Origin of the sequence: Sphingomonas alba, from assembly GCF_023516555.1 — a bacterium.
GTDB classification, from domain to species: Bacteria; Pseudomonadota; Alphaproteobacteria; order Sphingomonadales; family Sphingomonadaceae; genus Sphingomicrobium; species Sphingomicrobium album.
Window position 1 is genome coordinate 886,422 of record NZ_JAMGBD010000001.1, and the last position, 54,610, is coordinate 941,031.

At 63.7% G+C, this 54,610-nt stretch carries 58 protein-coding genes and 2 tRNA genes (2 of these 60 only partly in view); 28 read left to right on the forward strand and 32 right to left on the reverse strand.

The features are described from left to right. Positions 1-135, reverse strand: the start of a protein-coding gene (locus LZ536_RS04655) for a penicillin-binding protein 1A (protein ID WP_431357936.1). Its footprint begins 2,379 nt before the window's first position; the window shows 135 of its 2,514 coding nt (coding positions 1-135); its start codon is at positions 133-135; its stop codon lies beyond the left edge, outside the window. Between the two features lie 128 nt (positions 136-263). Continuing rightward, entirely contained in the window at positions 264-1,154 is an 891-nt protein-coding gene (locus LZ536_RS04660) for an N-acetylmuramoyl-L-alanine amidase family protein (protein WP_249847135.1), read from the reverse strand. Positions 1,155-1,535: 381 nt separating this feature from the next. On the opposite strand from LZ536_RS04660, the gene LZ536_RS04665 reads away from it, so the two are divergent. From LZ536_RS04665 to LZ536_RS04675, 3 genes are read left to right on the forward strand one after another with little or no spacing between them, the layout of a single operon-like run. Continuing rightward, entirely contained in the window at positions 1,536-4,010 is a 2,475-nt protein-coding gene (locus LZ536_RS04665; RefSeq protein WP_249847136.1) for an Rne/Rng family ribonuclease, read from the forward strand. A gap of 55 nt (positions 4,011-4,065) precedes the next feature. Further along, positions 4,066-5,466, forward strand: a complete 1,401-nt coding sequence (locus LZ536_RS04670; protein WP_249847137.1) for a M48 family metalloprotease — start codon at positions 4,066-4,068, stop codon at positions 5,464-5,466. A gap of 7 nt (positions 5,467-5,473) precedes the next feature. Then, a complete protein-coding gene (locus LZ536_RS04675; RefSeq protein WP_249847138.1) occupies positions 5,474-6,148 on the forward strand; it encodes a DsbA family protein in 675 nt (224 codons plus the stop codon). Here LZ536_RS04675 and LZ536_RS04680 read toward each other — a convergent pair. The 3 genes from LZ536_RS04680 to LZ536_RS04690 all read right to left on the reverse strand — a co-directional run bounded on the left by LZ536_RS04680 (position 6,145) and on the right by LZ536_RS04690 (position 9,039). Then, entirely contained in the window at positions 6,145-7,170 is a 1,026-nt protein-coding gene (locus LZ536_RS04680) for a winged helix-turn-helix domain-containing protein (protein WP_249847139.1), read from the reverse strand. The genes LZ536_RS04675 and LZ536_RS04680 overlap by 4 nt on opposite strands. Before the next feature lie 145 nt (positions 7,171-7,315). Next, on the reverse strand, positions 7,316-7,993 hold the full coding sequence (locus LZ536_RS04685; RefSeq protein ID WP_249847140.1) for an RlmE family RNA methyltransferase: 678 nt from the start codon (positions 7,991-7,993) through the stop codon (positions 7,316-7,318). Continuing rightward, positions 7,990-9,039: a Ppx/GppA phosphatase family protein gene (locus LZ536_RS04690; protein WP_249847141.1), complete on the reverse strand. Its 1,050-nt coding sequence runs from the start codon at positions 9,037-9,039 to the stop codon at positions 7,990-7,992. Before LZ536_RS04690 ends, LZ536_RS04685 begins: the two co-directional genes overlap by 4 nt. 154 nt (positions 9,040-9,193) lie before the next feature. Here LZ536_RS04690 and LZ536_RS04695 point away from each other — a divergent pair. From LZ536_RS04695 to LZ536_RS04705, 3 genes are all read left to right on the forward strand, one after another. Beyond that, a tRNA-Gln gene (locus LZ536_RS04695) sits at positions 9,194-9,267 on the forward strand. A 37-nt stretch (positions 9,268-9,304) separates the two neighbouring features. Next, on the forward strand, positions 9,305-10,045 hold the full coding sequence (locus LZ536_RS04700) for a glutathione S-transferase family protein (RefSeq protein ID WP_249847142.1): 741 nt from the start codon (positions 9,305-9,307) through the stop codon (positions 10,043-10,045). An 18-nt stretch (positions 10,046-10,063) separates the two neighbouring features. Further along, a complete protein-coding gene (locus tag LZ536_RS04705; RefSeq protein WP_249847143.1) occupies positions 10,064-10,837 on the forward strand; it encodes an ion transporter in 774 nt (257 codons plus the stop codon). Here LZ536_RS04705 and LZ536_RS04710 read toward each other — a convergent pair. Together LZ536_RS04710 and LZ536_RS04715 are read right to left on the reverse strand one after the other, a co-directional pair. Then, positions 10,834-11,340 (reverse strand): LytR/AlgR family response regulator transcription factor, encoded by a 507-nt coding sequence (locus tag LZ536_RS04710; RefSeq protein WP_249847144.1) that lies wholly within the window; start codon positions 11,338-11,340, stop codon positions 10,834-10,836. The genes LZ536_RS04705 and LZ536_RS04710 overlap by 4 nt on opposite strands. Before the next feature lie 193 nt (positions 11,341-11,533). Continuing rightward, positions 11,534-12,196, reverse strand: a complete 663-nt coding sequence (locus LZ536_RS04715) for a cell wall hydrolase (protein ID WP_249847145.1) — start codon at positions 12,194-12,196, stop codon at positions 11,534-11,536. Between the two features lie 329 nt (positions 12,197-12,525). Here LZ536_RS04715 and LZ536_RS04720 point away from each other — a divergent pair, with 329 nt between their 5' ends. From LZ536_RS04720 to LZ536_RS04735, 4 genes are all read left to right on the forward strand, one after another. After that, positions 12,526-12,942: an EVE domain-containing protein gene (locus LZ536_RS04720; RefSeq protein ID WP_249847146.1), complete on the forward strand. Its 417-nt coding sequence runs from the start codon at positions 12,526-12,528 to the stop codon at positions 12,940-12,942. Beyond that, a complete protein-coding gene (locus tag LZ536_RS04725; RefSeq protein ID WP_249847147.1) occupies positions 12,939-13,391 on the forward strand; it encodes a DUF3828 domain-containing protein in 453 nt (150 codons plus the stop codon). Before LZ536_RS04720 ends, LZ536_RS04725 begins: the two co-directional genes overlap by 4 nt. After that, positions 13,391-13,864: a hypothetical protein gene (locus LZ536_RS04730; protein ID WP_249847148.1), complete on the forward strand. Its 474-nt coding sequence runs from the start codon at positions 13,391-13,393 to the stop codon at positions 13,862-13,864. Before LZ536_RS04725 ends, LZ536_RS04730 begins: the two co-directional genes overlap by 1 nt. Before the next feature lie 84 nt (positions 13,865-13,948). Continuing rightward, positions 13,949-14,356: a GNAT family N-acetyltransferase gene (locus LZ536_RS04735; protein WP_249847149.1), complete on the forward strand. Its 408-nt coding sequence runs from the start codon at positions 13,949-13,951 to the stop codon at positions 14,354-14,356. A gap of 83 nt (positions 14,357-14,439) precedes the next feature. Here the strand turns inward: LZ536_RS04735 and LZ536_RS04740 are convergent, their stop codons facing one another. Further along, on the reverse strand, positions 14,440-15,819 hold the full coding sequence (locus tag LZ536_RS04740) for a YadA family autotransporter adhesin (protein WP_249847150.1): 1,380 nt from the start codon (positions 15,817-15,819) through the stop codon (positions 14,440-14,442). Between the two features lie 284 nt (positions 15,820-16,103). Beyond that, on the reverse strand, positions 16,104-16,388 hold the full coding sequence (locus tag LZ536_RS04745) for a nickel-binding protein (protein WP_249847151.1): 285 nt from the start codon (positions 16,386-16,388) through the stop codon (positions 16,104-16,106). 190 nt (positions 16,389-16,578) lie between these two features. Here LZ536_RS04745 and LZ536_RS04750 point away from each other — a divergent pair, with 190 nt between their 5' ends. Then, positions 16,579-17,556, forward strand: coding sequence for an AraC family transcriptional regulator (locus LZ536_RS04750; RefSeq protein ID WP_249847152.1), 978 nt, complete (start codon positions 16,579-16,581; stop codon positions 17,554-17,556). 64 nt (positions 17,557-17,620) lie between these two features. Here LZ536_RS04750 and LZ536_RS04755 read toward each other — a convergent pair whose 3' ends face one another. The 4 genes from LZ536_RS04755 to LZ536_RS04770 all read right to left on the reverse strand — a co-directional run bounded on the left by LZ536_RS04755 (position 17,621) and on the right by LZ536_RS04770 (position 20,494). Beyond that, on the reverse strand, positions 17,621-18,313 hold the full coding sequence (locus tag LZ536_RS04755; protein ID WP_249847153.1) for an SDR family NAD(P)-dependent oxidoreductase: 693 nt from the start codon (positions 18,311-18,313) through the stop codon (positions 17,621-17,623). 1 nt (position 18,314) lies between these two features. Continuing rightward, entirely contained in the window at positions 18,315-19,016 is a 702-nt protein-coding gene (locus LZ536_RS04760; RefSeq protein WP_283938383.1) for a cupin domain-containing protein, read from the reverse strand. Between the two features lie 12 nt (positions 19,017-19,028). Next, complete coding sequence (locus tag LZ536_RS04765) at positions 19,029-19,652, reverse strand: glutathione S-transferase (protein WP_249847155.1); 624 nt, start codon at positions 19,650-19,652, stop codon at positions 19,029-19,031. Positions 19,653-19,807: 155 nt separating this feature from the next. Next, on the reverse strand, positions 19,808-20,494 hold the full coding sequence (locus LZ536_RS04770; protein WP_249847156.1) for a winged helix-turn-helix transcriptional regulator: 687 nt from the start codon (positions 20,492-20,494) through the stop codon (positions 19,808-19,810). 149 nt (positions 20,495-20,643) lie between these two features. Here LZ536_RS04770 and LZ536_RS04775 point away from each other — a divergent pair, with 149 nt between their 5' ends. After that, positions 20,644-21,381, forward strand: a complete 738-nt coding sequence (locus LZ536_RS04775) for a cysteine hydrolase family protein (RefSeq protein ID WP_249847157.1) — start codon at positions 20,644-20,646, stop codon at positions 21,379-21,381. 93 nt (positions 21,382-21,474) lie between these two features. Here the strand turns inward: LZ536_RS04775 and typA are convergent, their stop codons facing one another. Next, complete coding sequence (typA, locus tag LZ536_RS04780; protein WP_249847158.1) at positions 21,475-23,292, reverse strand: translational GTPase TypA; 1,818 nt, start codon at positions 23,290-23,292, stop codon at positions 21,475-21,477. Positions 23,293-23,399: 107 nt separating this feature from the next. Between typA and LZ536_RS04785 the strand changes: the two genes are divergently transcribed. Beyond that, on the forward strand, positions 23,400-23,624 hold the full coding sequence (locus LZ536_RS04785) for a plasmid stabilization protein (protein WP_249847159.1): 225 nt from the start codon (positions 23,400-23,402) through the stop codon (positions 23,622-23,624). 63 nt (positions 23,625-23,687) lie between these two features. After that, complete coding sequence (locus LZ536_RS13030; RefSeq protein WP_283938384.1) at positions 23,688-24,491, forward strand: outer membrane protein; 804 nt, start codon at positions 23,688-23,690, stop codon at positions 24,489-24,491. 72 nt (positions 24,492-24,563) lie between these two features. Here the strand turns inward: LZ536_RS13030 and LZ536_RS04800 are convergent, their stop codons facing one another. Beyond that, complete coding sequence (locus LZ536_RS04800; RefSeq protein WP_249847160.1) at positions 24,564-24,977, reverse strand: MarR family winged helix-turn-helix transcriptional regulator; 414 nt, start codon at positions 24,975-24,977, stop codon at positions 24,564-24,566. Between the two features lie 59 nt (positions 24,978-25,036). Between LZ536_RS04800 and LZ536_RS04805 the strand changes: the two genes are divergently transcribed. Then, positions 25,037-26,221 (forward strand): MFS transporter, encoded by a 1,185-nt coding sequence (locus LZ536_RS04805; protein WP_249847161.1) that lies wholly within the window; start codon positions 25,037-25,039, stop codon positions 26,219-26,221. Here the strand turns inward: LZ536_RS04805 and LZ536_RS04810 are convergent. The 5 genes from LZ536_RS04810 to LZ536_RS04830 form a co-directional block, all read right to left on the reverse strand. Next, positions 26,187-26,780 (reverse strand): cytochrome b, encoded by a 594-nt coding sequence (locus LZ536_RS04810; RefSeq protein WP_249847162.1) that lies wholly within the window; start codon positions 26,778-26,780, stop codon positions 26,187-26,189. The genes LZ536_RS04805 and LZ536_RS04810 overlap by 35 nt on opposite strands. A 276-nt stretch (positions 26,781-27,056) precedes the next feature. Beyond that, positions 27,057-29,126, reverse strand: coding sequence for a 3-hydroxyacyl-CoA dehydrogenase NAD-binding domain-containing protein (locus LZ536_RS04815; protein WP_249847163.1), 2,070 nt, complete (start codon positions 29,124-29,126; stop codon positions 27,057-27,059). Between the two features lie 15 nt (positions 29,127-29,141). Further along, positions 29,142-29,909, reverse strand: coding sequence for an SDR family NAD(P)-dependent oxidoreductase (locus tag LZ536_RS04820; protein ID WP_249847164.1), 768 nt, complete (start codon positions 29,907-29,909; stop codon positions 29,142-29,144). Then, positions 29,906-30,685, reverse strand: coding sequence for an SDR family oxidoreductase (locus tag LZ536_RS04825; protein ID WP_249847165.1), 780 nt, complete (start codon positions 30,683-30,685; stop codon positions 29,906-29,908). The genes LZ536_RS04820 and LZ536_RS04825 overlap by 4 nt, the downstream gene beginning before the upstream one ends. Further along, positions 30,682-31,929: an acyl-CoA dehydrogenase family protein gene (locus LZ536_RS04830; RefSeq protein WP_249847166.1), complete on the reverse strand. Its 1,248-nt coding sequence runs from the start codon at positions 31,927-31,929 to the stop codon at positions 30,682-30,684. Before LZ536_RS04830 ends, LZ536_RS04825 begins: the two co-directional genes overlap by 4 nt. Positions 31,930-32,032: 103 nt before the next feature. Between LZ536_RS04830 and LZ536_RS04835 the strand changes: the two genes are divergently transcribed. The 3 genes from LZ536_RS04835 (at position 32,033) to LZ536_RS04845 (ending at position 35,069) form a co-directional block, all read left to right on the forward strand. Then, positions 32,033-32,641 (forward strand): hypothetical protein, encoded by a 609-nt coding sequence (locus tag LZ536_RS04835; protein ID WP_249847167.1) that lies wholly within the window; start codon positions 32,033-32,035, stop codon positions 32,639-32,641. Between the two features lie 49 nt (positions 32,642-32,690). Next, positions 32,691-33,845 carry an acyl-CoA dehydrogenase family protein gene (locus LZ536_RS04840; protein ID WP_249847168.1) on the forward strand — a complete coding sequence of 385 codons (1,155 nt, stop codon included), beginning with the start codon at positions 32,691-32,693 and terminating at the stop codon, positions 33,843-33,845. 93 nt (positions 33,846-33,938) lie between these two features. Continuing rightward, on the forward strand, positions 33,939-35,069 hold the full coding sequence (locus LZ536_RS04845; protein WP_249847169.1) for an acyl-CoA dehydrogenase family protein: 1,131 nt from the start codon (positions 33,939-33,941) through the stop codon (positions 35,067-35,069). Here LZ536_RS04845 and LZ536_RS04850 read toward each other — a convergent pair. Beyond that, entirely contained in the window at positions 35,066-35,449 is a 384-nt protein-coding gene (locus LZ536_RS04850; protein ID WP_249847170.1) for a PaaI family thioesterase, read from the reverse strand. The genes LZ536_RS04845 and LZ536_RS04850 overlap by 4 nt on opposite strands. A gap of 32 nt (positions 35,450-35,481) precedes the next feature. Beyond that, positions 35,482-35,634, reverse strand: coding sequence for a hypothetical protein (locus LZ536_RS04855; protein ID WP_249847171.1), 153 nt, complete (start codon positions 35,632-35,634; stop codon positions 35,482-35,484). 141 nt (positions 35,635-35,775) lie between these two features. On the opposite strand from LZ536_RS04855, the gene purS reads away from it, so the two are divergent. Both purS and purQ read left to right on the forward strand, forming a co-directional pair. After that, positions 35,776-36,015: a phosphoribosylformylglycinamidine synthase subunit PurS gene (gene purS, locus LZ536_RS04860; protein ID WP_249847172.1), complete on the forward strand. Its 240-nt coding sequence runs from the start codon at positions 35,776-35,778 to the stop codon at positions 36,013-36,015. After that, on the forward strand, positions 36,012-36,677 hold the full coding sequence (gene purQ / locus LZ536_RS04865) for a phosphoribosylformylglycinamidine synthase subunit PurQ (RefSeq protein WP_249847173.1): 666 nt from the start codon (positions 36,012-36,014) through the stop codon (positions 36,675-36,677). The genes purS and purQ overlap by 4 nt, the downstream gene beginning before the upstream one ends. Before the next feature lie 9 nt (positions 36,678-36,686). Here the strand turns inward: purQ and LZ536_RS04870 are convergent, their stop codons facing one another. Further along, the gene (locus LZ536_RS04870; protein WP_249847174.1) at positions 36,687-36,917 is read right to left on the reverse strand and encodes a hypothetical protein; all 231 of its coding nucleotides are present in this window, start codon (positions 36,915-36,917) and stop codon (positions 36,687-36,689) included. A gap of 81 nt (positions 36,918-36,998) precedes the next feature. Here LZ536_RS04870 and LZ536_RS04875 point away from each other — a divergent pair. Further along, positions 36,999-37,075, forward strand: a tRNA-Arg gene (locus LZ536_RS04875). A gap of 3 nt (positions 37,076-37,078) precedes the next feature. Here the strand turns inward: LZ536_RS04875 and LZ536_RS04880 are convergent. Then, positions 37,079-37,681: a hypothetical protein gene (locus LZ536_RS04880; RefSeq protein WP_249847175.1), complete on the reverse strand. Its 603-nt coding sequence runs from the start codon at positions 37,679-37,681 to the stop codon at positions 37,079-37,081. A 155-nt stretch (positions 37,682-37,836) separates the two neighbouring features. Between LZ536_RS04880 and LZ536_RS04885 the strand changes: the two genes are divergently transcribed. Next, a complete protein-coding gene (locus LZ536_RS04885; protein WP_249847176.1) occupies positions 37,837-38,115 on the forward strand; it encodes a hypothetical protein in 279 nt (92 codons plus the stop codon). On the opposite strand, the gene LZ536_RS04890 is transcribed toward LZ536_RS04885, so the two are convergent. Genes LZ536_RS04890 through LZ536_RS04905 form a run of 4 tightly spaced genes read right to left on the reverse strand, consistent with a single transcriptional unit; the run spans position 38,112 to position 43,227 of the window. After that, positions 38,112-39,287 carry an acetate/propionate family kinase gene (locus LZ536_RS04890; RefSeq protein WP_249847177.1) on the reverse strand — a complete coding sequence of 392 codons (1,176 nt, stop codon included), beginning with the start codon at positions 39,285-39,287 and terminating at the stop codon, positions 38,112-38,114. The two genes, LZ536_RS04885 and LZ536_RS04890, sit on opposite strands and share 4 nt — an antisense overlap. Before the next feature lie 11 nt (positions 39,288-39,298). After that, positions 39,299-40,075 carry an enoyl-ACP reductase FabI gene (gene fabI, locus LZ536_RS04895; protein WP_249847178.1) on the reverse strand — a complete coding sequence of 259 codons (777 nt, stop codon included), beginning with the start codon at positions 40,073-40,075 and terminating at the stop codon, positions 39,299-39,301. A 4-nt stretch (positions 40,076-40,079) separates the two neighbouring features. After that, the gene (locus LZ536_RS04900) at positions 40,080-41,060 is read right to left on the reverse strand and encodes a phosphate acetyltransferase (RefSeq protein WP_431357912.1); all 981 of its coding nucleotides are present in this window, start codon (positions 41,058-41,060) and stop codon (positions 40,080-40,082) included. Further along, positions 41,047-43,227: a DUF3141 domain-containing protein gene (locus LZ536_RS04905; RefSeq protein ID WP_249847179.1), complete on the reverse strand. Its 2,181-nt coding sequence runs from the start codon at positions 43,225-43,227 to the stop codon at positions 41,047-41,049. The genes LZ536_RS04900 and LZ536_RS04905 overlap by 14 nt, the downstream gene beginning before the upstream one ends. 258 nt (positions 43,228-43,485) lie before the next feature. On the opposite strand from LZ536_RS04905, the gene LZ536_RS04910 reads away from it, so the two are divergent. The 5 genes from LZ536_RS04910 (at position 43,486) to LZ536_RS04930 (ending at position 50,975) form a co-directional block, all read left to right on the forward strand. Beyond that, the gene (locus LZ536_RS04910; RefSeq protein WP_249847180.1) at positions 43,486-45,084 is read left to right on the forward strand and encodes an L-serine ammonia-lyase; all 1,599 of its coding nucleotides are present in this window, start codon (positions 43,486-43,488) and stop codon (positions 45,082-45,084) included. Between the two features lie 7 nt (positions 45,085-45,091). Continuing rightward, entirely contained in the window at positions 45,092-46,369 is a 1,278-nt protein-coding gene (locus LZ536_RS04915; RefSeq protein ID WP_249847181.1) for an MFS transporter, read from the forward strand. Between the two features lie 22 nt (positions 46,370-46,391). Then, positions 46,392-48,647 (forward strand): formate C-acetyltransferase, encoded by a 2,256-nt coding sequence (gene pflB / locus LZ536_RS04920; RefSeq protein ID WP_249847182.1) that lies wholly within the window; start codon positions 46,392-46,394, stop codon positions 48,645-48,647. A gap of 2 nt (positions 48,648-48,649) precedes the next feature. Further along, positions 48,650-49,507 (forward strand): pyruvate formate-lyase-activating protein, encoded by an 858-nt coding sequence (gene pflA / locus LZ536_RS04925; protein ID WP_249847183.1) that lies wholly within the window; start codon positions 48,650-48,652, stop codon positions 49,505-49,507. 112 nt (positions 49,508-49,619) lie between these two features. Further along, positions 49,620-50,975, forward strand: coding sequence for a DcaP family trimeric outer membrane transporter (locus tag LZ536_RS04930; protein ID WP_249847184.1), 1,356 nt, complete (start codon positions 49,620-49,622; stop codon positions 50,973-50,975). Here the strand turns inward: LZ536_RS04930 and LZ536_RS04935 are convergent, their stop codons facing one another. After that, positions 50,976-52,394, reverse strand: coding sequence for an FAD-binding oxidoreductase (locus LZ536_RS04935; protein WP_431357937.1), 1,419 nt, complete (start codon positions 52,392-52,394; stop codon positions 50,976-50,978). Between the two features lie 48 nt (positions 52,395-52,442). On the opposite strand from LZ536_RS04935, the gene LZ536_RS04940 reads away from it, so the two are divergent. Further along, positions 52,443-52,937, forward strand: a complete 495-nt coding sequence (locus LZ536_RS04940) for a dihydrofolate reductase (RefSeq protein ID WP_249847185.1) — start codon at positions 52,443-52,445, stop codon at positions 52,935-52,937. Here the strand turns inward: LZ536_RS04940 and LZ536_RS04945 are convergent, their stop codons facing one another. From LZ536_RS04945 to secY, 3 genes are all read right to left on the reverse strand, one after another. Beyond that, positions 52,938-53,465: an SRPBCC family protein gene (locus LZ536_RS04945; protein WP_249847186.1), complete on the reverse strand. Its 528-nt coding sequence runs from the start codon at positions 53,463-53,465 to the stop codon at positions 52,938-52,940. A 42-nt stretch (positions 53,466-53,507) separates the two neighbouring features. Next, positions 53,508-54,152 carry an adenylate kinase gene (locus tag LZ536_RS04950; RefSeq protein ID WP_249847187.1) on the reverse strand — a complete coding sequence of 215 codons (645 nt, stop codon included), beginning with the start codon at positions 54,150-54,152 and terminating at the stop codon, positions 53,508-53,510. A 67-nt stretch (positions 54,153-54,219) separates the two neighbouring features. Further along, positions 54,220-54,610, reverse strand: partial view of a preprotein translocase subunit SecY gene (secY, locus tag LZ536_RS04955; protein WP_249847188.1) — the 3' end only. Its footprint extends 980 nt past the window's final position; only the last 391 of its 1,371 coding nucleotides appear in the window; the start codon falls outside the window, past its right edge; it ends in the stop codon at positions 54,220-54,222.

A 54,610-nucleotide genomic window follows, 5' to 3' on the forward strand; every position in this document is an offset into this window, starting at 1 on the left:
GCCGGACGCGAAGTAGGCCCAGATGACGGACAGGGCCATGAGGCCGGCGAAGGCGAGCCAGGCGAGACGCCGCACCCATTTCCGGGCGAACCAGGGATCGATGCGGTCGTGAACCCGCTGGTTGAACGCGACCATGTCCGGCAGCGGCCATTTTTCGACATCGACAGTGGGAAGCTTTGGCAGCTTCACCGCCTTCAGCGATTTCAGGGAGGGGGCATCCATTGGGGGCAAGCTCTAGCGGCTTGGAGTCGTTACGAAAAGCATCAGCGAGCCATTCGCAAAGAAAGCTCGGTTTCAATGGCCTTGGCGAGGGCTTCGACGATCGGCCGGCGGCCCTTGGGCGTGATCAGGATCGCCTCGTCGTCGGGATTGCTGATGTACCCAGCTTCGAAGAGAACGCCCGGGACCTCGGATCGCCGGAGGATATGAAAGGCGGCGAATTTGTGCGGGTCGGGGCGCAGCAACATGCCGGGACCGGCGCTGCGGACCATGCGCGTCGCCAGAGCTGCCGAATCCTCCATCTGGTCGCGCAGGGCAAGGTCGGACAGGAGCAGGCGCACGCTGTCGTCATGCTCGCTGGTCAGCGCTCCAGACTCGGCGTTTTCCGCCCGGGCGAAGCGTGCGGCTTCGGCATCCGAGGCGACATCGGACAAAGAATAGACCGTCGCGCCGCGGGCCAGCGGATTGGGCGCGCTGTCCATATGAACCGAAACAAGCAGGCCGGCGCCGAGCTTGCGGGCGATGGCGGCGCGCTGTTCGAGCGACAAGGTGCGATCATCCTCGCGAGTCATGGCGACGCGCACCCGGCCCCGTTCGGCAAGCAAATCGCGAAGCTCCCGGGCGAAGGCGAGCGTCAGCTGCTTCTCGACGATCTGGCCGGAAACGCCGGGTGCGCCAGGGTCGGTCCCGCCATGGCCAGGGTCGATGAGGACGATCGGGCGGCCCGGCGCCTTGGCCTCGGTGACGTGCACGTCGCCCACAGCCTCGCGCACGGCGACGGTAAGGCCGCCCCGGCGGGCTTCGCCGACGAGGGCGCCATCGTCGCCGCCGGTTCGACCGGGAAGAGTGACGTGAAGCAGAACCAGTGCGGCGGCCGCAAGCGCGAGCAGCACCGCCAATCCGATCTTCTTACGCCGGTCCCACCCTTCAAACATGTCCCCACTATCCGCTGCCGCACGCCGCTACCGCAAGACCGTTTCGGAATGGCGCAACAAACGAGCGGGCACCTGTTGCGGAGGCGTTACGCCGGTGCTAACCGGGCCCTGCCCACGGGACCTTTCCCGAAGGGCCGCCGTATCCGCCACAGGACGCGGCGACACGAGGTTGAAGCTGCATGACACCACAGGACGCCTGCCAACCCGCGCTTGACGAGCCGGGCCGCGCGCGTTCCCCGATGATGTCGGGAATGGGTCAGGCAGCAGACACGCAAACAGTCCAATCCGCCAAGCCCTCCGGAATGCCACCGCTGGGCCTGGCTGCCACGTTTGCGCGCCGCCGGCCCATGACGGCCGGCCTGCGCGCCCGGAGAATTCACAATGTCCATGCGCATGCTAATCGACGCGCGCCACCCGGAGGAGACCCGGGTTGCCGTCGCCAAAGGGAACCGGATCGAGGAATTTGACTTCGAATCCGCTGAGCACAAGCAGCTCAAAGGGAATATTTATCTAGCCAAGGTCACAAGGGTCGAACCGTCGCTTCAGGCGGCGTTCGTCGATTACGGCGGAAACCGCCACGGCTTCCTGGCCTTCAGCGAAATCCACCCGGACTATTACCAGATCCCGAAGGCCGACCGCGACGCGCTCCTTCGTGAAGAGGCCGAACATGCGGCCGAGGAAGAGCGCATCCGCGCCGAGCTCGACGCCCGCGAAGACCGCGCCGATGAGGAGCGGGCCGACGAGGGCGACGAGGGCGAAGGCGACGAAGGCGAGCAGCCCGCCGAAGCCGGCACCGGCTCCGACGCTTCGCCGGTCGATGAGAGCGCCGCCGACGAGCTTCGCAAGAAGCGCCAGGCACTGCGCCGCCGCTACAAGATCCAGGACGTTATCCAGCGCCGCCAGGTGCTTCTGGTTCAGGTCGTCAAGGAAGAGCGCGGCAACAAGGGCGCGGCGCTCACTACCTATCTGTCGCTGGCCGGCCGCTATTGCGTCCTGATGCCCAACACGTCGCACGGCGGCGGCATCAGCCGGAAGATTTCGAACGGCGCCGACCGCAAGCGCCTGAAGTCGATCATGACGGACCTGAAGCTGCCCACGACCATGGGCCTGATCGTCCGCACGGCTGGCCTGTCCCGTACAAAGACCGAGATCAAGCGGGACTTCGACTATCTCGCCCGTCTGTGGGACGAAATTCGCGAGAAGACGCTGAAGAGCAGCGCCCCGGCGCTCATCTACCGCGACAGCGACCTCATCAAGCGCGCCATCCGCGACCTCTATCACCGCGACATCGACGAAGTCGTGGTCGAGGGCGACGAGGGCTACAAGGCGGCGCGCGGCTTCATGAAGCTGCTCATGCCGAGCCACGTGAAGCGCGTGAAGCCGTACAGCGACCCGACGCCGATCTTCCAGCGCTTCGGCGTCGAAGACCAGTTGAGCGCGATGTACCAGCCGGTCGTCCAGCTGAAGTCGGGCGGTTACCTGGTGATCAACCCGACCGAGGCCCTGGTTTCGATCGACATCAACTCGGGCCGTTCGACGCGCGAGCATAATATCGAGCAGACGGCCTTCGCGACGAACCTCGAAGCCGCCGCCGAAATTGCCCGGCAGCTGCGCCTTCGCGACATGGCGGGCCTCATCGTCATCGACTTCATCGACATGGAACAGAACAGCCATGTCCGGAAGGTCGAGAAGGCGATGAAGGAGGCGCTGAAGAACGACCGCGCCCGCATCCAGGTTGGCCGGATAAGTTCCTTCGGCCTGATGGAAATGAGCCGCCAGCGCCTGCGCACCGGCGTGCTTGAAGCCTCAACCAAGGCCTGCCCCCATTGCGAGGGCACCGGATTGATGCGTACTGCCTCCTCGGCGGGCCTCAGCGCACTCAGGATCATCGAGGACGAGGCCGCGCGTGGCCGTGGCGAACGAATCCTGCTGCGTGCCGGACGCGAAGCCGCGATCTATTTGCTCAACAAGAAGCGTGTCGAACTGGCCGAGATCGAGGCGCGTTATGGCGTCACGGTCGAGGTGATGATCGACGAAGCGTTCGAGGGCGCCCGCATGAGCGTCGAGAGCAGCGGGCCGCGTCCGTCTGCGCCGCCGCGTCCGGCTCAGGAAGCTTTGCCCGTCGTCGAAGAGGATGATGAGGATATCATCGAGGAAGAAGACGAGGGCGAAGAGGCCGAGGAAGAAGAGGAGCGCGCGCCCCGCGAAGCTCGTGGGCCGCGTGAACCGCGCGAGGAAGGCGAAGGCGGCACCCGCCGCCGCCGCCGCCGCCGCCGTGGCGGGCGCGGCCGTCGCCGTGACGGCGACGGTGGCCCGGTAGAGGCCGGCGAGGCTTCGGAAGAAGCCATTGCCGACGAGGTTGTTGGTGATGCGCCGGACGCAGCGCCGACCGAGGTAGCCGCGGGCGAAGAGAAGCCGAAGTCGCGCCGTGGACGGCGCGGCGGACGCGGTCGCCGTGGCAAGGGCGAAGCCGCCGAAGCTGCGGCGGAAGAGAGCCCGATCGAGGCCGACAGCTCGCCGATGGTCGAAACTCCGACCGCCGAGGAGCCGCCGATCGCCGAGACAGAGGCGCCCGAAGAAGCCAAGCCCAAGACCCGGCGCCGTCCCCGCGCCCGCGCCAAGGTCGCGGAGATTGCGGTGACCGAACCGGCGCCGGCAGAAGCACCGCCGGCCGAGACAGCCGAGGACGCCGCGCCCGAGGCACCGGCCAAGCCGAAGCGCAAGTCGCGCGCCAAGAAGGCCGAGGCCCCCGTCGAAGCACCGGCGGAAGCCGCCGCCGATGCCGCCAATGACGAGGAAGTCGGCGAAGATGGCGAGCCGCGCCGCGGCGGCTGGTGGCAGAGGACTTTTGGCTAATTCCGAGGGACTAACTTCATCGCCGGTTCAGGCCCAGGGTGGGACTGGACGGGCGATGACCCGGTTCCTGTCCCGCGCAACGCGGATCGCCGTGACAGCATTGCTGCTGGCCTTCGCCATCGTCCAGCCTGCCGCTGCGCAGGAGGTCTTGCGCGACAGTGAAACCGAGCTCCTGTTCCACGACATTTCGGCGCCCCTCGTGCAGGCGGCCGGGCTCGATCCGCACAACGTCAAGGTCGTGCTGCTGAAGGACGATTCGATCAACGCCTTCGTTGCGGGCGGGCAGATCGTCTATATCCATTCTGGACTTCTGACCGCGGCCGACAACGTCAACCAGCTTCAAGGCGTCATCGCCCACGAACTCGGTCACGTCGCTGGTGGTCACATCCTGCGCATGGACGAAGGCGCGGGCGCCGCAACCAAGATCAGCATATTGTCGCTGGTGCTGGCCGCCGCGGCCATCGCCGCCGGAGCGCCGCCCGACGCAGGGATGGGCATCCTTTACGCCGGCCAGCGTGCGGCCCTTGGCGATTTCATGGCATTCACCCGCGCTCAGGAGAGCTCAGCCGACCTTGCCGGCGCATCCTATCTTTCGAAGGCAGGCGTCAGCGGCCGCGGCAGCCTGGAGTTCTTCAAGAAGCTTCAGAACCAGGAATATCGCCTCGCGATCTATTCCGAAGACAGTTACGACCGGACGCACCCATTGAGCCAGGAGCGCATCCAGGCGCTCGAGGAAATCTATCACAAGGACCCATCCTGGGCGAAGCCGATCGATCCTGCGCTCGAAGCGCGCTTCGAGCGGGTCAAGGCCAAGCTGCAGGGCTATATCGACCCGCAACTGGCGATCCGAAAGTATCCGGAAAGCGACCAGACGGTTCCCGGCCACTATGCCCGCGCTTACGCCTATCACCTGGGCGCGTACCCCGACAAAGCGGTTAGCGAGGCCGACTCCCTGCTGAAGACAGCGCCGGAGGACCCGTTTTTCCTGGAGCTGAAGGGCCAGATCCTGCTGGAGTCTGGCAAGCCCAAGGAGGCCATTCCCGTCCTCCGCGAATCCGTGAAGAATGCGCCTGACCAGCCGATGATCGCGGTGATGCTCGGCCATGCGCTGATCGCGTCGGAGGACGACAAGAATTTCGCCGAGGCGAAACAGGTGCTGAAAGCCGCGGTCAATCGCGACAACGACAACCCCTTCGCCTGGCTGCAGCTAGGCATGATCTACGACCATGAGGGCGATACGCCGCGTGCGGCGCTCGCGACGGCCGAGCGCAACAATTTGGAGGGCAACCCGAAGCTCGCGCTGACCAGCGCGCGGATGGCGATGATGGGCATCCCCGCCAACACACCCGATTATCTTCGGGCCCAGGATATCTATTTGGTATCCGAAAATGCATTGAAGAAAGACAAGAAGCGGGGAGTGAAGGTTGAGCCAAGAGAACCGGGCAAACCCAAATAAACTGGCATTGTTGCTGACAGCGGTCGGCGGCGGCCTCGTCGGCGCCCTGCTGACGGGCGCCGTTGGCTATTCGATGGCGCCCAAGCTGGTGCGAGAGGCGATCATCAGCAAGCCGGAGATGCTGATCGACGCGCAGCAGGCGCTGCGCGAACAGCAATATGCGCCGGTTCTGGCGGCCAACCGCGCGGCGCTGGAAACGCCATTCGCCTCCTCATGGAAAGGCGCGTCGAAGCCGGAGGTCACCCTCGCCTATTTCTATGACTATGCCTGCGGCTACTGCCGGCGCAGCAATCCCGACATCGAGCGGCTTTTGAAGGAGGATAAGGGCCTGCGCGTGGTCTACCACGAGTTCCCGATCCTCGGCCCCGACAGCGTCGCCGCCGCCCGCGCGTCGCTCGCCGCGTCGAAGGCCGGCCGTTTCGCCCAGTTTCATGATGCGCTCTACGATGCCGGCCAGCCGAGCACCGAGGCCATCGCGCTGGCCGCCAACGCCACGAGCATCACGCCCGAACAGGCGAAGGATCCGGCGATCGAAACGGAGATCGAGAAGAATTACCGGATCGCCGGTCAACTCGGCGCGACCGGCACGCCCTTGTTCGTGGTCGGCAATCGCGTGATCAACAGCGCAGTCGGCTATGAGGGCCTGAAGGAAGCCATCGCGGCGGCGCGGGCGAAGGGTTAGTCCTTCGTAGCCCGCTTCGCGAGCAGCATCCCGCAGACGACGCAGCCGGAGAAAAGGAAGCCTTCAAGCGCGGCGGTGACGGTTTGACTGGCAGGGCCGAAGCCGGCTTCGCCGAACAGTCCTGTCAGGTGCAGCTGTGAACCGGGGAAGTGCTGGGCCAGCAAGTCGAGGCTGCCTCCCAGCATCTGACCGCCCGTCAGTGCGATGACGACCCCTGCAATGCCGCCGAGGAAGGCCGCAAGCGGTGCGCCGACGCGAAGCTGCGCCTGCCGGCCGCCAAGGACGTAGCCGAGACCGGTGACCGAACCGATGAGCAGTCCTTCAGGCGCGCCTGTCATGTCGCCCGGCGAGCGGCCGAACAGCAGGTTGAACCCGTCAAGCCCGAGGAGATGCACGATGGCGCCCACCAGCGCGCCGCCGATAGCCCCACCGACGATCGGCCAATACCAGCGATGGCGGCGCGAAAATTCCGATGCGGCAATGCCGAAGCTGACCCCAGCCCCGCCGACCAAAGCGATGGCGACGGTCAGCACCAGCATGACCAGGAGCATCGAAATGGCGCTGCCGCCCGCTTGGGAGGCGGTGAAGCCGTAGAACAGGCCGCCGATCATTCCGGCCGCAACCGCGCCTTTCACGCCGGCAAAGCCGAGGCGGCGAAACTCGGCCCATTCCCTTTCGATCGCGGGATCCGGCGTCCGCCGTGCGGGCGAGCCGGCGAGCGGCGCGATGAAGCGGTAACCGTGCTTCGGCACGGTCTCGATGAAGCGGGGCCGGGAGGCATCGTCGCCGAGCTGGCGACGGAGCGTGCGGATGCACTGGGTCAACGCCTCATCCGTGACCGGCACGCCGCGCCAGACCTCGTCCATGAAGCGGTCCTTGGTGACGAGACGACCGGGCTCGCCGACCATCAATGCGAGTGCGTCGAAGTAGCGGCCGTTCAGCTCGACGTTTTCACTGCCGCGGCGCAATTGCCGGTTGGCGGGATCGAGTTCGAATTCGGAAAAGCGGATCGCGGATGACATTCAATGGTTCCGCATCGATAGGAGGATGGCGATTACCGCAACGACAATCGCCATCAGCGCCAAGCCTCTCCGGATGATGCGTGCCGAACGCCTCCTCTCATCGCTGACAAAGCTTATGCTCTCGCCGATAAACAGGCCGGCCCGTTCACTCAGCTTCGACAACATCCACCCCCTTGAAGCCCTGCGCGATCACGTACCATTCCGATGAATCTTTTCTACTGGCCGGCGGCTTGGCGTGCTTCACCGTCGTAAAATGGCGCTTAAGCTCGGCAACCAGGTTGTTGTCCGCCCCGCCTGCGAGCACCTTGGCGACATAAGCGCCACCTGGCCGCAAGACTTCGGTCGCGAACAGCATGCCTGCCTCGACGAGCGCCATGGTCCGCAAATGATCCGTCTGGGGATGGCCCACGGTGTTCGCGGCCATGTCGGAGAGGACGATATCGGCCTGGCAACCGAGCTCTGTCTTCAGCCGGTCCGGCGCGGCGTCGTCCATGAAGTCCATTTGCAGGATGGTGACGCCCTCGATTGGGTCGGTAGGGAGGAGGTCGATACCGACCACAGCGGTCTTGGCGGAACGGCGCTTCACGACCTGGCTCCAGCCGCCCGGAGCGATGCCAAGATCGACCACGGCCTTGACGCCCTTCAACAGGCCGAAGCGCTCATCGAGCTCCAGCAATTTGTAGGCGGCGCGGCTGCGATAACCTTCTGCCTTCGCCTTGCGGACGTATGGATCGTTCAGCTGCCGCTCGAGCCATCGGGTCGAGCTGACCTTGCGGCCCTTGGCGGTGCGGACGCGTTTGCGCGGCCCCTGGCCACCGCTCACAGTTGGTACCCGTCGCGCGCCATCAGCGAGCGGAGGATCCCCTCGCGGATGCCGCGGTCGGCGACACCGAGGCGCTCGGCCGGCCAGATGTCGAGGATGGCTTCGAGGATGGCGCAGCCGGCGACGACGAGATCGGCACGGTCGGCGCCGATGCACGGCAGATTGGAGCGGCCGCCGAAGTCGAGCTCGGCGATCATGGTGCTGATGCGGCGCATGTCGCCGATCGGCACCTGCAGGCCGTCGACGGCGCGGCGGTCGTAGCTGGGCAGCGCGAGATGGACCGACGCGAGCGTCGTCACGGTGCCGCTGGTTCCCAGCAGGCGGATGCCCGGCTTGTCGCTGGGCAAGAGTTCGGCGAAGCGGGAGAAACTGTCGCGGGCGCGGTGCCGCATGCGCTCATAGGCGGCGATGCGATCCTCGCCGTCGATCGCGGCCCTGCCCTCGCTCTCCGTCAGGGAAACAACGCCCCATGGCGCGCTCCACCAGGCCTTGATTCGCGGCGTTTCGTCACCGGGCTCGACGAGCACGAGCTCGGTCGAACCGCCACCGATGTCGAAGATCAGCGCCGGGCCGTCGCCTGGCTCCAGCAATTTGTGACAGCCGAGGACGGCGAGCCTTGCCTCCTCCTGCGGCGAGATGATTTCAAGAGCGATGCCGGTTTCATTACGGACGCGCTCGACGAATTCGCGGCCGTTGACGGCGCGGCGGCAAGCCTCGGTCGCGACGGAGCGGGAAAGTGAGACGTGGCGGCGGCGGAGCTTGTCCGCACAAACGCCCAAGGCCGAAACCGCTCGGTCCATTGCGCCCTGAGTCAGCTTGCCGGACTGGGTCAGCCCTTCGCCCAAGCGGACGATCCGGGAAAATGCGTCAACGACAGTGAAAGAGCCGTCGCTCGGGCGGGCGATCAAGAGCCGGCAATTATTGGTGCCAAGGTCGACCGCGCCATAGGTGTGACGATGCGGCCTCCGCCACTCCGGGGGCCGGACCGGTGCCGCGGGCCCGGCAATCGGCTCGGGCTGCGGCGTGGTGGCGACGCGTCCCGCCATCTCAAACGCCCATTCTATCCTTCACCGCCCGAGAGGGTCCCAAGCGGCTGACTTGGCGCCTGCTTAACGCAGTTTAGCGGTTCTCCGCAATCCTTTGGACTTGGTTGACAGTCGAGAGCGCCCTACCTATTCCGCCGCCTCGGCAGACCGGCATTGCCCGATCGTCTAATGGTAAGACTACGGACTCTGACTCCGTCAATCGTGGTTCGAATCCACGTCGGGCATCCACTTTACGCGCCGCCAAGCCTGCCGCATTCTACAGATCATGCTCACCGTCATCGGCAGCTTCGTCAGCCCCTATGTCCGCAAGGTGCTGGCTTGCCTGGAGCTGAAGGGCCTCGATTATGAGGTCGACCCGATCACGCCCTTCTACGGCAATGACGAATTCACCCGGCTGAGCCCGCTGCGCCGAATTCCGGTGCTGATCGACGGCGATTTCCATTGTTCCGACAGTTCCGTCGTCTGCGCGTATCTGGACGAAGCTTATGGCGGTTATCCGCTCTTGCCCGAGGGTCCGCGGGACCGTGCGAAAGCGCGCTGGCTGGAGGAATTCGCCGACACGCGGCTCGGCGACGTCTTCATCTGGGGCCTGTTCTACCAGAAGTTCGTGAGGCCGCGAGTCTGGGAGGAGGAACCAGACCACGCGCGCGTTGACCGGGTGCTGGCCGAGGATGTGCCATGCGTCCTCGACTATCTCGAAGGCGAGTTGCCGGCCGAGGGCTACGCATTCGGCCAGCTTGGCCTTGCCGACCTCGCCATCGCGACTTTCTTCGTCAATGCCCGTTATGCGGGGTTCGACGTGGATGCGGCCCGCTGGCCGAGGGTCGCCGGATTTGTCGCTGCGGTGATCGCGGAACCTGTGATGCAAAAGCTGCTCGGTTTCGAGGCAATCCAGCTCAATGCCAGCATCAAGGGCCGCCGCCAGGCACTGATGGACGCAGGCGTCAGGCTGACCGCCGAAAGCTGGGGATTGAAGGAGCCGCGCCGCGGAATGATGGCGCTGTAGTCGCGTCAGGGGGTGCTCATGGGGGTAAATGCGCTCAAGAAGGCCGTGTTCGACCAGGTCGACCCAAGTGCTCGGCCAGGCAAGATTTCGGCGACCAACAAGATCGTCATCGGCCTGATCCTCGCTGCCGTCGGCTCGGCCATCGTCGAAACCGAACCGACCATAGTCGCCGGCAATGAGGCCCTGTTTCGCCAACTTGAAATCATTTTCGGCCTGCTATTCCTGGTGGAATATGTGGCACGGCTTTGGGTCGCCGACATGAACCCGGCCTATGCCCACAGCCGCTTCCCGCGCCTGAAGTTCATCTTCTCGCTGTCGGCCATCATCGACCTACTGTCGATCCTGCCGGCCTTGTTCGCAGTTGCCGGGGGCGCGACACTCGCCCTGCGGTTCGTGCGGTTCTTCCGCATCCTCAGGCTCGCCAAACTCGGCCGCTTCTCCAACGCCTGGGCCGACCTCGGTGCGGCGCTGCATTCCCGCAAAGAGGAGCTGTTCCTGGCCTTCAGCCTGGCGAGCTTCACGATCCTGATTGCCAGCACATTGATGTACTGGGCGGAGAGTGAAGCGCAGCCAGACAAGTTCGGTAGCATTCCGCGAACAATGTGGTGGGCGATCGTAACGATGACGACGGTGGGCTACGGCGATGTCTATCCAATCACCCCGGTCGGCAAATTCCTGTCCGGAATGGTTTCGGTGGCGGCGATCGGCCTGATCGCGCTGCCGACGGGAATTGTCGCGGCGGCGATGAGCGACGTCATGCAGCGCCGCAAGGGGAAACGCGACAGCGCCTAGTGCTGATAGCCCACGATCCAGTGCTCGAGCCGGGTCCTGAGCGACCGCCGCGAAGGGATGTAGCCCGGCTCGACGAGCGTATCGTCGTCATTGACCGCATCGTAGATCGTCAGGTTGTCCGGCAGCTTCGGCCGAAACGTCTCGCGCCCGCGCATGAGGTCCTCGGCCATCGCGAGGGTCCTGTGCACATCCTCGGCCGTGAAAGGCTTCATCAGGCAGCCGAGCGCCAGGTCGGGCATCGGAAAGGCCGGCGCCTTGCCGGAGACGAACAGGCAGGGAACGTCGAAATCGCCGAGACGGACGGCGACCGAAAAGCCGGTCGAGCCGCGCGCCAGCTGCAGGTCGACCAAAGCCAGATGAGGCGCGTGAATTTCGGCTGCGTCGACGGCTCCGTCGAGATCGTCGGCGGTCGCAACCACCCGGTAACGCGGGTTGTCCTCGACCAGGTATTTAAGCGTGGTCGCCAGCTGTTTGTCGTCTTCGACAATCAGGATCTTGAGCACTTCCGCCTCCCCACGGCTGCGCGGAAAAAAATCCAGCCTCCAGAAGGACATGCTTGCTCAAATGCGAGTCGCTGCGAATCCCGAAGTTAAGAAGTTAACGACGAGCCGATTCCGCCCTGCGACGAACCGCCGAAACAAAAGACCCGGCCGCCATTCCAGCGACCGGGTCCACGGGATATCGGAGAGAACAGGCTTAGGCGCGATAGAAGATGTGCGCGCCGATCTGGCTGACCTTGGTAAGGCGATGACCCCAAGACGGAGCAACGTAATTGGCATGGTACCAGAGCACATCGTTCGGCAGGCTGGGCACGACATTAGCCATGGCAAGGCGGGTGATGCCCTGCGCCTTGCGCCAGCAGGCGGAAGTCTGGTCCACAGAGGGCATGGCGCCCGTGCGCGGATTGACGAAGCTGAATTGCCAGGGCTGCTTGACGACGCCGCACCAGGTCGTCGGATACTTGCCCGACATGGCGCGGTTCATGATGACCCGGGCGACGGCCAACTGACCCTCGGCCGATTCACCGCGCGCTTCATGATAGACGGCGACCGCCATGCAATTGGCTTCCTCGTCCAGCGGCTGGCCGGCGCCGTAGCGATCCGCAAGCGCGGCGAGATTCCAGCCGTGCGAGTAGAGCCAGGTGCCTTCCTTGGCGACATCCTTCGCGACAGAAGTGACCGCGGTCACCGCCTGCGTCTGGACGGCAGGCTGCAAGATGTTCGGAATGACGACCGACAGGCTCTGCGGTGCGGCAATCGCCGGCGTGCCGAGCACGGCCGGGGTGACTTGCGCGATGGTTGTCTGCTGACCGAAGGCTTCGGTCGAACCACCCACCAACGTCAGAAACAGCGCACCCACCGCGGCAGCGCCGCGGCTTCCCAAAAGCTTAACCAAAATTTTTCCCGTTACTGGCGGTCGTCTGTCGGCGGCAGCGCTCAATTGCTTCGCGCAAAAGCTGCGGCGTCGATAGGACCGTCTTGCCCTGGAGCACTGCGACAACGCCGCGTTAGGCTCACTCGCTCTCTTTGTTGCAGTGCAAATAGGGGAACCTGTCGGACAGGGTAACCCCCGCGTCGGTGAGTCGAGCCAGCCTTGCGTTAAACTGGGCAACTATTTGAGAATCTTACATTTTATTAATCTGCCGAGCTCGCTTTATCGCGCGAGGATAACGGGCTATCGGCGGATCCATGGCTTATTGGATTTTGCGGTCGGAGCCCGACGCTTACAGCTGGGACGATCTAGTCCGGGATAAAGGCACCGAATGGAACGGCGTGCGGAACTATACCGCGCGCAACTTCCTGAAGGACATGCAGCCCGGTGACCTCGCCCTCTTCTACCATTCGCAAAGCGACAAGGCGGCGGTGGGTGTGATGGAAATCACCCGCGCCTGGCAGCCCGACGGCGAGCCGAACGCCAAGGGCGAGTCCATTTGGGCCAGTGTCCGCGTCGAGCCGCGGGACAAGCTGGCAAAGCCCGTGACACTTGCCGAAATCAAGGCCGAGCCCAAACTCGCGAAACTGGAAATGCTGCGCCAGTCGCGCCTCAGCGTTACGCCTGTGCGCGACGAAGAGTGGAAGCAGCTGCTGGCGATGGCGCAGAAATGATCCCGCTCCTGCTTGCAGCCGCGCTAGCCGGGCAGCAGGCCGACACGCCAACGGCGTTCGTGGAGCATCTTTACGCGGCTTACCGCCAACCGGATTACAGCCCCTTCAAGCATCCCGAGCGGGTGTTCGCTCCCGCGCTGCTGGCGGCCATCAATGAGGATAACCGACTGGCCAAGGGCGAGGTCGGCTATTTGGACGGCGACCCTGTCTGCCAGTGCCAGGATACGGCCGGCCTGCGCGTGGCGATCACCAGCCTGCGGCCCCAGGGCAAGGACCGGGCCTCGGCCAGGGTTTCGATCAGCCTGCAAGGCTATGAAGCGAGGCTCGCGACGCTGTCATTGGTCCACACCAGGCAAGGCTGGCGCATCGCCGACATCGGCTCTGCCGACGAGCCGAGCCTTCTGCATGCGATCGAGCAATCCAACCGTCAGCTCCGGGGTCACAGATAATGTTCACGGCGCTGTTCGTGGCCGCGTCGGCGCCGTTCCTCACGCCGGATGGCTGGGGCAAGGTCCGGATCGGCATGACACAGTCACAGGTAGCAAAGGCGCTGGGCGCGAAGCTCGAAGGCGAAGCGCTGGACGATGAATTCACCTGCGTCGAGAAGGTCGCCGCAGCCTATCCGGACATGTGGTTCCTGTTCGAAGGCGGCAAGCTGAGCCGGATTTCGATCGGGGACAAAAGCCGCGTCACGACTCCGCGGGGAATTGGCATCGGCGCGACCGCCGGTCAGGTGCGGAAGTCCTATTCGAAAGGGCTCATGGCCGAGCCGCACTACTATCTCGGACTGCCGGCCGAATATCTGACCTACTGGACCCTGGCGGAGAAACGCGGTGTCCGGTTCGAGACCGACACCAAGCGCCGCGTCGAAACCATTCACGCGGGGCTGGACAGCATCCGGCTCGTCGAAGGCTGCGCCTGAAGAGCGTACGCGCGCCGCGCTGACGCGGCGTAACCGGTGCCGTCCATCCGCCGAATTGGGCGTATGACGACCCGTGGCTTCAGCATGGAAGTGACCTCGGCTGCCGATCCTGATGTTCTGGACACGATCCTGGGCGGCCTTGGCCGCTTCAATCAGGAAAGGACGGGGGAAACCCTAGCCACTCCCCTCAACGTCCTGTTGCGGGACGATAAAGACGAAGTCGTCGGCGGGCTGTGGGGACACAGCTATTTCCGCTGGCTTTGCATCGAATATCTGTTTCTTCCCCAGGAATGGCGACGCAGCGGAACAGGGCGGCAGTTGATCGAAGCCGCCGAGCGAGCGGCAATCTACAGGGGCTGCATAGGTGTATGGCTCAATACGTTCGGGTTCCAGGCGCCGGGCTTTTACGAGCGCCTCGGTTACGAGCTTTTCGGCAAGCTGACTGACTGCCCACCGGGCCAACACCGCCACTTCTACTTCAAGCACCTCTAATCCTCGAAGGCCCGGCAACGGTCGATTTCTCTCGTTGCCGGGGCGAGTTGGGCGACGCGGAAACCCGCGCCGCCCGTTTCGTCCTAGAATTCGCCGGACACGCCGACGCGAGCGCCGTTGTTGTGACTGCCGGCGAAGGAGGCACCGACGCTGACTGCCATTACCGGCTCGATCGGCAATCGATAGGTCAGAGAAGCGCCCGCGGCATATTCTCCGCGGAAAGTAGCACCGTTGACCGCATAGCTGACGCCGCCCGGCCTTGAAGGCATCGGGGCCTGGGTCAGGGCCATGGCCGAGGCAACACCCTGCTTCATGTCCTTACGATCCTGGGAGCGCAGGTCGAACAGGGACCCGATTTCACCCTGCAGGTTCGCGAGGCCGTTGTTGAAATTGCCAATGGCGGCATTGAGCTGACTCACGTTGACCGCGTCTGTTGCCGCGACCCCGGCAGCCACTCCGCCGATGGTGCGGCCTCCGACGTTGACCTGGTTGGCGGCCGTGTTGACGGTGCCCGTACCGATGGCGACCGAATTGGATAAGCCGTTGGTGTTGGCGCCCTGGCCAATGGCAACCGAGTTGGCACCGGACGCATTGGCACCCTGACCGAGGGCTGTCGCATTGGTATTCGAAGCGCTTGCGCCGCGGCCAATGGCTGTCGAGCTCGTGCCCGAAGCATTGGCGCCGTTACCAAGCGCCGTTGAATTGTCTCCCAGTGCTTGCGTCTGGTTACCCACTGCGATCGCCTGCGCGCCGGTGGCATTCGCCCTCCAGCCAAACGCCTGCGATCCGGCTCCGGAGGCATTCGCCTCGCCGCCGATCGCGGTCGAGTGGAAGCCGGTGGACTTCGCCTTGTCGCCGATCGCTACGCCGTCATGGTCAACCGTGTTCACTCCGCCGGGAGTGCCGGCTACCGCGCCGTCGCCGATGGCGATGGTGGTGTCGCCGTGGGCGTCGCTTCCTAGCCCAATTGCGATCGACTGCAGCCCGGTTGCCGTCGCCGTGTCGCCAACGGCCGTGCTTTGCACCCCGCTAGCAACTGAGTCATGCCCGACTGCCGTCGCGGACGTGTTGCTAGCTGCGGCTCCTTCGCCGACAGCAAGTGCATTGTCCGCGGTCGCCGATGCTGCCTGCCCCAGGGCAGTGGATTCGACGCCCGAGGCGGTTGAGCCCTCGCCCACCGCGGTCGCACTGGTGTTGGAAGCGGTCGCCGCCGAGCCAACGGCGGTGCTGCTGATTCCGGACGCAGTCGCAGTATCTCCGAGCGCCGTCGAATTGCCGTTGCTCGCCGTGGCGCCGGGTCCGCAAGCGAAATCGCCTGCCGCAGCCGCAGTTGCACCGCCGGTGTCTTCCGACCCCGCGGCACCCGGGATTTCGCAGACGGCCTGCGCCTGGGCCGGAGCCGACACTGTCAGGGCCATGCCCAGCGCAATCGCCGAGCCGCTGAGGAAAATGATCTTACGCATATTGGATTCCTTTGAATTTGAGGGGGGACGCAATCGAACAATCCGCCGGCCCTGCGTGCGCAGGCGCTATCGGCGAGTGGTTGGCTTGTTTGTGATGAGGTCGGGCGTTGTCCGGTCCGGCCGGGAACAGGGGCATCACCAGGAGGCGGTGATTCCTCCACTCAGACCGACCACCATGCCGGCCGAACGCCGAATTCGTCGTAAGGATTTCAGCATCGTTTCTCTCTGTCGAAAAACTGGCCCCCCGGCCGAAGGGAACGTTGCGCCGGGGGGCGACGCAGTCGCTAGGCAGGGTCCTGGCGGACTACGACTGTGTTGAGCACGGGGACGATTTCGTCGGCCACAATCTCCGCTTGGCGCGCATGCTCGCGGATCGATGCGACATCGTCGGCCTCATAGATGCAAATGGTGCCGATACGGCCGCCGGCCTCCTCGACCACGTAGCTGCGGATCCAGCGTACGCGGTCGGGCATGTCCTCATTCAAGACCTTCGCCGAGCGGGCTGCACCCGCTTCAAGATCAGGCAAGTCGGCAAAGGCGCCGCGACGACGAATGGCATAGAGTTGCAAGGTTCCGAGTCCTGAAAAGCCGCGGGATTGCGACGCCGGAATTGCAGTTTAGAGGACCGGCCCGCGCGCGGAATGACCCAGCGTCCGCAGAGCTTGATTGCTCGTCCGCACCTTATGACCAAGCGTCCGATATGCTTGACTTTGCGTCGGGGAAGGCGCGGGGAGAGCCTTCCTAACCCGCGAGGAAACCATGGCTGCCGACGCTTTGGCTGACGTCCTGAAAACGGTGCGGATGACCGGCGCAATGTTTTACAACGTTGCGGCCAAGGCGCCGTGGGCGGCCGAACAAGTTGCGCCCGAGCTCGTCTTGCCGTTGATCAGGCCGGGCGCGAACCACCTGATTGCCTATCACATCGTCACCGAAGGCCAGTGTTACGCCTCTGCAGTCGACGGCGGCGAACCCATCGAGGTTCACGCAGGCGAGGTGATCGTCTTCACTCGAGGCGATCCGCACGTAATGTCGAGCGAGCCGGGAATGCGCGCCGGACCACCCAGCGCCGATGCGCTCGCCGGCAACATCCAACTTCCTTACCGGGTGTGCTTTGGCGACGTCGGACCGACGACCGCGAAGCTCATCTGCGGCTTCCTCGCCTGCGATTCGGGACCCTTTAATCCGCTGATGGAATCCTTGCCGCAGATCCTGATCGGCAAGAGCGATCGCGGCCACGGCGACATGCCGTGCCTCGGCGTACTCGTGCGAATCGCAATGAACGAAATCCGTGACCGGCGTGTCGGTGGCGAGGGCGTCCTCGGCAAGATCGCTGAATTGATGTTCGTTGAAGTCGTTCGCCAATATATCGAAAGTCTGTCACCCGACCGGAACGGCTGGCTGGCTGGCCTAAAAGATCCGTTCGTGGGCAAGGCGCTCGCCCTGATGCATGCAAATCCAGCCAGCGGCTGGGGGTTGGAAGAGCTGGCCCGCGAGGTCGGTTCGTCACGGTCGGAGTTTGCAGATCGCTTCGCTTCGCTCGTCGGTGTGCCGCCCATGACATATTTGGCGAAATGGCGGATGCAGGTCGCCTCGGGGTTACTGAACGACAACGTCAATATCGCCACCGTTGCAGCCGAGGTCGGCTATAGCTCCGAGGCGGCTTTCAGCCGGGCGTTCAAGAAAATTGTCGGCGAACCGCCTTCGGTCTGGCGCGACCGCCACGCCCTCGCCGCCTGAGGATCCCTAGGCCGCTTGCATATTCCGTGACACACGGCTGATGTTCCATCAGACCCTTGCGGCGTCAGAATTTCCCTGCGTTCGGCCGAAAGTCGACTTCGTGCGACCAACAGGACCTTGGCTGAATGGCGAGCTGCCAATAGGCGTCGGCAATATCGTCCACATTGATGCATTGATCCTCGATCAATCCGTCAAATCGCTTCTTGCTCACGTCGCTCCAGATAATCCCGTCGATGATCGCATGTACCACGTGCACGTTTTGGGCACTGAACTCGCGGGCAAGCGAGCCAGCGAGCGCGCGAAGTGCAAATTTGGCGGAGGTGAAGGGTGCGAAGCCGGCGCTGGCCCTGACGCTGGCGGTTGCGCCTGAGAGGATGATCGTGCCGCCGCCCTGTGCAAGCATGCGTGGGATCGCTTGATGGCAACAGTTCACGGCGGACAAGGTGCTTGCCCGCCAGGTTCTCTCGAATTCGGCGGGAGTAGTGTCAAGGAAGGCACCGCGGGAGAATTGGGCCGCATTGTGGACAAGCGTTGAAACCGCACCAAAGTCCCTGTCGATCAGTGCGAAGGCTTCGGCCACTGCGGCCACATCGGCAAGGTCGACTTCCAGGACCCGGGCTGCCGAGCCCAAACCCGGTCGAGGCGATCGCGACAGGCCGACGACGGTCGTGCCATCCTGCGCAAATCGGCGGGCGACAGCGTCGCCAAATCCAGGCGAAAAGCCGGTGACCACGGCGATCTGGCCGTTGGTGTTCATATCAACGCTCGTTTCTTGGCGGGGAGCAGGTCTTGTCGGCGAAAGCGGGATCAAGGTGCCCGGACTTTACCCAGACCTTGCACCCCGCTTTTCCGACTTTGCATATGACGGAATCGCCTGGCGGCAGCCGAATCCACGACTGTGTTTTGAATTGCACGTCATCGAGCCGAAAGCCGCCTTCGAGCACCAGGACCTCTATGCCGCCTCGGTCGCCTATCGCGACCGTTGCTCCCGGGGACCAGATTTCCAAGCGCACATCCTCATGTCGATTGCGAAATAGGGGCACAATTCCAACGCCGGGCCGGTCGGCCACGGCCATGAGTGGTACTGATGTGGTGTCGAGCCGGATTTGCGCGTCGTCTTCCAGGTCGAACTGGCGCAGTTTCACGAAGATGGTGCAGCCGGATTCCGATCGCGGAGCATGATGGGACGCCGGCGGATTCCGGACATAGGTTCCGGCCGGATAGTCGCCATGCTCGTCCTGGAACACGCCGTCGAGCACCAAGAACTCTTCCCCACCGTCATGGGTGTGGCTCGAGAATGCACTTCTCGGAGCATAGCGCACGATGCTCGTCGCCCTCGCCACTTCGTCGCCAACCCGGTCGAGCATCCGCCGCTCCACACCCGGGATTGGAGAAGCCGACCAGCGCGTCCGAAGGCCGTGGACGACGGCGCGCTGTGCCAGGTCTGCATTGAGTCTCATCGGTCGTGACCCTCAGGCATGCATGACGCTCGGACGCTCCGCCACCTTCGTCCGCCAAGCCCGCAGGCCGGTCAGGTCAGCCGGAACGTCGATCTTGGAAATATCGGCAAACAACAGTCCGGCAAAGGCGGTTATGTCGGCCATCGAAAAGCGGTCGCCCGCCAGGTAATCCTGGTTGCGGAGAAGACCGTCGAAATAGCGCATCCCCTCCAGCGCGACCTCACGATTCTTCTCGCCCCATTCGCGGTTCTGATAGGTTTCGATCTGGGGCCCCAGCCCGGGAGTTGCGTGGTGGAAGTAGGCTGCAACGGGATCGAGGAGTCTCGATTCCGCGCGTCGTTGCATCATGTGAATTATCGCGCGTTCCTTCCCATCTGAGCCAGTCAAAACGGCTTCGCCGTCCACATTGTCCAGATATTCGGTGATGGCCGTGCATTCAGCGATCATCGTTCCATCATCCAACTCCAGAACAGGAATGGTGCCGGATGGATTCTTGGCCAGAAACGGCGGTTGCCGGTGCTCGCCGCCCGGTACGTCGACCGTTACGAACTCGATAAGATCCGATAGCCTTTTTTCTGCAACGGTGATGCGAATGCGCGCCGGATTGGCGAAGCCTCTGAAGTCGTAAATGCGCATGCCTTGATCCCTTATTCTTTCGCCGCTCCCGCATGTGCGGCAGGTTTCCTGGGCGTGCCGGCTCCCGATCGGGCGCCACCTTGCCTCGGCGACGTTCGGTCATTTTAGGGAGTCGGATAGGCGGCGGGGGTACGGAATCCTGACCTGCGCCAAGACTATCGGGATCGAGCGGCGGCCTTCACAGGGTGGGCATTTTCGTTCGCGATCCTGGATGCCGGTTCCACATCAGCGAAGGCGTACAATTCGAACCAGGTGGGAAAGGCTCGATTCAGGGCGCGCGGCGCTTCAACCTCAAGGCCGATCCGCTGTGCGCCGTTAAAACTGGTGTCGCCGCGCCACCACCCGACCAAAGCGGCCAGCGGGCCGCGGATGCAAACCAGCTCCGGGAAGCCAAGGTTCTGATGGCAAATTGAGGCCTCGGTCTTCTTCATGAGCATGAACCGCGGCCGATGACCCTTGATTTCGAACCGTACGACAAATGGGTCCTTGGGCAGGCTATCGAAACTCACCCTCCGTTGCATGTCTATCAGGACAGGGTCGAGATCGATGTCCTCCTTTGCCGGTTCGCGCGTCAGCCACCTTTGTCCCCAAATCCCGAAGTCGCGGACAAGGGCGGCGAGCTCGTGGCCAGCGGGCGTGAGGATGTACTCCTGCGCCTCCGCACCATCGACGCGCTCGATGGCGCCGGCAAATGCGAGGCTTTTCAGGCGCTCTGACAGCACAGTACGGGAGATCCTCGGAATGGCTCGCCGGATGTCGTTGAAGCGGCGCGTGCCAAACAGGATCTCGCGCACGATGAGAAGGGTCCAGCGACCGCCGAGCACTTCATGAGCGCGGGCCATTGAACAGAATTGCCCGTAGCCTGTCATGCGCGTCTTTTATCACATTTCACGCAGCGTGCCGGTACGGATTCCGGACTTGGCGACTTGGTCCCTTTCCTCGACTGACGCATGGACCGCAACCCCGCGTCGAGAGGCGCAAGGACGATAAAATGTTCGACCATCAACCAGCCGAGATGAAGCTCAGGCCCCGCGTTGCCGCGCTGGTCTTCACCGACCTCCACAATGATTTTCTTTCCCCGGGCGGCAAGGCCTACGGCCTCATCCAGGAGAGCCTGGAACGCAATAACACGGCGGCGAATATCGAGACCCTCCTGCGCACTGCCAAACGGATTGGGATGAAGGTCTTCGTATCTCCGCACTACTACTACCCGCACGATCATCGATGGATTGCGCCGACAACGCCGTTGGAGGACCTCGCCCACCAGGTCGGACTGGTCGACCGTGCCGGCCCGCTGAGCCTTGACGGCTTCAAGGGATCGGGCGCCGACTTCCCGGACCGTTACAAACCCTTCTTGCTCGACGATGAGACGGTCGTGACGAGCCCGCACAAGGCCTATGGCGCGTCGACGAACGATATGATCCTGCAGCTGCGGCGCAATCGTATCGAGCAGATCATCCTCGCCGGCCCCGTCGGGAATCTCTGCGTCGAAGCCCATATGCGCGATTTCATCGAGCATGGATTCGAGATTGCGATGGTGCGGGACGCGACGGCCGGCGCGCGCAACGAAGAGGGTGACGGCTATTCAGCGGCAATGATCAACTGGCGCTTTCTTGCACATGCAATGTGGTCAACGGCCGAGACCGTCAAACGCATGGAGGGTGCCGACACGGCAGACGCACCGCAGTCGAACGCCTCCACCGAGAGCGACGTTGCCATCCCTGGGTGACGAAGTGGGGTGATTGCAGTTGAGTTGCCCGTAGCAATTGCCCCGAAGCGGTCCAGGATCCCCATCCTGGGCCGCTTCGAAGCATGATCAAGCTCAGGCAGCTTCCATCTTCCGGCTCTCGCGCTTGCGCTCGTGGGGGTCGAGGAAGCGCTTGCGGAGGCGGACGACCTTCGGCGTCACTTCGACCAGCTCGTCGTCCTGGATGTAGGCGATCGCCTGCTCCAGGCTCATGCGGCGCGGCGGGGTCAAGCGGATGCCCTCGTCCTTGCCGCTGGCGCGGAAGTTGGTGAGCTGCTTGGACTTCAGTGGATTGACCTCAAGGTCCTGCGGCTTGGCGTTCTCACCGATGATCATGCCCTCGTAAAGGTCGTCGCCCGGCGAGATGAACATGACGCCGCGATCTTCCAGCGCGTTGAGCGCGTAAGCGACGGCCTTGCCCTTCTCCATTGAGATAAGGACGCCGTTTTGGCGGCCCTCGATCTTGCCCTTGTAGGGGCCGTACTTCTCGAACAGTCGGTTCATGATGCCCGTACCGCGCGTGTCGGACAGGAACTCCCCGTGGTAGCCGATGAGGCCGCGCGACGGCGCCGAGAAGGTCAGGCGGGTCTTCCCGCCGCCCGACGGGCGCATGTCGGTCATCTCGGCCTTGCGCAGCGCCATCTTGTCGATGACCGTGCCGGAAAATTCATCGTCGACATCGACGACGACGGTCTCATACGGCTCCTCGCGGCCGCCAGGGCCGTCGCGGAACAGCACGCGCGGGCGGCTGATCGACAGTTCGAAGCCTTCGCGGCGCAGCGTCTCAATGAGAACGCCGAGCTGGAGCTCACCGCGCCCGGCGACTTCGAATGCGTCATTGTCGTGGGCGGTGGTGACGCGAATGGCGACGTTGGTTTCAGCCTCGCGCTCCAGGCGGTCGCGGATGACGCGGCTCTGCACCTTGTCGCCGTCGCGGCCCGCATAGGGGCTGTCGTTGACGGCGAAGCTCATGGCGAGCGTCGGCGGGTCGATTTCTCGCGCGGCGATCGGCTCGGCGGCGGCGGGCTCGGTGATGGTGTTCGAGACAGTCGCCTTTACGAGGCCGGCGATGGCAATGATGTCGCCAGCCTCGGCGCTATCGACCGGCACGCGCTCAAGGCCGCGGAAGGCGAAGAGCTTCGTGGCGCGGCCGTCCTCGACGAGGTTGCCGTGAACGTCGAGCGCCTTGATTGGCGCATTGACGTCGATTCGACCACTCTCGACGCGACCCGTCAAAATACGGCCGAGGAAGGGGTCGCGGTCGAGCAAGGTGGCGAGCATCTTGAACTCGCCCGCCTTGTCGAGCTGCGGTTCCGGCACGTGGCCGACAATCTCTTCGAACAGCGGAGTCAGGTCGCCGGAGCGGACATCGTCGGTTGTCCCGGCATAGCCGGCGCGGCCCGATGCGTAGAGCGTCGGGAAGTCGAGCTGCTCGTCATTCGCTTCCAGGTTCAGGAAGAGCTCGAACACTTCGTCGAGCACTTCGGCAGCGCGCGCGTCCGGACGGTCGATCTTGTTGACGACAACGATGGGCTTGAGGCCGAGGCTCAACGCCTTGCCGGTGACGAACTTGGTCTGGGGCATCGGCCCTTCGGCGGCGTCGACCAACAGGATGACACCGTCGACCATCGACAGGATGCGCTCGACCTCGGCGCCGAAGTCGGCGTGGCCCGGCGTGTCGACGATGTTGATCCGCGTGCCGTTCCATTCGACCGAGGTGCACTTGGCGAGGATGGTGATTCCCCGCTCTTTCTCCAGGTCGTTGGAGTCCATGGCGCGCTCTTCCACGCGCTGGTTGTCGCGGAAGGTGCCCGACTGACGGAAAAGCTGGTCGACGAGCGTGGTCTTGCCATGGTCGACGTGGGCGATGATCGCCACGTTGCGAAGGGTCATTATCGATGTCCGAAAAAAGTGAAGCGCGCCCCTAACGCAAATGCTGCGCTGCGGCAACCGCATCTCATCGCCAACCCATGCGTTTAACGGGCCGAAGGAGACGAGTTATGCCAAGAGGCGCGTATACAGCCAAGCAGGAGCGCAAGGCCGATCACATCGAGAAAGGCTATGAAAAGCGCGGCGTATCCAAAAAGGAAGCGGAAGAGCGCGCCTGGCGGACCGTGAACGCCCAGGACAAGGGCGGCAAGAACACCGGCCACGGCCGTTCCAGCAGCCGTTCGGCAGCGGCGAAGAAGGGCTGGGAAACCCGGCGGAAACGCGGCCACGGTTAAGCATCATTTACTGAACGCAAATGTTAAAGTAGATTGCCCTCGGAACAATAACTGGGGGCAGTCATGCAAACCAAGGCAATTCTCGCCGCAACGACGGCGCTCGTCATGGCCACACCGGCCTATGCGACGGGTCACGGATATGTTGGATTCGACGCCGGTCTTCTCATGCCGGACGACGTCAATTTCTCCTATGACGGCGGCTACGACTACGACATCGAAGCCAAGCTGAACAACGGCTTCGACCTCGACATCATCGGTGGCTACGATTTCGGTTTCATCCGAGTCGAAGGCGAACTGGGATGGAAGCGGGCCACACACGACGAATATGACTTCTCCGTCGGCGGCCAGACCTTCGATACAGAAGACGGCGATGGCGATACCGATGTAAAGTCGATCATGCTCAACGCGCTGGGCGATTTCGGCACCGGCAAATGGAGCTTCTATGCCGGTGGCGGCGTGGGCTTGGCTCACGTCCGTAACAAGACCGAAAGTGGAAGCGACAGTGAGTCGCTAACGGACGGCGGGTTTGCCTACCAACTGATCGCCGGCGTCCGTTACTCGATCAACGAGATGATCGATATCGGCCTCAAGTATCGCTATTTCGACACGTCGAAGCTCAGCGACACGATTGACGGCGACGATTTCGATTTCGACTTCACGTCGCACTCGATCATGTTCAGCATGATCTACAACATGGGGCCCTATTGGGCACCGCCGCCCCCGCCACCGCCACCACCGCCGCCCCCGCCGCCTCCGCCGCCTCCGGCGACGCAGACTTGCCCGGATGGCTCGGTGATCCTGGCGACCGACGCATGTCCGCCTCCGCCACCGCCTCCTCCGCCTCCGCCGGAGCCGGAACGCGGCTAAGATAGGCGCGGCAAAAGACTTCGGCCCGGGAGCAATCCCGGGCCGTTTCTTTTGCGGCCATCCAACGAGAGCTTAGCCCGGCAATCTTTCCAGGATTTCGACGGCACGCTCGATGGCGCGAAGCTCGCTCTGAGCGAGGCGTTCGAGGCCGTTGGCAAGTTGGCTGCCCGAGGCTGGGCCGGAGCGCATGACTTCCTGCCCCTTCTCGCTGAGGCGGAGCGCGAGACGGCGCCGATTGTCGGGATCGTGGGTCCGTTCGACGAGACCGGCGCGAACCAGGGTTTCGACGGCGCGGCTGACAGCCGGAGCCCCGCGTCCGACGGCATCCGCGACCTGGTTCAAGGTCGCCGGCTGGCGCGATGCTATCGCGCTCATCAACTTGCGTTGCGCCTGCTCGGCTCGGTCGGCGGCAGTGCTGCCGCCAAAGCGGTCCGCCAAGGCATTGAAGCGGGCGGCAATCGCGGCCGGAGAGACGTTCGCGAACATGATTTGCAGGCTAGCAAATATTTGTCGGCGCGCAAGATTGCCGCTAGCAATGCAGCGGCATGTCCAGTTCGCCGCGTCCAAAAATGCCCCGGACTGTCTGGGTGCTCGGCTTCGTCAGCCTGCTCATGGACATGTCGAGCGAGATTTATCACGCGCTGCTGCCGGTGTTTGTCACCGTGACGCTCGGTTTGCCCGCCACGGCGCTCGGCGCCATCGACGGCATCGCAGAAGCGACCGCCAGCCTGGCCAAGCTGGCATCGGGCCGGCTTTCAGACTTGAGCGGAAAACGGAAACCCTGGGTGATGGCGGGCTACGGCCTGGCCGCGCTGTCAAAGCCACTGTTTCCGCTGGCACAGGGGGCTTTGGCGCTGATGGGCGCGCGCTTCATGGATCGGGTGGGCAAAGGCATTCGCGGCAGTCCGCGCGATGCCATGGTCGCTGACGAGACGCCGCCGGAGATTCGCGGCGCTGCCTTCGGCCTGCGACAGGCGATGGACACAGTCGGCGCCCTGATCGCCCCCGTCCTCGCCATCGTGCTGATGTGGCTGTTGGCGAACGATATTCGCATGGTCTTTTGGATTGCGGTCATCCCGGCCGCGCTGTCGTTCCTCCTGTCCTGGCTGGTACTGCGAGAAAGCGAGAAGCCGAGGTCCGCGGGCAAACAACCTCCCTTGTTTGCCGGCTTCCGCGAGCTGGCGGGCCCGACCAAGCATCTGCTTATTGTCGGATTCTTCTTCACGCTCGCCCGCTTCTCCGAGAGCTTCCTGATCCTCAAGGGGTTGGAGGCGGGCTTGTCCGCGGCATGGTCGCCGCTGGCGCTCGCTTTGTTCAACCTATCCTATCTCGTGCTTGCCTATCCGGCCGGCGCGCTCAGCGACCGGATGAAGCCGAAGTCGATCCTCCTTGCCGGAATGGCCGTGTTGATTGCCGCCGACCTTCTGTTGGCCCAGCCTGTCGGCCTGGCCGGTCTTGCAGTCGGCATTCTGCTGTGGGGCGCCCACATGGCCCTCACGCAAGGGATATTCGCGAGGATGATCGCCGACAGTGCTCCGGACCACCTGCGCGCTACCAGCTTCGGCGCCTTCTGGTTCATCACCGGCATCGCCGGATTGCTTGCCAGCCTTGCTGCGGGCCTGCTCTGGGACCGGGTCGGGTCCTCCGCGACCTTCTACGCCGCAGCGATTGCGGCGGTGCTGTCGCTGGCCCTCCTCAGTCTGCTTCGCGAGCCCGCCCGGATCGGCTGAACGGCGGCATTCGGTCCGCGACGTTCGTCGGCGATCCGAACTGGTTGTAGAGCGCCGCGCCGACGTGGAGGACGACCAGCGCCAGCGTGATGAGCACCAGCAGCACGTGCACGTCGCCAAGGTCGGCGTCCGGTGAAATTCCGGGGATCGCCGGCAGGGCCAGCCCGAACTTCAGCGGCACCCAGCCATTCTCTGCCCGACCAGAGGCCGCCAGCAGCCCGGTCAGCGGCAGTGCAATCAGCAGCACATAGAACAGCCGGTGGTTCCAGACCGCAAGGAACCGCTCCCATTTGGGGAAATCGGATGGATACGGCGGTGGTGGGTTCATCAATCGCACTGCCAACCGAACCAGTGCCAGGATCAGGATCAGAGCGCCGATGGTCTTGTGCCAGGCGAACAGGTCAGCCCGCTGAGGCCCGCGCTCCATATTGTCGAACAGGAAGCCCACGATCACTTGGGCAACCACGACTGCAGCCGTGATCCAGTGGATCCAGACGACGATCGACTTGTACCGGACTGCGGTCAATCCGGTGCTTCTTTCGACCATATAATCCGACATGGCAGACTCCTGTCCGTTCCCCCCGGACAGGGCGCTTTCAGGTTCGGCGGGGGCCGGTAGAATGCCAGGCCGCACGCCCGAACGAGAGCGCACCCCAAAGTGCACCTAGCAATGCAACGAGCGCGATGACGATTTGGCTCCATTGCGGCCACGCATCATCGCCGAACACGAAAATCCAAGCGATCCCTGCCGCACTCCCGCCAACGACGATCATCCCGCCGTAGGCGCCGACGACGGCAGCAACTCCCGTCAGAAGGACGCGAAGCCAATGCGGCATCAGCGGGTGAACTTCTCTCCCCGTTCCGCCTTGTCGAGCAGGAGCTTGGAGAAGGAGAAGTCGCTCCCCATGCGCTCCTCTTGCCGTTTCAGCCCTTCAACGATTGTGTCGAGTCCCTCGGTGTCCGCCCAGAACATCGGACCGCCGCGATAGACCGGCCATCCGTAGCCATAGACCCAGACGACATCGATATCCGAAGCCCGCTGCGCCATGCCTTCCTCGAGGATTTTCGCGCCCTCGTTGACCATCGTGTAGAGTGTCCGCTCGACGATCTCCTGGTCGGAAATTTCGCGGCGCTCGACGCCCTGCTTCTTTGCGAAATCCTCGATGATCTGCTGAACGACGGGTGACGGCGTCGGGCGGCGCCTTTCGTCATAGTCGTAGAAGCCTGCGCCCTTCTTCTGGCCCCAGCGGTCGATGGCGCAAAGCGCATCGCGGATGTTTTCGATGCGATTGGGATCGCGGTGCCAGCCGATGTCGACGCCGGCTAGGTCGGCCATCTGGAACGGGCCCATCGGCATGCCGAACTCGACATGGACGCGGTCGATCTGCTCCGGCGTCGCGCCTTCGAGCAGCAGCTTGGTGGCCTCGACCTGGCGCGGCATCAGCATGCGGTTGCCGATGAAGCCGTGACAGACGCCGGCGACCACCGCGACCTTTTTGATTTTCTTGGCGAGGCCCATGGCGGTCACGAGCACGTCCGGCGCGGTCTTGGCGCCGCGCACGATCTCCAGCAGCTTCATGACGTTGGCCGGCGAGAAGAAGTGGAGGCCGACAACATCCTCGGGCCGCGAGGTGCTGGCGGCGATCTCGTCGATATTGAGATAGGAGGTGTTGGAGGCAAGGATCGCGCCCTTCTTCACCGTCTTGTCGAGGCGGCCGAAGATCTCCTTCTTGATCTCCATCTGCTCGAACACGGCTTCGATGATGAGGTCGCAATCCTTTAGCGCATCGAAATCGAGCGTGGGCGACAGGATACCCATCGCTTTTTCGACCTGCTCCGATGTCATGCGGCCCTTCGAAGCCGTGGCCTCGTAATTCTTGCGCATGACTCCGGTGCCCCGGTCCAGCGCTTCCTGGGTCATTTCGACGATGGTGACGGGAATTCCCGCGGACAGGAAGTTCATCGAGATGCCGCCGCCCATCGTGCCGGCGCCGATGACGCCGACTTTCTTCACGGAGCGCGGCTGGGTGTCTTCCGGGATATTCTCGATCTTCGCCGCCTTGCGCTCGGCGAAGAAGAAATATTGCTGCGCGCGGGCTTGGGCTCCCGTCATCAGCTCCATGAACAGGCGGCGCTCGTCGATGACACCTTCGGCATAGGGCTTTGCGACCGCGGCCTCGACCGCCTGGATGTTTTTCTCGGGGGCTTCGAAGCCCCGGAACTTGCGGGCATTGGCCTTGCGGAACTCGGCAAAGACGCCGGGATCGGCGGCCTCGACCTTGTCCTGGCGCTCGCTCGACTTGGGCAGAGGCCGGATGTCGCGAACCTCCTCGGCGAAGGCGACCGCATGTTGCTGCAACTCGCCTTCCACGATCCTATCGACCAGACCCATGTCATGCGCCTGCTTGGCGCCGATCATGGCGCCGCTGGTGGTCATCTGCAGCGCCTGCTCCACGCCTGCGACGCGGGGCAAGCGCTGGGTCCCACCCGCGCCGGGGAGCAACCCAAGCTTGACCTCAGGCACACCGAATTTCGCGTCAGGCACCGCGACCCGGTAATGTGAGGCAAGCGCAACCTCGAGGCCGCCGCCCAGCGCGGTGCCGTGGATCGCGGCGACCACCGGCTTGGTGCAATTCTCGATCGTGTCGACCACCGTCGGCAGCCACGGCATCACCGGCGGCTTGCCGAACTCGGTGATGTCGGCGCCCGCGAAGAAAGTCTGGCCCTCGCAACGGATGACGACGGCCTTGATGGCTTCGTCGCCTTCAGCCTCCTCGATGGCCGCGACCAGGCCCTGGCGAACCGCCGCTCCCAGCGCGTTCACCGGCGGGTTGTTCGAGGTGACGACCAGCACATCGCCATGGCGGTGCGTGGTGATCGGGCCGGTTTCGGTGATGGTCGCCATGATAATCTCCGATGGTCAGAAGGCCGTGCGGCCATAGCTTTGGTTGTAGAAAGGATGGCTGATTGACAGGCCGCCATCAACGACCAGGGCATGGCCATTGACGTAGCTGGAATCGTCCGACGCCAGGAACAATGCAGCATGAGCGATCTCGTCCGGCTCGCCGCCCCGCTTGAGCGGATTGAGATTGCCGAGCAGCGACTCCTTCCCGCTGTCGCGTGCCATGTCGTAGATCGCCTTGGTCATTCCGGTCTCGATCAGACCGGGGCAGATGGCGTTCACGCGAATATTGCTGTCGCAAAGCTGGGTCGCGGCGACCTTGACTAGGTTGATGACGCCCGCCTTGGACGCAGAATAAGCGGGCCCACCTGCGCCGGCGCGGATGCCCGCCACCGAAGCGGTGCAGATGATCGATCCGCCGCCGCGTTCTTTCATGACCGGCCCGGCATGCTTGATCGCGAGGAACGGGCCAATCAGGTTCACCCGCAGGATCTGCTCCCAATCCTCGACGCTCTGTTCGAAAATTGAAGCGAGCCCACCGGAAATGCCGGCGTTGGCGAAAAAGATGTCGACGCCGCCGAAATCCTTTTGCGCGCGCTTGATGAGGCCTTTGACTGCCGCTTCGTCGCCCGCATCGGCGGCGACTCCGGTCGTACCTTCGAGCTCGGGCATTCCTAGGTCGGCAGCGATGACTCGGGCGCCCTCCGCAACGAACAGCGCGGCGGTCGCAAAGCCGATGCCGGATGCGGCACCGGTTACGATCGCGGTTTTGCCCGCAAGCCTCATAGTCCCGCTCCAAACGTGCTGCCGCCGTCGACGATCAAGGTCTGCCCAGTGACGAAGCTGGCCGCGCCGGAGGCGAGGAAAATAGCCGCACCGGCCAATTCCTTGGGCTCCCCGATGCGCTTCAACGCAGCGACGCTCGTCACGCGCTTCAAGATCTCCGGATTCTCCCAAAGTGCGCGGGCGAAGTCGGTGCGGACGAGGCCCGGCGCTATGGCGTTTACGCGGACGCCCTTGGGACCGAATTCGGCGGCGAGGTTGCGAACCAGTTGCAAGTCGGCTGCCTTGGAGATGTTGTAGGCGCCGATCACCGCCGAGCTGGTCAGGCCACCGACCGAGCTGACGATGATGATTGAACCATCGCCGCGCTCCAGCATGTCCGGTGCGGCCATCTGCACCAGCCAGTGGTTGGCGATGACGTTGTTATCGAGGATCTTGCGGAACTGGTCGTCGGTAATCCCGCCCATCGGCCCGTAATAGGGATTGGAAGCGGCGTTGCAGACGAGGATGTCGATCTTGCCCAGCCGCTGTTTCGTCTCGTCGACCAGCGCCTGTAGCGCTTGCTTGTCGGAAATGCTGGCGGCGATGGCGATGGCGCGCTCTTCGCCGTGGGCGTCATTGATCGCCTTGGCGACATCCTCGCACGCGTCCTGCTTGCGGCTGGAAATCACGACCATGGCACCGTGGTGGGCGAGGCCCTCGGCGATGGCCCGGCCGATGCCGCGCGAGGAGCCAGTGACGATAGCGACTTTGCCGGTGAGATCGAACAAATGGCTCATGCCGGCAGCTCGGCGTGCTTCGAATATTCGATCAAGGCGATGCTCCGGTTGTGGACCTCGTCCGGGCCGTCGGCGAGGCGCAAGGTGCGGATACCGGCCCAGCTCGATGCCAGCGGCGTGTCCTGGCTGACGCCAGCGCCGCCATGCGCCTGGATAGCGTCGTCGATGATCTTCAGTGCCATGTTCGGCGCCTTGACCTTGATCATGGCAATCTCGGCCTTGGCGGCCTTGTTGCCGGCCTTGTCCATCATGTCCGCGGCCTTGAGGCAGAGGAGGCGCGAGCAGTCGATCTCGATGCGGGCGTCGGCGACGCGCTGCTCCCAGACGCTATGCTCGGCAAGGCGCTTGCCAAAGGCCGTGCGGCTCTGCAGTCGGCGGCACATCAGGCCCAGTGCTTCCTCGGCGGCGCCGATGGTCCGCATGCAATGGTGGATGCGGCCCGGGCCGAGGCGGCCTTGCGCGATCTCGAAGCCCCTGCCCTCGCCGAGCAGCAGGTTCGACGCAGGGACCCGGACATTGTCGAGCTTGATTTCCATGTGGCCGTGCGGCGCGTCGTCATAGCCGAAGACGGTCAGAGCGCGTTCGACGGTGATGCCCGGAGTATCCATCGGCACCAAAATCATCGACTGCTGTCGGTGCTTTGCCTCGCCGCGGTCGGTCTTGCCCATCAAGATGGCGACCTTGCAGCGCGGATCCCCTGCGCCCGACGACCACCATTTCTTGCCGTTGATGACATAGTCGTCGCCGTCGCGGGCGATGTCGCACTCGATATTGGTCGCGTCGGACGAGGCGACGCCCGGCTCGGTCATCAGGAAGGCGGAGCGGATCTCGCCACGCATCAGCGGCTTCAGCCACTGCTCCTTCTGCTCGCGGGTGCCGTAACGGTGAAGGACCTCCATATTACCGGTGTCCGGCGCGGAGCAGTTGAAGACCTCCGATGACCAGAGGATGCGCCCCATTTCCTCGGCGCAGAGGGCATATTCGAGATTGGTGAGCTGCTCGCCTTCGAACTCGAAGCTCTCGTCGACATGCTGGAGCGCGCCGCCGGGCGGCATGAAGAGGTTCCAGAGGCCCGCCTTGTGCGCGAGCGGCTTCATGTCCTCGATCAGCTTCAGCGGTTGCCAGCGGTCGCCGGTCGCGATCTCGCGAGGATAATCGGCCTGGCGCGGCCGCACATTCTTGTCGATGAAGTCGCGAACCCGGTCGCGGAAATAGGCCTGCCGCTCCGTAAGGTCGAAGTCCACTGCCCGCTCCCCTTTGACGCGTTGCGTTTGAAAACCGGCTAGGCCGGAGCGCGCGCCGGGGCAAGAGGCGGAACGCTCTTCGTTCAGGCCCGTTAGCACGGCCATGAAACGATCCGCCGCAATCGCGATCCTCCTCGCCGCCTGCTCGCAGCAAAACCAGCAGCCGACCAATAACACCGGCCAGCCGGTCGAGCAGGCCGACGCCAATGGGGTCGCGCCTGCCGCGATTGCCAATGAGTCCACGCCTCCGCCCGTCAGTGCGCAACCGGACGAGGCCACCAATGCCTCCGTTCCGCCGCCACCACACGTCGATCCCAACGCGCCTCCTCCCGCAGACGAAAAGTCCGCGTTGGGCGCGGCTCGCAGGCTCCAGGAATATTGCGATGCCGTGGCCACCAAGCGCTACCGCGATGCCTATTCCTATTGGGGAGACGGCGGGAAAAGATCCGGCCTGACGTTCGAGCAATTCCGCGCCAGCTTCGCCAAATACGGCGCCTACGACTGCCATATCGGCAAGCCGGGCGATTCCGAGGGTGCCGCCGGGTCGATCTACATCACTGTCCCGCTACAGGTGACCGGTGCCCTGACAAAGGGCGGCGGGTTCGTACTGGAAGGCCCGATCACGATGCGCCGCGTCAACGACGTCGACGGTTCCTCAGCGGAGCAGCGGCGCTGGCACATTGAATCCTCCGGTCTCAAGCCCCGCCCCTGATTGACGACGGGGGCGGCGCTCGGCACGAAGAGTTTCGAGGAGAAACCTAGTGCCCGACCTCGAACAATTTCGCGCCGACACGCGCGCCTGGCTGGAAGCGAATTGCCCGCCTGAGATGCGCGAACCCATGCGCTCGGAAAAGGACGCCTGTTGGGGCGGCCGGAACTTCGAGTTTCAATCCCCTGCCCAGAAGCAGTGGCTCGACGCGATGGCCTCGCGCGGCTGGACCGTTCCGGACTGGCCAAAGGACTATGGCGGCGGCGGACTCTCTCCGGCCGAGACCAAGGTCCTCAAGCAGGAAATGGCGCGGATCAACGCTCGCCAGCCGCTAACCAGCTTCGGCATTTCCATGCTCGGACCGGCGCTGCTGAAGTACGGCACCGAGGAGCAGAAGAAGCATTATTTACCCGAGATCGCCCGCGGCGAAATCCGCTGGTGCCAGGGCTATTCCGAACCGGGCGCCGGCTCCGACCTCGCCGGCCTCCAGACAAAGTGCGAAGACAAGGGCGACCATTGGCTGGTCAACGGCCAGAAGGTCTGGACCTCTTATGCCGACCAGGCCGATTGGATTTTCTGCCTGGTCCGCACCTCGACCGAGTCCAAGCACGGCGGCATCAGCTTCCTGCTGTTCGACATGGAATCTCCGGGCGTCTCGACCAAGCCGATCCTGCTGATCAGCGGCTATTCCCCCTTCTGCGAAACGTTTTTCGACGATGTGAAGGTGCCGAAGGACCAGGTCGTCGGCGAGGTCAACAAGGGCTGGGACGTCGCCAAATATCTTCTCGGCCACGAACGCGAGATGATCAGCGGCATGGGCCTAGGCGGCGAAAAGGTCGCGCTGGGCAAGACCGTCGGGCCGATCGACGATCCGCTGCTCCGCGCCGAAATCGCCGCTTTCGACGTCGATTCCATTGCCTTTTCGGCGATGAGCGAGCGCTTCATCGACCAGTTGAAGGCCGGCGAAGCGCATCCGGCCATGCCCTCGATGATGAAATATGCCGGAACCGAGCTCAACAAGCGCCGCCACGAGCTGATCATGGCGGCCGGCGGGTCCGATGTGCTCGAGTGGGAAAGCGAGCGGTCGAAGGAGGGCAAGGCCGCGCGCGACTGGCTGCGGACCAAGGCCAATTCGATTGAGGGCGGCACGAGCGAAGTCCAGCTCGGCATCGTCGCCAAACACATCCTCCGACTGCCGGGGACCTAGCCAATTCCCGTTCGTGCTGAGCGAAGTCGAAGCGCGCGGCACGACGGTCGGGCAAACGCCCTTCGACTTCGCTCAGGACGAACGAGATTATAGATGGCATTACTGTCGGACGACCAGAAGCTGATCCAGGAAACGGCGCGCAATTTCCTCGCCGAGGAAGGCAGCATCGCCAAACAATTGCGCCACTGGCGCGGCATCGGCTGCAGCGACGGCTTCGGACACGACTTATGGAAGCAATTCGCCGAGCTCGGCCTCACCGGCATCTGCATTCCGGAGAGTGTCGGCGGCGCCGGCATGGGCGCAGTCGAGGCCGGGCTGGTCCTGGAGGAGATCGGCCGCAACCTGACGCCCTCCCCCTTCCTGACGACCTCGGTGGCGGCGGTGAAGGCGCTGGAAGGATCGGCGCAGGCAGAACGCTGGTTCCCCGGCATCGTCGCGGGCGAAACGGTCGCGGCTTTGGCGGTCGATGAAGGCAAGAGCCACAATCCAAAGGCAATCGCACTACAGGCGAAACGGTCAGGCAACGGCTTCGCGCTTAACGGACAGAAGCAATTCGTCGTGCAGGGGAAGTCGGCCGACGTCATCATTGTCGCCGCGCGAACAGCGGGTTCGCCAGGCGAGACCGATGGCGTCACTTTGTTCGCCGTCGAGAAAGGCGCGAGCGGCCTTGAGCTTGAAAACGTCGCTCTGGCGGATTCGTCGAAGGCGGCCCGCCTTGTCTTTGACAATGTCCAGGTCGATGCCGACGCCGTAGTCGGCGAGGTGGATGGCGGCTGGGCACCGCTGTCGCGGGCACTTAACGCCGGACGAGCCGGCGCCGCCGCCGAGCTGGTCGGGGTCGCTGCCGGCGCGTCCGACATGACGTTCGACTATCTCAAGCAGCGTAAGCAATTCGGGAAGCTCATCGGCGAATTCCAGGCGCTGCAGCACCGCGCGGCCCATCTCTACGGGGAGATCGAAATTGCGCGGGCCGCGTCTCTCAAGGCCGCGGAACTGCTCGACGCCGGTTCTGACAGCGCCGAGCTCTTGGTCGCCGTCGCCAAGGCCAAAGCCGGCCGCAGCGCGGCGCTCGCCGTCCAGGAAGGCGTCCAGATGCATGGCGGCATCGGCATGACCGACGAGCATGACATCGGCCTCTACATGAAGCGCGAGGCGGTCTTGTCGGAACTTTTCGGCTCGCCCCGCTTCCACGCCAACCGTGTCGCGGAACTGTCCGGCTACTAGTCGCGGACCAGCAGGAAATTCATCTGCGCGGCGGCGATCGGTTCTTCGCGGCCTTTCTGCCACGCCTGCGCCTCGACATTGGCGATCCGGCCGCCGAGCCGCTCGATATGCGCCGAAGCATAAGTGTCGCGCGGCAGGCCGGCGCGCATGTAATCGACGGTCACGTTGATTGGCTTCATCGTCGCCGACCTGTCGCCCAGCGCCTGGCGCAGGGTCACGAAGGCCGCGAATTCGAGCAGCCCGGCAATGGCGCCCCCGTGAAGGTAGCCGGGCCGGCCGACGACATCGTCGTGAAATGGCATGACGAACAGCGGCATGCCGCGCTCGTCCTGGTCGACGCGTAATTTCAGCAGCTCGGCATAGGGCGGAAGCGCGGTCATCACCGGCTCCCTAGCGGCAATGTGGCCGGGGGTCAGCCCCGAGCCTTGTAGCTCGCGACAATCCCGAGAATGAAGCTGGTCACCAGGGCCAGCTGGATCTTCCCGTTGGGATCATGCCAGCCGAAGTAGCGCGCGCCCCATCCAAAGAGGGCGACGAACATCGCAATGGCAATGGCTGCAACCATGGGTCCCCCTCCCAATTCAGCCCGGATACAGTCCGGCATCATGATTGTGCCCCGATCTTGGTAAAGAATGAGTAAAGCTTGAGGAACCGGGACGGCACGGCCATAGGGGCGCAAAATCCCGGCCCGCAGAGGAAAAAGCCCATGAAAGCCCGCGTCTTCGTCACCCTGAAGCCCGGAGTGCTCGATCCGCAGGGCAAGGCGATCCACCATGCCCTCGAAGGACTTGGCTTCGGCGGCGTCCAGGACGTCCGGGCCGGCAAGCTCATCGAACTCGACCTTGCCGACGGCACCAGCGACGACGAAATCGCCGATATGTGCCGCAAATTGCTGGCCAATACGGTCATCGAGAACTTCCGGATCGAACGGCTGGAGAACGCATGAAAAGCGCCGTCATCGTCTTCCCCGGCTCCAACTGTGACCGCGACCTGAAGGTCGCAATCGAACTGGTGACTGGACACGCGCCGGAGATGGTCTGGCACAAGGAAAGCGAGCTTCCGGCCGGGATCGGCCTCATCGCCATCCCCGGCGGCTTCTCCTACGGCGATTATCTGCGGTCCGGAGCGATGGCTGCCCGCTCGCCCGTCATGCGCGCGGTTTCCGAAGCCGCTGGGCGGGGTGTGCCGGTCCTGGGCATCTGCAACGGCTTCCAGGTGCTGACCGAGGCCGGGCTCCTCCCCGGCGCCTTGATGCGCAATGCGGGCCTCAGCTTCGTCTCAAGGCCGGTCGCACTAACCGTCGAAAACGCCCAGAGCCTGTTCACAGCCCGCTACCGCCAGGGCGAGGCCATCTCCATTCCGGTCGCCCACCACGACGGCAATTACCAGGCGGACGGCGAGACCCTGGACCGCCTCGAAGGCGAAGGCCGCGTCGCGTTCCGCTACTCCGAAAGCGTCAACGGTTCCGCACGGCAGATCGCAGGCATCATCAACGACGCCGGCAACGTGCTAGGCATGATGCCGCACCCGGAGCGGGCGATGGAGCCCGCGCACGGCAATGAGGACGGCAGACGCCTGTTCGAAGGCTTGCTGGAAGCCGTTGCCTGAGTCTGGCGGTTAGCGGTCGCGCTTGACGTCGAGCCGCTGGCAGCCAGCCTGGCCCGGCGGCAACATGCAGAGGAAAGCACGGTCAGGCCCGTTGGGATCGACGACGACGGTCCGCTTTTCCATGGTCATGGGGTCAGTGAGGATGACGATGGTCGCGGCAGCAGCCGGCGATGCCACGGCGGGCAAAGCCAATGCAGCGAAGGCGGTCGCCAGTCTCATCATTCCCCCAAGTCGTTGCACGGAGCATCCGCCTTTACCGTTGAACGTAAAATGAATGGCCGGTTTGTTGACCCAAGGCAATGCCGCTAGACGAATTCCCACGCGCCCGTAGCTCAGTTGGATAGAGCACGTGCCTTCTAAGCATGAGGTCGCAGGTTCGAATCCTGCCGGGCGCGCCAAACCTATTCGGCCTTGGGGCTTTCGTGGCGGCGAAGCCGGGTGGCGAGGACGTCGATGACATGGTGCTCGCTCTTCGAGACGCCGTCGCCGAGCCCAAGCTGGCGGGCGATTTCGCTGCCTGAGACGGCGGCGACGTCGTGGCAGGCATCGAGGATCCGCTGCACCCGCTCCTCGCGCTCGGCGGGCGGGAAGATGTTAAGGCCGAACCGGATGACCTCGATCGCCGTGTCGAACAGTTCCTCCGAGGGACGCGCGTGCAGCCATTCGTCGAGCTTGGCGTGGGCTGGGCTCCCTGCCTCGACACCGCGATCGTGAGCAAGGCGGAGAACGACATCATGTTCCTTGCGTGAGACCTTGCCTTCGGCCCAAGCCACCTGGACCAGATGCGCGCACAGGAAGGCGGACGCCGTATCGGCAGTGATCCCGAGCGAACGGGCGCGTTCCAGCAATTCCGGATTGTCGACATGCAAGCCGTCGCGAAGCGCCTCGGCCATGTCATCAAGCTTGTTGGCGTTGCGCAGCTTTTCGAGAAGCCTGGCGTCCTGCTGGCGAAAATAATTCGCCTCCATCGCCTTTTCACGATCGCTTAATATGCCCTTGTCCATCGCTCACCACCCATGAGTCGGCTATCATGATTTGCGGCAAGCATAGCCGTTATCGGCGATTTCCAGAACATCCGGACATTCCCTGAACGGCGAAGGGGCAGACATCGGGTTGCCCCCGATAGGCGCGCTCCGGGAGAGGCATAGGGTGCGGCGCCATGGCGAAACGCATTCTCCTGCCCGAAAGCGATCCGGCGGCGACCCTCCTCACCGTCGAGGAGTTGGAGATGGGCTTTAGCGACGGCCATGTCGAAGCCTTCCGCGAGACGGTGATTGCCGCCATCCGCGAGACATCTGAATTACTCAGGACTGAAGACATGCCGGCGCGCTGGCGGGCGCAGCTCGACCGCCAGGTCCGCCACATGCGGCACTATGTCGAAATCGCCGACCTCTATCTGGCGAAGCAAAGCGGCAGCGGATCCAGCCTGATCAACTAGAGCCCCAGCAACGCCGCGGTATGGCGGCAGATCACCATCTCTTCGTCTGTCGGCAGTACCCAGACGGGGATCCTTGAGGACTCCGCGTCGATACGCTGGGCGTGGTCGGCGTTCGCCTGCTCGTCGAGCGCAGCGCCAAGCCACCCGCAGCCGGCGACCACTTCCGCCCGGGTCTTCGTGTCGCGCTGGCCGATACCGCCAGTGAAGACGAGGCCGTCGAGCCCGCCGAGCGCGGCCGATAGCGAGCCGATCTCGCGCACGATGCGATAGACGAAAAGGTCGGTTGCCTCCTTGGCCCTTGGATCGTCCGACTGGCGCAGCGTACGCATGTCGGACGAAATCCCCGACACGCCGAGAAGGCCTGACTTCTTGTAGACCAGGGCCTCAAGCTTCCGTGCATCCATTCCCGCTTCGTCCAGGAGGTAGATGAGGACGCCGGGATCAACCGAGCCGCACCGGGTGCCCATCATCAGGCCCTCAACCGCAGTGAAGCCCATGGTTGTCGCGGCACTCTTGCCGCCATCAAGCGCACAGAGGCTGGCCCCGTTGCCGAGGTGAGCGATAATGATCTTCTTTTCGGCGTAGTCCGGCGCGACCTCACGCAACTTTCCTGCGACAAATTCATACGAGAGGCCATGGAAGCCGTAGCGGCGCACGCCCTTGTCGGTGATGTCGCGCGGGAGCGCGAACGAATAAGCAAGCGCCTCCTGCGTTTGATGGAAGCTCGTGTCGAAGCAGGCGACCTGCCGAATTGCCGGCACCCGCAATGCTATCGCCTTGATCGGCCCAAGGTTATGCGGTTGGTGCAGCGGGGCCAGCGGGGTTAGTTTGTCCAGTTCCCGAATGACCTCCTGCGTGATTTCTACTGGCGCAGCATATTTGGTCCCGCCGTGGACTACGCGATGGCCAATGCCTTCGACAGTCGAACCGGGGAGCAATTCCCTGAGCTTGTCGATGATGACGTGCATTGCCTCGGCATGGCCAAAGCCTTCCGGGGGCCATTCATGCTTGGCCACTTCCTCGCCGCCGGCGTTTTCGACAGTAAGCCTCGGCGATACCCCGATCTGCTCCACCTGGCCCTTCAGCAGGAGCTTCTCTTCGCCGGCCGTATCGTAAATGCCGAACTTCACGCTCGACGAACCGGCGTTCACGACTGCGATGCATTTGGCCATGGGCTTGCTCCTCAGGCGACGATGTTGGCGCCGCCGTCGATGTAGATCGTGCCGCCCGTGATCCGCCGGGCGTAGGGACTGGCGAGGTAGGCGCAGGCGGAGCCGACATCGTCGATGTCGACCAGTTCGTGCAGCGGCGACTGCGACGCGGCATCGTTCAACAGCCGCGAGAAATCCTTGATGCCGGACGACGCGCGGGTAGCGAGCGGCCCGGGCGAAATCGGGTGGACGCGGATGTCCTTGTCGCCAAGCTCGAACGCCAAATAGCGGCAGGCCGCTTCCAGCGCCGCCTTGACCGGCCCCATGACGTTGTAATTGGCAACCACTCGTTCTGCACCGAGATAGCTCATCGCGAACATCGTACCGCCATCCTTCATCAGCGGGGCCGCGAGCTTCGCCATGCGCACGAACGAGTGGCAGGACACATCCATGGCCCGTGCGAAGCCGGCCGCAGAACAGTCGAGCAGCCCGCCCTGCAGGTCTTCCTTGGGCGCGAAGGCGATCGAATGGATCAGACTGTCGAGACGCCCCCAGCGCGCGCCGATTTGGTCGAATAGTGCCTCCAGCTCGCCCGGGTTTTCGACGTTGAGGGGCGCCATGATTTCGGCCCCCAGCGCCTCGCCAAGTGGCTCGACATGCGGACGCGCCTTGTCGTTAAGCCAGGTGATGGCGAGGTCGGCGCCGGCCGCCCGGAAGGCGGTGGCGCAGCCGTAGGCGATGGACTGGTCGTTGGCGATGCCGACGATCAGCGAATTGTGACCGTCGAGGATCGGCCGGACGTCGCTCATAGGCTTACTGGATCGCCGCGCTGGCGTCCGCGCGCCTGGCGGCGGCGACGAGCTGGGCAACCGCGCAGGAGGCGAGCCTTGCGATCTCGCTGTCGGCGCGGCTGGTCAGGATGACCGGTACCTTGGCGCCAAGCACGATGCCGGCTGCGTCGGCACCGGCGAGGAACGACAGGCTCTTCGCGAGCATATTGCCGGCCTCAAGGTCGGGAACGACGAGCACGTTCGCCTTGCCGGCCACCGGAGAGTCGATCTTCTTGATCTTCGCCGCTTCCGGGCTGATCGCATTATCGAGCGCCAGCGGTCCGTCGAGCTGGGCGCCCGTGATCTGGCCGCGGTCCGCCATCTTGCACAACGCCGCCGCTTCGAGCGTCGAGGGAACGTCCGGGTTGACGGTCTCCATCGCGCTCAGGATCGCGACCTTGATGTCGCCCGGCGTCAGCACATGGGCGAGGTCGATCGCGTTCTGGGTAATGTCGACCTTGCCCTTCAGATCCGGTGCGATGTTGACCGCCGCATCGGTGATGATGAGCGGCTCGTCGTGGTCCGGCACGTCCATGACGAAGCAATGGCTGATCCGCCTTGCGGTCCTGAGTCCGGTGTCGCGTTTCACGACAGCGCCCATCAGCTCGTCGGTATGGAGGCTTCCCTTCATCAGCGCCTCCGCCTTGCCCTCGCGGACCAGCGCGACGGCCTTGGCGGCGGAGTCGACGCTATGCTCGGCATCGACGATGTCGAAGCGGCTGATGTCGATGTTATTCGTCGCGGCGACTTCGCGGATCCGCTGCTCCGGCCCGACCAAAATGGGTTCAATCAGCTTGAGGTCGGCGGCGCTGAGCACCGCCTCGAGCGATGACTTGTCGCAGGGATGGGCAACGGCGACGCGAGCAGGCGGGTTCTGCTGGGCGCGCGCCACCAGCCGATGGAACTTTTCATGGTCGCGGACGGTGGTGGTCTGCGTCGGTGCCGGCGCGTCAAGAACGGACATTCTCGTCCTCCTTCTTCGCGGCCGAGGCCGCTTTGCCATTAAACAATTTCTCGATACGGCCGAGGCGCTTTTTGCCTTCGGCGTTCAGTTCGCCCTGCGCACTCACGATGCGCTGGATGGCGCGGAGCACCTTCGCCCGCTCATCCACGTCCTTGGGGAGCAGCTTCGGGATGGCGTTGACGGCGCGCTTCTCGTCGAGCCGAAGCAATAACGACTGGTCACGCAAAGCCTTCTTGAGTTGGCCCTCGCTGCGCGGACGCCCGCTGAACTGGGCATCGTGCATCGCCTTGATCACGGCGAAGCTGCGCTCGTCGGCGCCGCCCGCCCCAGCAATCACGAAAGCGATGGACCTCAGCGCCGCCTCGACCGCGCCACCCTTGTCGAACTGCCCTTCCAGCTCCTCGCGCTGTTTCGCCTGCACCTGCTCGCGAACGGGATCACGCGCCGGCGCTTTGGATGCCTTCGCGCTCTCTGGATCGAGCCCGACCAGCGCCTGCACCAACGGCGAACCATAGGTGTAATGGAACAGCCGCTCCGTCATGGTATCGCGAGCGGCGCCAAAGGCCGTCAGCGTGTCGCTGATCGACTTGGCAACCGTCTTTTCGAACGCTGACAGCGGATTGTCCTCAGCCGCCGGCTGGCGGTTCTTACGGACCTGCTCGGCAGTTTCGGCAACGAGCCGCATCGCCGGATTTTCGTCGGAAAAAATGGCGAAGCGCACGCGGTTGGGATGCATCTTTTGGGCCCAGTCGCCGAAACCGGGCGGCGTCAGCGCCTCAACGAACGGCCTGGCATAGGAGGCGTAGAGGCGGCGGTTGATGGCCGACAGGCGATCGACCGCTGCAAATTTGAGCTGGTCCTTGGGGCTATTCTCACCGAGCTTGCGGATATCGTCGAGCGTCCGCGGCTGGAGCTTGAAGAGGTAGCGGCCATGCACGAGTTCCTTATTGGCCGTGTCCTCGCCGACATCGTCGATCACCGCCTCGTAGAGTCCGGGCGGCATCAGGTCGATCATGTCCATTGCACTCGCGAACTCGTCATGCTCGCGCGTCGCGATCTTTCCGGACACGAAGATGCCGAGATGCCCGACCGTCTCGTGGATCGCGTAGACGATGGTCTGTCCGTTGGCGACGAGGTCGCGGTCGGTCGGATACAAATCGGTGATCCACCCGAGCGCCTGCTGCGGTGGCGTGATATTGTCGCCCCACGAGCAGAAGACGATGATCGGCGACTGGATATTCCTGAGGTCGATCTGTACGCCTTCGGAAGTGCGCAGCTCACCGGCGGTGAGCTTGTTGCCGACGAAGAGGTTGTCGGCGATCCACTGCATCTCGCCGGCATTCAGCAGCACCGGGCTGCCCCACCAAGTCTCGAAATCGAGGAATCGCTCGGCCTCGGTGTCGACCTTGGAATAGACGTTGTACGGCTTTTCGAAATAGGTGTTGGCCGGATCGAGACTCTCGAAATTGGCGACGAGGTTGGCGCCATCGAACTTGCCGCCACCAAGGTCGCCGGCAAGGCTCGTCAGCCACGTGCCACCGACCATTCCGCCCGTATAGCGCATCGGATTCTTGCCGCGGACGCCGGCCCAATAGGACAGCGGAGCTCCGGCGAGCAGCAGCGGTCCCGGCACTTCCGGATGGGTCGCGGCCATGATCGCCGTCTGCCAGCCCGCCTGGCAATTGCCGATGACGACGGGCTTGCCGCCTTCCGGATGGAGCCGGGCAACTTCACGGACGAATTCCGCTTCCGCATTCCAGACGTCTTCGATGGTCTGGTCGGCCACCGGTTCAGGCAGGAAGCCGATGAAATAGCAGGGGTGGCCGTCTTCCAGTGCCACCCCGATCTCGCTGTCCGCTTTCATCCCGCCGATGCCGGGCCCATGGCCGGCGCGCGGATCGACGACGACGAAGGCGCGCTTGGCCGGATCTGTCGGGACATCGGGAAGCGGCGCGACCCGGACCAGCGCGTAATTGACCGGCCGCGCCAGCTTCCGGCCATCCATCACCAGTTCGGCATCGAATTCCAGGACATGGGGAGCGACCTCTGCCTGCCGCTCACGGTAGGTATTGCCGCGCTGCCGGAGGACGTCGAGGAACAGGATCGACCGTTGCCACGCGTCGCGCAGATATTCGTGGGCAGGGCCAAAGGTCTGCTCGCCGGGCATTTGGGGGTCGCCTCGCAGTTGAGCGGCAAAAATATGCCGCAGGCCAGCGCGGAGAATCCGGATATCCCCTGACGCACCGCACAAAGTTCCGCGCCAATCGCGAAGCTGAAGGGGCCCATCAGAAACTCTATGAGGTCGAATAGGGACTCACCCCGATACTAGGCTCCTCCCAGACGGCTAATGCTCCACTCCGCTCGCGACTGGATTTCGGGGGCGTTTGTCGTCCGTTCCAGTCCCTAGTCATTGGTGGAGGGGTGAATGGACTACGAGATCGACAGCAGCGAAGATATCGCACTTCCCGAACTGGATTTCACCGAACCGCCAGTCGGATCGGATCGCCGTACATTCATGGTGCGGAGCGCGATGGCGACCGCGATTGCAGCGCTTGGCGGCACGACGAATGCCCTTTGGGCGCAAGAACCGGCCGGCGCGCCCCTGACCGGGGGCAAGCTCGACCCCAACCTGGAAGTCGTGAAGCAGGAAAAGGGTCCGGTCATGACCCTGGTCGACGAATTCTACAAAGTCGGCCCAGGTCCGTCGTCCTCCCACACCATCGGTCCGATGCGGATCACCTACGATTTCTATCAACGGGCGATCAAACTTCCGCAGGCGACCCTCGACCAGGCCACTGCATTGAAGGTCCATCTTTACGGCAGCCTCAGCGCGACAGGTAAAGGTCACGGGACGGAGCGCGCCGCGCTGGCCGGCCTCATTGGCCATGAGCCGGCGACGATCGATCCGGTCGCGGTTCTCGACAAGATGGCCGCAGAGCCCAACAAGACCTATCCGGTTAAGCTCGGAACGAAGACGATCAACGCGTCGCTCGCCGACATCATTTACGACGCCACCAAGGGTGATTTCCCCCATGCCAACACCATGACGGCCAAGCTGATGGCTGGCGACAAGGTGTTGCTGGAGCAGGAATATTATTCCGTCGGCGGCGGCTTCATCGAATGGAAGGGCTATACGCCGCCCAAGAAGAACCCGCCCAAATATCCCTATGTGACGATGGCGGACCTGCTGAAGCATGCCAGCGACAACAACCTCACCGTGGCGCAAGTCGCCATGGCGAACGAGACGTCGATTTCCGGCAAGAGCGAAGCAGAGGTCAACGCCTTCCTGGACAAGATCATCGGCGCCATGCGCGCCACGGTGAAGACGGGTTTGGCAGCACCGACCGCAACCTTACCCGGACCCATCAAGCTCAAGACCAAGGCACACGATGTCTATGCCAACGCCTCGAAGGAGACCTCACCGGCGCGGAAAGGCATAGGTCTCGTATCGGCAGCGGCTCTTGCCGGGTCCGAAGAAAACGCGCGCGGCCACCTGGTCATTACCGCGCCGACGGGCGGTTCCGCAGGTGTGATGCCGGCCGTCGTCTATTCGCTTGGACCGGACATGGCGAAGAAGTCCGACCAGCAGATCCGCGACGCGCTGCTCGCCGGCGCGGTTGTCGGATACCTGTGCAAGCACCATGCGACCTTGGCTGCGGCCGAGGGTGGCTGCCAGGCCGAAATCGGGGTCGCATCCGCCATGGGTGCGGCGGCGATCGCCCAGGCGCATGGCGCATCCAACCAGGTGATCGCCAACGCTGCCGAAGGCGCCCTTGAGCACCACCTCGGTATGACCTGCGACCCGGTTGCCGGCTTCGTGCAGATTCCCTGCATCGAGCGCTGCGCATTCGGCGCGGTGAAGTCGTGGACAGGCTATCTCATCGCGTCAAATGAGGTCCCTGCCAATCGGCGCGTAGACTTCGATTCCACGGTCCAGGCGCTCGCCATCACGGCGAAGGAAATGAACTCAAAGTACAAGGAAACCTCGGAAGGCGGCCTAGCCGTATCCCTGGTCCTTTGCTGAGAAATACGTGAGCGGGCCGGAACAGCGGTCGGGGATTTCGGCGGCGATTACCGCCGCATGGCTACTGACCGCTGTTTTCTATTTCTACCAATATGCGATGCGGTCGGCGCCGGCCGTGATGATGCCGGACCTGACCTCGGCTTTCGGCATGTCTGCGGTCGGCATCGCATCGCTGGTCGGCCTCTTCTACTGGGGATATGCGCCCTTCAGCCTGGTGGCGGGCGTCGCCATGGACCAGGTCGGGCCGCGCGCCGTCGTGCCCATGGGCGCCGCCTGCGTCGCGGTCGGCGCGATGTTGTTTTCAACGGGCGACACGACGCTCGCCAGCATTGGCAGGTTCCTGCAAGGGGCCGGCGGCGTCTTCGCGCTCATTGGCGCCATCTACCTCGTCAGCACATACATGCCGGCTTCGCGCGCGGCGACGATGATCGGCTTCACCCAGATGTTCGGCATGGCGGGAGGCTCGGCCGGTCAGTTCGTCGTCGGACCGATGATCGGCTCAGGTGTGCACTGGGACGCCTTCTGGCTCTGGGCGGGCGTCATCGGCGTCCCGATTGCCATTGCCCTCTTCTTCCTCATTCCCTCCAAGAAAGCCGCCGAGGCGAAGGCAAGGCCTAGCCTTGGTGTTGCCCTGCGCGGCTTCGGGACCGTCTTCGCCAACCCGCAGTCGATCCTTTGCGGACTCATCGCCGGCCTGATCTTCATCCCGACAACCATCTTCGACATGGTCTGGGGCGTCCGCTTCCTCGAAGAAGCCCACAAGGTCGAATATTCCGAGGCCGTCCTTCGCTCCGCGTCCGTTCCTTTCGGCTGGATCATCGGCTGCCCGCTGCTCGGCTGGATCTCGGACCGCATCGGCCGGCGCAAGCCGGTCATCTTCGGCGCACTCATTTTGCTGTTCCTTTGCCTGGCGATGATCCTGTTCGGGCCGACCAACATCCTTCCGCCCTACGCTTTGGGACTAGTCACCGGAATCGCCTCTGGCTCCGCGATGATCAACTATTCGGTGATCAAGGAGGCCAACCGGCCCGACCTCAGCGGCACGGCGACCGGCGTCATCAACTTCATCAACTTCTCGATGACCGCGCTGTTCGGCCCGATTTTCGCCAAGTCATTGGCCGCGGCCAGCGGCGGCGGTGACCGCCAGCTCGTCCATTACCAGGATACGTTCCAGCCGCTGCTTTACGGCGTCGCGCTGGCATTCGTCCTGACCTTCTTCCTTCGCGAAACTGGCCCCAAGGCGCGCGCGCCCAGCGCTCCGGCGGGCGAGCTCGCGACAAGCTGACCCCCAAGAACGGAGACTCCCCATGTCCACGGTCCTCGAACCCCAGCCCAAGGAAAAAACGGCTTCCAGGCCACCGTTCGTGCCCGGTCTGTGGACGAAGGAAATCAACGTCCGCCACTTCATCCAGCAGAATTATACGCCGTACCACGGGGACGAGAGCTTCCTTGCCGGCCCGACGGCGCGGACGACGACAATCTGGAAAATGTTGACGGATATGTTCGTCGAGGAACGCAAGAAGGGCGTGCTCGACATCTCCCAGATCCCGAGCACAATCACTGCTCACGACGCCGGCTATATCGACAAGGGACTGGAGGTCATCGTCGGCCTGCAGACAGAAGCGCCGCTAAAGCGCGCCATCATGCCCAATGGCGGGCTGAAGATGGTCCTGAACTCGCTGGAGGCCTATGGCTACAAACCCGATCCGCAGGTCGTCGAGACCTTCACGAAATATCGCAAGACGCACAATGAGGGCGTCTTCGACGTCTACACGGCCGAAGTCCGCAAGGCGCGCAGCAGCCATGTCCTCACCGGCCTCCCGGACGCCTATGGGCGCGGCCGGATCATCGGCGACTATCGCCGCGTCGCGCTCTACGGCGTCGACCGCCTGATCGAGCGCAAGAAGGAAGAAAAAGCTGCGCTCGACAGCCAGCCCTCGACCGACGACATCATCCGCGACCGCGAGGAGCTTGCCGACCAGATCCGGGCCCTCGCCGACCTCAAGGAAATGGCGGCCAAGTACGGCTTCGACATTTCCCGTCCGGCAGAAAGCGCCAAGGAAGCCGTGCAGTGGCTCTATTTCGGCTATTTGGGCGCGGTGAAGGACCAGAATGGCGCCGCCATGTCGCTGGGCCGCGTGTCGACCTTCCTCGACGTCTATTTCGAACGCGACCTTGAGGCCGGCCTCATCACGGAAGAACAGGCGCAGGAGATCGTCGACGATTTCGTCATCAAGCTCCGCATCGTCCGCTTCCTGCGCACGCCGGAATATGACGAATTATTCTCGGGCGATCCGACCTGGGTGACCGAATCCATCGCCGGAATGGGCGATGACGGCAGGCCGCTGGTGACCAAGACGAGCTTCCGCTTCCTGCAGACGCTCTACAACCTTGGCCCGGCGCCGGAGCCGAACCTTACCATCTGGTACTCGCCACAATTGCCTGAGCCCTTCCGTCGCTTCTCGGCAAAGGTCGCGGTCGACACGAGTTCGATCCAGTTCGAGAGCGATGAGATCATGCGCCAGGCATGGGGCGACGATGGAGCCATCGCCTGCTGCGTCTCGCCGATGGCGATGGGCAAGCAGATGCAGTTCTTCGGAGCGCGCGCCAATCTCGCCAAGACCCTGCTCTACGCCATCAATGGCGGCCGAGACGAGATTTCCGGCAAGCAGGTGGCGCCGGCGGCCGAGCCCGTCCAGGGTGACTACCTCGATTTCGACGACGTCCTCGATCGCTTCGACAAGACCATGGAGTGGCTCGCCGAGACCTACGTCACGGCGATGAACTGCATCCACTATATGCACGACAAATATTCCTATGAGCGACTGGAAATGGCGCTGCACGACTACGCACCGCTCCGCACCATGGCTTTCGGCATCGCCGGCCTGTCGGTGGTCGCCGACAGCCTTTCAGCGATCAAATATGCCAAGGTGAAGGTCATTCGGGACAAGACCGGGCTCATCACCGACTATAAAACCGAGGGTGATTTCCCGCTGTTCGGGAATAACGACAACCGAGTCGACTTCATGGCCGGCTGGCTGGTCAGCACCTTCATGAAGAAGCTGCGCAAGCATCATACCTACAGGAATGCCCTGCATACCCAGTCGGTGCTGACGATTACGTCCAACGTCGTCTACGGCAAGGCGACGGGCAACACACCGGACGGACGCCGCCAGGGCGAGCCCTTCGCGCCGGGCGCCAACCCGATGCATGGCCGCGACAGCCACGGCATCCAGGCCTCGGCGGCGTCGGTCGCCAAAATCCCGTACCGCGATGCGCAGGACGGCATTTCGCTGACGACGACGCTGGTGCCAAGCGGGCTTGGCCGCAAGGAATCGGACCGGATCACGAACCTCACCTCGATCCTCGACCGCTTCTTCGGGGTCACCGGATTCCACATGAACATCAACGTCCTCAACCGCGAGACGCTGATGGATGCGATGGACCATCCGGAGAAATATCCGAGCCTGACGATCCGTGTGTCCGGCTATGCGGTCAATTTCGTCCGGCTGACGCGCGAGCAGCAGATGGATGTCATCAGCCGCACTTTCCACGGAGAGTGATCATGGAGGTCCAGCCTGATACCACCGTAGCGCCTGAGAAAGTCTCGCTGCACGCCAAGTCGCCCTTCGAGATGCGCGTCCATCTCGGCGATGATGTGCCGGATACAGATGTCCGGTCGGCCCTGAAATCGGGCGACATGGGCTTCCTGCACAGCTTCACGACGGGATCGGCGGTCGACGGTCCGGGCATCCGGCTAGTGGCCTGGACCACTGCATGCATGTTCCGCTGCCAATATTGCCACAACCCCGACACCTGGACGCTGAAGAATGGCATCCCCGTGACGCTCGACCGGGCAATTGAGGAGGTTCAGAAATACGCCAATGGCCTGAAAGCCATGCATGGCGGCTTCACCCTCTCTGGCGGCGAACCGTTGATGCAAGATCGCTTCGCGGCCAGGCTTTTCGCAGCGGTCAAGAAGATGGGCGTCCATACCGCAATTGAGACCAATGGAATCAACGGCGCGCGCCTGTCGGATGACGAGCTGAAAGACATCGACCTCATCATCCTCGACATGAAGGCGATTACGCCGGAGCAGCATCGGAAGGTCACTGGCATGGACAATGCTGACGTCCTGGCCTTCGCTCGCCGACTGTCGGCTCTCAAGCGGCCAATGTGGCTGCGCTACGTGCTGGTACCGGGGCTTACCGACATTCCCGAAGAGATGCGGGCATTGGCGGAATTCGGGGCCTCGCTGGGCGTTGTCGAGCAAGTGGAGATCCTGCCCTTCCACCAGATGGGCAAGTACAAGTGGGAAAAGCTCGACATCGAATACAAGCTCGCCAAGTCGCAACCGCCGACAAATGAAGGCGTCGCCGAGGCGGTCGCAATCTTCCGAGCTGCGGGCCTGCAGGCCGACTAGGGAAAACCTCGGCACTTCCTGAGCCGTGTGCCGGGGATTCCCCCGATTAAGCTTCATGTCTCGACCGCCATAGTTCGAACGACACGCACCTGGGCCATGGAGGGGGTTCACCATGCGCAAGTACCTGTTGGCGGCGACCGCGTTTGCACTGGCGACACCGGCCTGGGCCGACGAAGCCCGGCCCCTGACTGATGAGGAGCGCGCACAGGCGCTGCAGGAACTGCAGGACCTGAGCGCCCGCATGAAGGCGCTGGAAGACAGGCTGGGCGTGACACCTCCGCCAGCGGTCCAGGTTACCCCCGCGGCGCCGCGGCCGCCGAAGGACCACAATCTCGAACTTTATGGGTTCATCCAGCTCGACGCGATCCAGGACTTCAAGCGGGTAAACCCCGATTGGGACGCCACCCTCCGTCCATCGCGGATTCCGACCGAGAAAGGCGAGTTCGGCGGCAACGGCCAGTCGATTTTCAGCGTCCGCCAGTCACGGCTGGGTGCCAAGGCGACCGGCATGCTCTGGGGCAAGCCCTATGAGGCAAAGTTCGAGTTCGATCTGTTCGGAACCGGCGTCGATGCCGGCCAGACAACGTTCCGGCCGCGACATTTCTATTTCAAATGGGGGCCGTTCCTCGCGGGCCAGACCAACACATTGTGGATGGACGGCGACATCTTCCCGAACGTCGTCGATTACTGGGGCCCGGCGGGCATGGTGTTCGTCAGGACGCCGCAGCTTCGTTGGACGTTCCTGGACAGCGACGGCTGGCAAGCGGCGGTGGCCCTGGAACATCCAAGCGACGACATCGATCCGGGCAATATCCGCCTGATCGACGAGAATATCGCCGCCAATATCCAGGCCAACGAAGAGCTTCCTGACCTCACGGCGGCGATCCGCTACGGCGGCGACTGGGGCCATGTCCGCTTGGGCGGCATCCTCCGCAAGGTCGGCTACGACACCAAGGGCACGGACGGCAATGAGCCCGACGGACACAAGACCGGCTGGGGTCTGAACCTGACCGGCGCGGCCAACCTCGGCATGTTCACCCCGCGCCTCGGCGTCGTCTACGGCCGCGGCATCGCCACCTACATGAACGATGGCGGCATGGACCTGGCTCCAGCGATCGATACATTCCGGGATGGCAATCAAATCGTCATCGTTCCCAAGGCAGAGGCGGTGAAGCTGTTCGGCCTCTCCGCCTATGTCGACGTCAATTGGACGAAGAACTGGACTTCGGCCCTCGGCTACAGCTTCGACAAGGTCGACAACACCAATTTCCAGGACGGAAGTGCATTCCACAAAGGCGAATATGCCTCGGCGAACCTGCTCTATGCGCGTGACAATCTGCTGGCGGGCCTCGAATTCCTGTGGGGCAAGCGGACCGACAATGACGGTGAGACCGGCACCGACACCCGCATGCAGGCGAGCTTCAAATGGTCCTTCTCCAGCAAGAACATCTGGGACCTGATCGAATAGTCAGACCAGCTTGCCGGGGTTCATGATGCCCTTGGGGTCGAGCGCCTGCTTGATCGCCTTCAGATGGGCCACCCGCTCCGGTGCCAGCCGCGCCAGTTCATCGCGCTTCATCTGGCCAATCCCGTGCTCGGCGGAAATCGACCCGCCTGCCGCGGTTACCAGGTCGTGTACCAGCCGGGTGATACTGGCGGATTGACCGGCAAAGGCTTCCGCGGATGCGCCGGTTGCCGGCCGCACGTGAAAATGGACATTCCCATCTCCCAGATGGCCGAAACCGCTGGCCGCCGTGCCGGGAAAGGCGCGCTCCACCTCCGCCGCCGCCTCGGTCATGAACCGCGGCATGTCGGCCACCGGGACTGAAATGTCGTGCGCCAAGGTCGGGCCTTCGGTGCGCTCCGCTTCGGAGATGGAGTCCCTGATCCGCCATAAGGCCTCGGCCTGGGCCTCGTTAGCGGCGATCGTCGCGTCTTCGGCCAATCCGCTGTCAATCAACGGCTCCAAAAGCCGCTCCAGCAATGCCTCCGGCGTTTCTTGCAAAGAGCCGTCGTCGGTCAGCTCGACCAGTACGTTCCAGACGTGTTGCCTCTCCAGCGGCGGGCGGGTGCCAGGAATGTGTTTGAGGACCAGCTCAAGGCTGTCGCGAGGGACGATCTCAAAGCCCTCCACGTGCGTCGTGCCCTTCTCCAGCGCGCGCAGCACCGACAAGGCGTCCGTCGGGCTCCTGAGGCCTAACCAGGAAACCGCCCGGTTCCTGATCGCGGGCACCAGCCGCAAGGCGGCCGCCGTGATGACGCCAAGCGTTCCCTCAGACCCGGCCAACAACTGATCGAAGCTGTAGCCGCGATTGTCCTTCTTGAGGCCGGACAAACCGTCGTGGATCGTGCCGTCGGGCAGTACCGCCTCAATGCCGAGGACGAGCGCGCGCATGGTGCCGAAGCGCAGCACCTGCGTGCCGCCCGCATTGGTGGCGATGAGGCCGCCGATCGTACAGCTTCCGCGCGACCCGAGCGTCAAGGGAAAGCGCCAGCCCTGCGCCTCGGCCGCGTCGTGGAGGTTGGCGAGAATGACCCCGGCCTCGACCACGGCGACACCGGCCTCCGCATCCAGAGAGCGAATGCGGTTCATGCGGCGCGTCGACAGGATCACCGCCGACCCGTCTTCCGGCGGCGTAGCCCCGCCGACCATTCCTGTGTTGCCACCTTGAGGAACGAGCGCGACGCAAAATTCGGCGGCCAGTCGGACCATCTCCGCGGCTTGCGCGGTTGACGACGGGGACAGGATCGCCGCCGACGTCCCGTGAAACTTTCCCCGCCAATCGGTGAGCCATGGCACGATCTCGGCTCGGTCGGCCTGCACGGCCTTCGCCCCGAAGCGCGCCGTCACCTGTTCGATCAGCCTATCCTGAGGTCCGCTCACGATATCCCTGTAGCGGCTTGCCGGGCGTCCCGCGAGGGTTCAAGAGGAGCCATGGCCAGGCCGCCAAGCATCACGATCGTCGTTGCCCGCGCCCTGAACGGCACGATCGGCAAGGATGGCGTATTGCCCTGGCACCTGCCCGGCGACCTCAGGCATTTCAAGCAGGTCACCATGGGCACAGCCATGATCATGGGCCGCAAAACCTTCGACAGCCTTCCAAGCTTGCTTCCCGGCCGTCGTCACATCGTCGTCACCCGCGACGAGAGCTGGAGCCGCGACGGGGTCGATGTCGCTCACAGCAAGGAACAGGCGCTGGAACTGGCGGGCGATGACGCCGTCACCATCATCGGCGGGTCCGATATCTTCGCCATGTTCCATGACGATGCCGACCGCCTTGAGCTGACCGAGGTGCTGGCGGAGGTTCCGGGCGACACGTTCATGCCCGACCCGCGCTCGGAGGGCAGCTGGCGCGAAATCGCCTGCGAGGATCACCTGCCGGAGGGCACCCGCGAAGGTTTCCGGTTCACGACCCTGGTGCGCGAATAATCACTTGCCGCCGCCCTTTGCGGCGAACGCCCGATAGCGCTTTACCTGGTCGGCCAGGACCGAATCCACCAGCGGTGCCAGTTTGTCAGCGTCGCCCTTGGCAAACCCCGCTGCGCGATAGTTTAGCGTCACCTTCGTCCCGCCGGCAATGCGATCGAACTTCACGTCCATCACGCCAGTCGCCGCCTGGTAGAGAAGCGGCCCGAGCGATCCGGTCATGACGATACGTTCGCCCGGAATGACGACGGAGACGCGCATATGCTCCACTCCGCCGCCCTTCTTCGGGTCGCTCTCGCAGAAGCAACCGCCCGCCTGAAGTGCCAATCGCAGGTTTGCCGAATTGCCTGAATAGCTGTGTTCCGGATTCCACCAGGATCCGATGCGGCCGAAGGCGGCATAAGCCTGGGCCGGCGGCACAACGAGACTGACGCTCTCCTGGACCTCGAAGCCATGCGCATCGGCGCTGACGACCTCGGCCGTGGTTGGCGCGGAAAGCATCGCCAGGCCCATGGACAGGATTGACCGCATTTTGCCCCTCCCTGATGAGGAGCCCAATCTAGCCCAACAGACTCAGCTGTCGAGGATGGCGTCGATCGAGTCCGCGACTTCTTCAGGAGTCTTCATGCCATCGACCTGACGGACCAGTCCCTTTGCTTCGTAGAAGGGCAGGATCGGCGCGGTCTTGGCGCGATATTCGGTCATCCGGGTGCGGACCGTTTCTTCATTATCGTCTGGCCGCCGCTTGAACTCATGGCTGCCGCAGACGTCGCATGTGCCCTCGACCTCCGGCCGCTTGAAACGGTCATGATAGCCGGCGCCGCAGACCGCACAGGTGAAGCGGCCGGTGATGCGCTCGACCAGCGCATCCTCGTCCACCACCAATTCGATGACATAGGAGAGCGCCCTGCCCCGCTCGGCGAGCAGCAATTCCAGCGCTTCCGCCTGCGCCTTGGTACGAGGATAGCCGTCGAAAATGGCGCCCTTGCCAGTGGCTGCATCGAGGTTCTCGCCGACCAGGGCGCTGACGATGGCGTCGCTGACCAATTCGCCCGCATCCATCACGGCCTTGGCCTTGATGCCCACCGGCGTGCCCGCCTTGACCGCGGCGCGCAGCATGTCGCCGGTCGAAAGCTGCACCATGCCGCGATGCGCGACCAGCCGCTGTGCCTGAGTCCCCTTGCCGGCCCCCGGCGGTCCAAGAAGTATGATGTCCAAGCCTAGAATCCCACCCGTTTGACGCCAGCCTGTCGGACGGCTGTCATTCTTGCAAGCCGGAAGGTTGTTACTTCTTGCGAGCGCCCTTGAGCTTCGCCTTCTTGATGAGGTCGCCATATTGGTGGGCGATCAAGTGGCTCTGGATCTGGCTGACCGTGTCCATTGTCACGTTGACGACGATCAGCAGGCTGGTGCCGCCCAGCCGGAAGTTCAGGCCGGCCTGGGCCGACAGGATTTCCGGGACCAGGCAGATGATGGTCAGATAGGTCGCGCCGAGGACGGTGATCCGGTTGAGCAAATAATCGAAATAATGCTCGGTCGCCTTGCCCGGGCGAATGCCGGGAATGAAGCCGCCGTGGCGCTTCAAATTCTCCGCCGTCTCTTCCGAATTGAACTGCACGCCGGTGTAAAAGAAGCAGAAGAAGACGATGCCCAGCGCATAGAGCGTCATGAACGCC

Bases quoted from the DNA above. Each gene is read 5' to 3' on its own strand.
- purS (WP_249847172.1), top strand. From the start codon at position 35,776: ATGAAAGCCCGCGTCTTCGTCACCCTGAAGCCCGGAGTGCTCGATCCG.
- LZ536_RS04845 (WP_249847169.1), top strand. From the start codon at position 33,939: ATGGCATTACTGTCGGACGACCAGAAGCTGATCCAGGAAACGGCGCGC.
- LZ536_RS04665 (WP_249847136.1), top strand. From the start codon at position 1,536: ATGTCCATGCGCATGCTAATCGACGCGCGCCACCCGGAGGAGACCCGG.
- LZ536_RS04735 (WP_249847149.1), top strand. From the start codon at position 13,949: ATGGAAGTGACCTCGGCTGCCGATCCTGATGTTCTGGACACGATCCTG.
- LZ536_RS04740 (WP_249847150.1), bottom strand. From the start codon at position 15,819: ATGCGTAAGATCATTTTCCTCAGCGGCTCGGCGATTGCGCTGGGCATG.
- LZ536_RS04825 (WP_249847165.1), bottom strand. From the start codon at position 30,685: ATGAGCCATTTGTTCGATCTCACCGGCAAAGTCGCTATCGTCACTGGC.
- LZ536_RS04800 (WP_249847160.1), bottom strand. From the start codon at position 24,977: ATGTTCGCGAACGTCTCTCCGGCCGCGATTGCCGCCCGCTTCAATGCC.
- typA (WP_249847158.1), bottom strand. From the start codon at position 23,292: ATGACCCTTCGCAACGTGGCGATCATCGCCCACGTCGACCATGGCAAG.
- LZ536_RS04885 (WP_249847176.1), top strand. From the start codon at position 37,837: ATGGCGAAACGCATTCTCCTGCCCGAAAGCGATCCGGCGGCGACCCTC.
- LZ536_RS04900 (WP_431357912.1), bottom strand. From the start codon at position 41,060: ATGTCCGTTCTTGACGCGCCGGCACCGACGCAGACCACCACCGTCCGC.
- LZ536_RS04775 (WP_249847157.1), top strand. From the start codon at position 20,644: ATGTTCGACCATCAACCAGCCGAGATGAAGCTCAGGCCCCGCGTTGCC.
- LZ536_RS04730 (WP_249847148.1), top strand. From the start codon at position 13,391: ATGTTCACGGCGCTGTTCGTGGCCGCGTCGGCGCCGTTCCTCACGCCG.
- pflB (WP_249847182.1), top strand. From the start codon at position 46,392: ATGTCCACGGTCCTCGAACCCCAGCCCAAGGAAAAAACGGCTTCCAGG.
- LZ536_RS13030 (WP_283938384.1), top strand. From the start codon at position 23,688: ATGCAAACCAAGGCAATTCTCGCCGCAACGACGGCGCTCGTCATGGCC.
- LZ536_RS04725 (WP_249847147.1), top strand. From the start codon at position 12,939: ATGATCCCGCTCCTGCTTGCAGCCGCGCTAGCCGGGCAGCAGGCCGAC.
- LZ536_RS04820 (WP_249847164.1), bottom strand. From the start codon at position 29,909: ATGAGGCTTGCGGGCAAAACCGCGATCGTAACCGGTGCCGCATCCGGC.
- LZ536_RS04680 (WP_249847139.1), bottom strand. From the start codon at position 7,170: ATGTCATCCGCGATCCGCTTTTCCGAATTCGAACTCGATCCCGCCAAC.
- LZ536_RS04815 (WP_249847163.1), bottom strand. From the start codon at position 29,126: ATGGCGACCATCACCGAAACCGGCCCGATCACCACGCACCGCCATGGC.
- LZ536_RS04690 (WP_249847141.1), bottom strand. From the start codon at position 9,039: ATGGCGGGACGCGTCGCCACCACGCCGCAGCCCGAGCCGATTGCCGGG.
- LZ536_RS04905 (WP_249847179.1), bottom strand. From the start codon at position 43,227: ATGCCCGGCGAGCAGACCTTTGGCCCTGCCCACGAATATCTGCGCGAC.
- LZ536_RS04850 (WP_249847170.1), bottom strand. From the start codon at position 35,449: ATGACCGCGCTTCCGCCCTATGCCGAGCTGCTGAAATTACGCGTCGAC.
- LZ536_RS04765 (WP_249847155.1), bottom strand. From the start codon at position 19,652: ATGCGCATTTACGACTTCAGAGGCTTCGCCAATCCGGCGCGCATTCGC.
- LZ536_RS04705 (WP_249847143.1), top strand. From the start codon at position 10,064: ATGGGGGTAAATGCGCTCAAGAAGGCCGTGTTCGACCAGGTCGACCCA.
- LZ536_RS04880 (WP_249847175.1), bottom strand. From the start codon at position 37,681: ATGGACAAGGGCATATTAAGCGATCGTGAAAAGGCGATGGAGGCGAAT.
- purQ (WP_249847173.1), top strand. From the start codon at position 36,012: ATGAAAAGCGCCGTCATCGTCTTCCCCGGCTCCAACTGTGACCGCGAC.
- LZ536_RS04890 (WP_249847177.1), bottom strand. From the start codon at position 39,287: ATGGCCAAATGCATCGCAGTCGTGAACGCCGGTTCGTCGAGCGTGAAG.
- LZ536_RS04700 (WP_249847142.1), top strand. From the start codon at position 9,305: ATGCTCACCGTCATCGGCAGCTTCGTCAGCCCCTATGTCCGCAAGGTG.
- LZ536_RS04945 (WP_249847186.1), bottom strand. From the start codon at position 53,465: ATGCGGTCAATCCTGTCCATGGGCCTGGCGATGCTTTCCGCGCCAACC.
- fabI (WP_249847178.1), bottom strand. From the start codon at position 40,075: ATGAGCGACGTCCGGCCGATCCTCGACGGTCACAATTCGCTGATCGTC.
- LZ536_RS04835 (WP_249847167.1), top strand. From the start codon at position 32,033: ATGAAACGATCCGCCGCAATCGCGATCCTCCTCGCCGCCTGCTCGCAG.
- LZ536_RS04940 (WP_249847185.1), top strand. From the start codon at position 52,443: ATGGCCAGGCCGCCAAGCATCACGATCGTCGTTGCCCGCGCCCTGAAC.
- LZ536_RS04750 (WP_249847152.1), top strand. From the start codon at position 16,579: ATGGCTGCCGACGCTTTGGCTGACGTCCTGAAAACGGTGCGGATGACC.
- LZ536_RS04930 (WP_249847184.1), top strand. From the start codon at position 49,620: ATGCGCAAGTACCTGTTGGCGGCGACCGCGTTTGCACTGGCGACACCG.
- pflA (WP_249847183.1), top strand. From the start codon at position 48,650: ATGGAGGTCCAGCCTGATACCACCGTAGCGCCTGAGAAAGTCTCGCTG.
- LZ536_RS04755 (WP_249847153.1), bottom strand. From the start codon at position 18,313: ATGAACACCAACGGCCAGATCGCCGTGGTCACCGGCTTTTCGCCTGGA.
- LZ536_RS04720 (WP_249847146.1), top strand. From the start codon at position 12,526: ATGGCTTATTGGATTTTGCGGTCGGAGCCCGACGCTTACAGCTGGGAC.
- LZ536_RS04855 (WP_249847171.1), bottom strand. From the start codon at position 35,634: ATGGTTGCAGCCATTGCCATTGCGATGTTCGTCGCCCTCTTTGGATGG.
- LZ536_RS04810 (WP_249847162.1), bottom strand. From the start codon at position 26,780: ATGTCGGATTATATGGTCGAAAGAAGCACCGGATTGACCGCAGTCCGG.
- LZ536_RS04910 (WP_249847180.1), top strand. From the start codon at position 43,486: ATGGACTACGAGATCGACAGCAGCGAAGATATCGCACTTCCCGAACTG.
- LZ536_RS04760 (WP_283938383.1), bottom strand. From the start codon at position 19,016: ATGAGACTCAATGCAGACCTGGCACAGCGCGCCGTCGTCCACGGCCTT.
- LZ536_RS04660 (WP_249847135.1), bottom strand. From the start codon at position 1,154: ATGTTTGAAGGGTGGGACCGGCGTAAGAAGATCGGATTGGCGGTGCTG.
- LZ536_RS04805 (WP_249847161.1), top strand. From the start codon at position 25,037: ATGTCCAGTTCGCCGCGTCCAAAAATGCCCCGGACTGTCTGGGTGCTC.
- LZ536_RS04770 (WP_249847156.1), bottom strand. From the start codon at position 20,494: ATGGCCCGCGCTCATGAAGTGCTCGGCGGTCGCTGGACCCTTCTCATC.
- LZ536_RS04670 (WP_249847137.1), top strand. From the start codon at position 4,066: ATGACCCGGTTCCTGTCCCGCGCAACGCGGATCGCCGTGACAGCATTG.
- LZ536_RS04785 (WP_249847159.1), top strand. From the start codon at position 23,400: ATGCCAAGAGGCGCGTATACAGCCAAGCAGGAGCGCAAGGCCGATCAC.